Origin of the sequence: Pseudomonas bubulae (genome assembly GCF_900618535.1) — a bacterium.
Taxonomy (GTDB): domain Bacteria; phylum Pseudomonadota; class Gammaproteobacteria; order Pseudomonadales; family Pseudomonadaceae; genus Aquipseudomonas; species Aquipseudomonas bubulae.
On the sequence record NZ_UYJA01000004.1, the window covers coordinates 285153 to 339997 of the forward strand.

Sequence of the window (54845 nt, forward strand, 5' to 3'; positions counted from 1 at the left end):
CAGGTTTAGCAGAAGCGGTCACTGTCAGATCTCTTCAAATTCCAGCTCGGCGCCTGCGTGTTCCAGTGTCAGGCGCTGAACCATTTCGCTGAGCAGCTCGTCGCTTTTATCGCACTTCCACGAACTGCGTTTTTCATCGTAGTCGAAGTGAAAACCGCCGCTGGGGGCCGCCAGCCAGAGCTGCAGCAGCGGCGCCTGACGGCTGAAGATCAGGGCTTTGCCATTCTCGAACTTGATTGTCAGGATGCCGGCGGAATTCTCTACATCTACATCCAGATCAGAGTCATCAAAGATGTCTTCCAGATTTTCCTGGGTGGCATCGACCAGATCGTGAAAACGGGCTTCAGTCAAACTCATGGTGGAACCTCGTAATATCTAGTCATGCTCGGAGCTCGCAAGATACGGGCGCTCCAGGCCGATTGCAAACCCCATAACAGCCATCTGCCCGCGACCACTGATCATCCACACAGGACGTAACGCTCGGCCGCTCTGCTGCATAGGCAAGCTGGTGGGTGCTCGGTATACTCGGGCGCAATTAATGCTTTTCAAAGGATTTCGCCATGAAGCGCCTGATCTCTTCTATTGCTGCGCTCGTCGCGGTCGCCTGCCTTGTTTCTGCCTGTGGTCAAAAAGGACCGCTGTATCTTCCCGATGACAGCAAATCCCCTGAAGACCAAGCGAAGTCGTCGCAATCGCAATCGCACAAGCACCAATAAGGGAACACCATGGACGCTTTTAATTACCGGGACGGCGAGCTGTTCGCCGAAGGTGTTGCGCTGACGGCCATTGCCGAGCGTTTTGGCACGCCGACGTATGTTTATTCCCGGGCACACATCGAGGCGCAGTACAACGCTTTCGCCGATGCCCTGAACGGCATGCCGCACCTGGTGTGCTTCGCGGTCAAGGCCAACTCCAACCTGGGCGTGCTCAATGTCCTGGCGCGTCTGGGCGCCGGTTTTGACATCGTGTCCCGTGGCGAGCTGGAGCGTGTTCTGGCCGCTGGCGGCACGGCTGACAAGATCGTGTTTTCCGGTGTCGGCAAAACCCGCGATGACATGCGTCGCGCTCTGGAAGTGGGCGTGCACTGTTTCAACGTCGAGTCCACCGAAGAGCTTGAGCGCTTGCAGGTGGTGGCCGCCGAAATGGGCGTTCGCGCCCCGATTTCGCTGCGGGTCAACCCGGACGTCGATGCGGGAACCCACCCGTACATCTCCACCGGTCTGAAAGAAAACAAGTTCGGCATCGCCATCGCTGACGCCGAAGATGTCTACATCCGTGCCGCTCAATTGCCGAACCTGGAAGTGGTCGGCGTCGATTGCCATATCGGCTCCCAACTGACCACCCTCGAACCGTTCATCGACGCTCTCGACCGCCTGCTGGCACTGATCGACCGACTGGGCGATTGCGGCATCTACCTGCGCCATATCGACCTCGGTGGCGGCCTGGGCGTGCGTTACCGCGATGAAGAGCCGCCACTGGCCGGTGATTACATCAAGGCCGTGCGTGAGCGCCTCGACGGGCGTGACCTGGCGCTGGTGTTCGAGCCGGGTCGTTACATCGTGGCCAATGCTGGCGTGCTGCTGACTCAGGTCGAGTACCTCAAGCACACCGAGCACAAGGATTTCGCCATCGTCGATGCGGCGATGAACGATCTGATCCGCCCGGCCCTGTACCAGGCCTGGATGGACGTGACTGCAGTTCGCCCGCGTGACAGCGAAGCCCGCGCCTACGACATCGTCGGCCCGATCTGCGAAACCGGTGACTTCCTGGCCAAAGACCGCCAGCTGGCGCTGGCCGAAGGTGATTTGCTGGCCGTGCATTCGGCCGGTGCCTATGGTTTTGTCATGAGCTCGAACTACAACACCCGTGGCCGCGCCGCCGAAGTACTGGTGGATGGCGATCAGGCGTTTGAAGTGCGTCGTCGCGAGACTGTTGCCGAGTTGTTTGCTGGCGAAAGCCTGCTGCCGGAGTAAACCCATGTTGCTGCGTTTTACCAAAATGCACGGCCTGGGCAATGATTTCATGGTTCTCGACCTGGTCAGCCAGCACGCGCACATCCTGCCCAAGCATGCCAAGCAATGGGGTGACAGGCACACGGGTGTCGGCTTTGATCAGCTATTGATCGTTGAAGCACCAAGTAACCCGGAGGTGGACTTCCGTTACCGGATCTTCAACTCCGACGGTTCCGAAGTGGAGCAATGCGGCAACGGGGCGCGCTGCTTTGCGCGCTTCGTGCTCGACAAGCGCCTGACCACCAAGCGCCAGATCAAGGTCGAAACCAAGAGCGGCATTATCGAACTGAACGTGCGCAGCGATGGGCAAATCAGCGTCGACATGGGGCCACCGCGCCTGGTTCCGGCAGATATCCCGTTTGTGGCCGACGCCCAGGCGTTGAGCTATGAGCTGGATGTCGATGGCCAGACCGTCGAGTTGGCTGCCGTTTCGATGGGCAACCCCCATGCGGTGCTGCGCGTAGACGATATCAACGCTGCACCGGTGCATGAACTGGGCCCCAAAATTGAACACCATCCGCGCTTTCCCGCACGGGTCAATGTCGGTTTTCTGCACGTGATAGATCGTCAGCGCGGGCAACTGCGGGTCTGGGAACGCGGCGCCGGGGAAACCCAGGCCTGCGGCACCGGTGCCTGTGCAGCGGCCGTGGCAGCCATCAGCCAGGGCTGGATGGACTCACCGCTGATCCTCGATCTGCCTGGTGGCCGGTTGTCCATCGAATGGGCAGGCCCTGGCCACTCTGTGATCATGACCGGCCCGGCCATGCGTGTTTACGAAGGACAAGTCCGTTTATGAGCGAGCGCAACCGATGACCGACAAGACGCAGCCAGCAGCACTCGACGTCCCTGTGGATAACTCGCAAGCCGCAACGGTTGCAGCGTATCTGCAGGAGCATCCGGATTTCTTCAGCCAGCGCGAAGAGCTGTTGCTGTCGCTGCGCATTCCGCATCAGCGTGGCGACACCATTTCGCTGGTGGAACGTCAACTGGAGCTGCTGCGCAGTCGCAATATCGAGATGCGCCATCGCTTGTCGCAACTGATGGACGTGGCCCGTGACAACGACCGTCTGTTCGAAAAAACCCGTCGCCTGAACCTGGCCCTGATGGACGCCACCAGCCTCGAAGAGCTGGTGATTGCCGTCGAAGACAGCCTGCGCCAGGACTTCCAGGTGCCCTTTGTCAGCCTGGTGCTGTTTGGTGACAACCCGATGCCGGTCGGCCGTTGGGTCAGCAGCGCCGATGCGCAACGGGCGCTGGGTGGCTTGTTGACTGAAGGCAAGACCGTCAGCGGCAGCTTGCGCGAGCACGAGCTGGACTTCCTGTTTGGCGAAGAGCAGCGCAAGCAAATCGGTTCCACGGCCGTGGTAGCCCTTAATCATCTGGGGTTGCACGGTGTACTGGCGATTGCCAGTCGCGATCCGCAGCACTACAAAAGCTCGGTGGGCACGCTGTTCCTCGGCTATATCGCCGAAGTGCTGGGCCGGGTGCTGCCGCGCTTTACCAACGCGCTGCGCTCGGTGCGCTAGATGGAACGGCAACTGGACGCTTACTGCATTCACCTGCGCAGTGAGCGCCAGGTGTCCCCGCATACGCTTGAGGCCTACCGCCGCGACCTGAACAAGGTGCTGGCGTTTTGCGCCAAGGAATCAATCCCCAGCTGGGCGGCACTGGATATCCAGCGCATGCGCCAACTGGTGTCGCGTCTGCATCAGCAAGGGCAGTCCTCGCGCAGTATTGCCCGTCTGCTGTCGGCGGTACGCGGGCTTTATCACTACCTCAATCGAGAAGGCCTGTGCGACCACGATCCGGCAAACGGCCTGGCCCCGCCAAAAGGCGAACGTCGCCTGCCCAAGACCCTGGATACCGATCGCGCCCTGCAATTGCTGGAGGGTGGTGTCGAGGACGATTTTCTGGCCCAACGCGATCAGGCCATTCTGGAGCTGTTTTACTCGTCGGGCCTGCGCTTGTCGGAGCTGACCGGGCTAAATCTGGAACAGCTGGATCTGGCTGACGGGCTGGTCGAAGTGCTCGGCAAAGGCAGCAAGACCCGCGTGCTGCCCGTCGGCAAGAAGGCCCGGGAGGCGCTTCAGGCCTGGCTGGCAGTGCGGTTGCTGGCCAACCCCAAGGACGACGCCGTATTCGTCAGCCAGCGTGGTACGCGCCTTGGGCCAAGGGCAATTCAAATGCGGGTCAAGGCTGCCGGTGAGCGTGAGCTGGGACAGAATCTGCACCCGCACATGCTGCGCCATTCATTTGCCAGCCATCTGCTGGAGTCCTCCCAGGACTTGCGTGCCGTGCAAGAGTTGCTCGGGCATGCGGACATCAAAACCACGCAAATTTATACTCATCTGGATTTCCAGCATCTGGCATCGGTCTACGACAGCGCCCATCCAAGGGCCAAACGCAGTAAGGACAGTGAATGACGATTGAGCTGATTACCTTCGACCTCGACGACACTCTGTGGGACACCGCCCCGGTGATCGTCAGCGCTGAAGCCGTGTTGCGTAACTGGCTGACGGATAACGCACCAAAATTGGGCGCTGTTGAGGCCGGGCATTTCCAGGCGATTCGCGAGCGGGTATTGAGTGAGGAGCCGCAGCTCAAGCACCGGATCAGTGCCCTGCGTCGGCGCATTCTGTTTCATGCGCTGCACGGTGCGGGTTACGCCAACGCTGCGTCTTTGGCCGATGATGCCTTTGAGGTGTTTATTGAGGCGCGTCACGCCCTGGACGTGTTCCCCCAGGCCGAGCCGACCCTGATGGTGCTGGCGCGGGATTACGCCCTGGGTGTGGTGACCAACGGTAACGCCGATGTGCGAAGAATAGGTTTGGGCCATCACTTCAAGTTTGTGTTGTGCGCTGAAGACATTGGCATTGCCAAACCGGACGCGCGCCTGTTTCACGAAGCGCTGGCGCGCGGTGGCGTGGCAGCAGGGGCGGCGGTGCATGTGGGCGATCACCCCGGTGACGATATTGCCGGAGCGCAATTGGCAGGCCTGCGTGCAGTGTGGTTCAACCCCGGCGGCAAGCACTGGGACGGGGACAAGGCTCCCGATGCGGAAATTGGCTGTTTGAGCGAGTTGCCGCTGGTGTTGAAGCACTTGTAACTGTGGGAGCGGGCTTGCTCGCGATGCAGGCACCGCGGTCGCCAGACAAACCGGAATGTTGCAATCACGATAAGCCCGCGCCACAGGGATGTGAAGTTTTCCAACGCCCACAAAAAAACCCGCAGCGACGGCGGGTTTTTTCTTCAAGCATGCAAGCGGTCCTTATCCTTAGATAGGACGGCTGCCGTACTTGTTGTCAGGCTTTTTGGGCGGGTCAGCCACCACATTGGCCTCAACTTCCTGCACCTTGCCGCCCTTGGACAAAAACTCTTCCATGGCGCGGGCCAGAGCATCACGCTCCTTGTTTTTGGCTTCTACGCTCGGCAGGTCATCAACCGACACAGCGGCCTTTGACTTGCCTTTGGCCGCAGGGGCCGGCGCATCATCGCCACCATCGTCGTCTGCAACATCCTCGGCGGCCGTTTCCAGGCCCTCTTCGGTATCGTCGTCTTCGCCTACTTCGAGGTCATCGTTTTCCAGATCGTCGTCGCTCATGTTCTACCCCATGACATACGTATAGCAGATTAGTTATAGACCAGCTGTGGCGACTGTCGACCACCGCTGGTGAAAAAGTAGCCTTGGGCAAACCGCGGCTTACGCCTCTTCATCGTTGTAAGGTGAAGAGGGTTTGGCGAATACCACCATCATTACGGCATCCGCCTGAATTAACACCTCGCCAGGCGCCCTGTGCCGAATGCTCCAGCACACGGATCACGGGCCTTGAAAGCGTCGGGAGATCATCCTCGCCTTCGTCGTACTCGAGCATTGTTTTCTGCCCTCGGCGCGCATTCTAGCGTGCTGAAGAAAAAAGCAAAGCGGCTAATAGTCGAGTTGTGTCGCAAGCACGGGTCGCATAAACAAGCGTAGAACTTCGCAACCCCAATAACCTGTAGGGGAAATCATTTCATAGCACCGAATATCGCCTTATTACCGGCAAAAAAAAACCCGGCACGCCGGGTTTTTTTATAGAGGGAACCTTACAGGTTGTAACCACGCTCGTTGTGCTGAGCCAGGTCGAGGCCCACAGCCTCTTCCTCTTCTGTCACGCGCAGCCCCATCACGGCATCCAGTACCTTGAGGATGATGAAGGTGACGATCGCGGTGTAGACCACAGTGAAGGCTACGCCCTTGAACTGGATCCAGACTTGCGCTGCGATGTCGGTCACGGTGCCGAAGCCGCCCAGTGCCGGGGCTGCAAACACGCCGGTGAGGATTGCACCGACGATACCGCCGATACCGTGCACACCGAACGCATCCAGCGAGTCATCGTAGCCCAGCTTGCGCTTGAGGCTGGTGGCGCAGAAGAAGCAGATCACGCCAGCCGACAAGCCGATCACCACCGAGCCCATCGGGCCTACGGTGCCGGCAGCCGGGGTGATTGCCACCAGGCCTGCTACCACGCCCGAGGCGATGCCCAGTGCGCTAGGTTTGCCATGGGTAATCCACTCGGCAAACATCCAGCCCAGGGCTGCGGCTGCGGTGGCGATCTGGGTCACCAGCATGGCCATGCCGGCAGTACCGTTGGCGGCCGCTGCAGAGCCTGCGTTGAAGCCGAACCAGCCGATCCACAGCATGGCAGCGCCCACCAGGGTGTAACCCAGGTTGTGTGGCGCCATCGGGGTGCTTGGGTAGCCTTTGCGCTTGCCGAGCACGATGCACGCTACCAGGCCGGCGATACCGGCGTTGATATGCACCACAGTGCCGCCCGCAAAGTCGAGTACGCCCCAGTCCCACAGCAGGCCGCCGTTGCCGCTCCACACCATGTGCGCAATCGGTGCGTACACCAGGGTGAACCACACGCCCATGAAGATCAGCATGGCGGAGAATTTCATGCGCTCTGCAAAGGCACCGACGATCAGCGCCGGGGTGATGATGGCGAAGGTCATCTGGAAGGTGATGAACACGGCTTCCGGGAACAGCGCGGTGGATGAGGTCAGGCTTTCAGGCGTTACACCCGCCAGGAATGCTTTGCCAAACCCGCCGATAAAGGAATTGAAGTTGGTGACGCCCTGCTCCATGCCCGTGGTGTCGAACGTGATGCTGTAGCCGTAAATGACCCACAGAATGCTGATCAGACCGGTAATGGCGAAGCACTGCATCATCACGGAAAGAATGTTTTTGGAGCGCACCATGCCGCCGTAGAACAGCGCCAGGCCGGGAATGGTCATAAACAGCACCAAGGCTGTAGCAGTCAGCATCCAGGCGGTGTCGCCGGAGTTGAGGACTGGAGCAGCCACTCCGTCTGCCGCCATGGCCAGGCCAGGCATTACGACGGACAACAGGGCTCCGAGCCCTGCGATTTTACGCAGAGTCATAGTGTTTTCTCCTGGGGCGTTGGGTTTGGCGGCTTAGATTGCGTCGGTATCGGTTTCGCCGGTACGGATGCGAATAGCCTGTTCCAGATTGACTACGAAAATCTTGCCGTCACCAATCTTGCCGGTGTTGGCAGCCTTGGTGATCGCCTCGATAACCCGATCAAGATCCTTGTCGTCAATGGCGACATCAATCTTCACCTTTGGCAGAAAATCGACCACATATTCCGCACCGCGATACAGCTCGGTATGGCCCTTCTGACGGCCGAAGCCTTTGACCTCAGTAACGGTAATGCCTTGTACGCCGATCTCAGACAGCGACTCGCGCACGTCATCCAACTTGAACGGCTTGATAATGGCGGTGACTAGCTTCATGAAACTTCTCCCGAATTGGTGAACTTGCCCCAGGAAAACAAACCCGGCTCAAGTCTAAGCGCAGTGTCTGGCTTTGTAACGCATCGTCAGCCTTCTTCAGGCTGTACAACGTGTGTAAATCGCTGGTGACGAAAACACTCCTTGAACCACCTGCCGCACTGCCTTCGTCACAGCTACTGCATCAGTGCATGAGTCATGTTGGTCTTAGCAGAAACCTTGCCATGTCTGGAAAAATCAATAATTACAGCGATTTAGAGGAAGTTGATGGCTTTTTGCCTGATTTCTCGGGGTATTTGTGCTCGAAGATGGTGCGAAGCTTGCGGGGGTGGTGCGCGAAAAATGTGCAGAAAGCCCCCGCCAATGGGGGCCTACACCCCGTGATACACTCGTCACCATCAGTTTTAAGGACCTTATCCATGCTCGCGCCCAAAGATTTTCTCGACGCCCTTGGCGGCCACGCCTCCCGCTTGTTCAGTGGCGAAACCGCGCTGCCGCGCAATGAAATCGAAAGCCAGTTCAAAGCCTTGCTGCAAAGCGGTTTCAGCAAGCTTGATCTGGTGAGCCGCGAAGAGTTCGACAGCCAGATGGTGGTTTTGGCGCGCACCCGTGCTCGCCTCGAAAGCCTGGAGGCCAAAGTGGCCGAAATGGAAGCAAGGCTGTTGCCGCCGAGCGAATAACGCTCAAAGGCGGTGCATTCGCCTGTATTAACAAGGATGTTTTTATATGCTGGTGATGAACCCGCTAGTGCCCGAGATGATCGTCTCGGACCTTTCGCGCAGTCTGCATTTTTACTGTGAAGTGCTCGGTTTCAAGATCGAGTACCAACGGCCCGAGCATCTTTTTGCGTTTCTGTCATTCCATGGCAGCCAGTTGATGCTGGAACAGGACGACCTCGAAGAGTCTTCCTGGCGGGTCGGCCCGCTGGAGCAGCCGTTCGGCCGGGGCATGAACCTGTCGATCAAATGCCCGGATGCCGATTGCCTGATCGAGCGCCTGCAAGCCGCTGGCCACACCCTGCGCAAACCCCTGGAAGAACGCTGGTACCGCAGCAATGAAGTGCTGTTTGGCGAGTGCAACTTTTTGGTGCTCGACCCCGATGGCTATTTGTTGCGCTTTGCCGAGGATCTGGGGACCCGAGCGCTGGAGCAGTGAGTCAGGCGCAGTGGTGAATGGGTTGCACCTGTTCGCGAATCGCTGCACCGCGGTCGATTTCTGCCGTGCGCAGGTCGTAAGTGGTTTGCAGGTTAAGCCAGAACTCCGGGGTGGTTGCCAGGCAAATTGACAGGCGCAGTGCCATATCGGCACTGACGCCACGGCGCTGCAGCACGATATCGTTGACCGTCGGCGCGGACACCCCCAGCGCCCTGGCCAAAGCAGCAGACGAGAGGCTCAGGGGCTCAAGGTATTCTTCCTTGAGAACTTCACCCGGGTGAACCGGGCGCATGCCATTTTTGATCATGATGACCTCATTGGTAATCAGCTATTTCTACTGCTTCAGGGCCATTGGCGCCCCAGACGAAGCAGATTCGCCATTGTGCGTTGATGCGGATGCTGTGCTGGCCCTTGCGTGTACCGCTGAGAGCCTCGAGCCGGTTGCCAGGTGGTGACGCTAGATCTGTCAGCACGCTTGCAGCGTCCAGCATGGTTAATTTTCGTTCAATGACATTGAGAATGTCTGACCATAAGCGCGTCTTGCCATTTCGATACAGACTTTCAGTTCTGTTGCATTTAAAACTTACAATCATGATTAATGAATAACGTTATTGATTAATCATAGGGTCTTATAATTTTTTCGCCACCGCACTTTGGCAGTTCGTTGGCCGTGCTCCCATACCCGTTAACATCCCGTATCCATTCCATGCCTGCCCCTGGCTTGAGATTCGCGCACCATGGTTTTTTTGCGAACTCAAGGAATGAGTCATGGCTCTGGCGATTGTTTACAGCCGCGCCCAGGTGGGCGTCGAGGCGCCTGCCGTTACGGTGGAAGCGCATCTGGCCAATGGGTTGCCAGCGTTGACGCTGGTCGGTTTGCCCGAAACAGCGGTCAAGGAAAGTAAAGACCGGGTACGCAGCGCAATCATCAACTCCACCCTGGATTTCCCGGCCCGGCGTATCACCCTCAACCTCGCGCCCGCCGACCTGCCCAAGGACGGCGGGCGTTTTGATGTGGCCATTGCCCTGGGCATTTTGGCGGCCAGCGGGCAACTGCCGGCTGTGGCGCTGGAGCAGGTGGAGTGTTTGGGCGAACTGGCGCTATCGGGCGCAATCAGGCCAGTGCAGGGCATATTGCCTGCCGCCCTGGCAGCAAGGGCCGCAGGCCGGGCGCTGGTGGTACCGCAGGCCAATGCCGAAGAAGCCTGCCTGGCCTGCGGGCTGACAGTAATTGCGGCCGAGCACTTGTTGCAGTTGGTGGCCCATTTCGCAGGTCGGGAGGTGATAGAGCCCTATATCCCCAGCGGCTTGCTGCATATCAGCAAACCCTACCCCGACCTGAGCGATGTCCAAGGGCAGCTTTCGGCCAAACGGGCATTGCTGGTCGCTGCTGCTGGCAGTCACAACCTGCTGTTTACCGGGCCGCCGGGCACGGGTAAAACCTTGCTGGCCAGCCGCCTGCCCGGCTTGTTACCACCGCTCAATGAGCAAGAGGCGCTGGAAGTGGCCGCCATTCAGTCAGTGGCCAGCCAGGTGCCATTGAACTGCTGGCCACAGCGACCGTTTCGCCAACCTCATCATTCGGCCTCGGGGCCGGCGCTGGTGGGCGGCGGCTCCAAACCGCGGCCCGGGGAAATAACCCTGGCCCATCACGGCGTATTGTTTCTGGATGAGCTTGTTTTCCGGCGCGCTTCCAACTGGTTGCGGCGATGAATCCCTGCCCCTGTGGATATCTTGGCGAACCCACTGGCCGCTGCCGCTGTACACCGGAGCAAATCCAGCGCTATCGCAACAAACTTTCCGGCCCGTTGCTCGATCGCATCGACCTGCACCTGACCGTAGCCCGCGAGACCACCACTCTCAACCCGCCGCTTGCCTCAGGTGACACCACGGCCAACGCCGCCGGGCTTGTGGCTGCGGCGCGTGAGCGCCAACTGCAACGTCAGGGCTGCGCCAATGCCTTTCTCGATCTGCCGGGCGTGCGAACCCAATGCCGCTTGAGCGATATGGATAACAGCTGGCTGGAGGCGGCTTGCGAGCGCATGACCTTGTCACTGCGAGCGGCGCACCGACTGCTGAAAGTGGCAAGGACCCTGGCGGACCTGGAGCAGGTACACAATATAGAGCGCAAGCATCTCGCAGAGGCGTTGCAATATCGGCCATTCAGTGGCTGATTATGGCGGTCAGTGCAACTGCTCAACGGTTGGCAACACCATGGCGGCGACTTCCTGCTGCAAAAAGTCGCTGAGCCGACGCAAACGCTCGCCCCCGGGACGGGTCTTGGGCCAAACCAGATAGTAATTATCGCCGCTGGCCACGGCAGCAGGGAACGGCAGGCTCAGGCGCCCCTGGGCAACGTCTTCGGCCACCATCAACAAATCCCCCATGGAAATGCCGTAGCCCCGGGCGGCGGCAATCATGCCCAGCTCCAGGGTGTCGAAAACTTGCCCGCCCTTGAGTGACACTTGCCCGCCCAGGCCCATGCAGTCGAGCCAACGCCGCCAGTCGCGTCGGTCAGGCGTAGGGTGCAGCAGCTCAGTGCTCGCCAGGCGTGTGACGTCCCATGGCGCGTCGCCCTGAATGGCGGGCGCACCGACCGGGATCAGCATCTCCGGGAACAGCAGCGTGGCCTCCCAGTCAGGCGGAAAGTGGCCGTTGCTCAACAGCACTGCACAGTCGAATGGCTCGTGATTGAAATCCACGTGGTCAATGTCCATCCAGGCACTGGTCAGTTGCACCTCATTGCCGCTCTGCAAGTGGCGAAAGCGGCTCAGGCGGGCCAATAACCAGCGCATGGTCAGGGTCGAGGGGGCTTTCATGCGCAAGATGTCATCTTCGGCGCGCAAGGTAGTACAGGCGCGTTCCAGGGCGGCAAAGCCTTCGCGCACTCCCGGCAGCAGCAAGCGCGCGGCTTCGGTGAGTTGCAGGCTGCGCCCGCTGCGCTGAAATAACCGGCAGGCGAAATGCGCTTCCAGGGTTTTGATATGGCGACTGACAGCGCTCTGGGTAATGGACAGCTCTTCGCCCGCCCGGGTGAATGAACTATGGCGAGCTGCAGCCTCAAAGGCGCGCAAGGCGTAAAGCGGAGGAAGGCTACGAGCCATTACTCATATTCCTATAGCTCAAAAGGTGATGGCACAGAAGGCAAGATCAACCATGAGTTTAAATCATGCCAGTGATCGTTTTTATCCCTTTGCTTAAAACACTCAACGCGCCGAGAATCAAGCCTTTCAACGCACCTATAGAAATTTCTACAATGACCAAACAGCATCCTGCACGTATCGAACTCTCGGCCATTATGAGGTTGGCCGGGCCGCTGATCGCTTCGCAGCTGGCTCACATGCTGATGGTACTCACCGATACCCTGATGATGGCGCGCTTGAGCCCGGAGGCTCTGGCTGGCGGGAGCCTGGGAGCGGCCAGCTACTCGTTCGTGTCGATTTTCTGCATTGGCGTCATCGCTGCCGTGGGCACGCTGGTGTCGATTCGCCAAGGTGCAGGGGATATCGAAGGGGCGACCCGCCTGACTCAGGCCGGGTTGTGGCTCGCCTGGGCACTGGCGTTGGGCGGCGCGGTAATGCTGTGGAATATCAAACCGCTGTTGTTGCTGTTTGGCCAGACGCCCACCAACGTTGAGGCGGCTGGCCAGTTTCTGCTGCTGCTACCGTTTGCCCTGCCCGGCTATATGACTTTTATGGCCCTGCGCGGCTTTACCAGTGCAATGGGCCGGGCCACACCGGTGATGGTGATCAGCCTGATCGGTACCGTGGCCAACTTTGTGCTCAATTACGCGCTGATTACCGGCATGTTCGGCCTGCCAAAACTGGGCTTGATGGGTATCGGCCTGGTCACGGCGATTGTGGCGACCTGCATGGCGCTGGGGTTGGCCTGGCATATCCATCGGCATCCGGCCTACAACGCGTACCCGATCAGCAAGGGCCTGTCGCGGATCAATCTGACTTATCTGCGGGAACTGTGGCGGCTCGGCCTGCCGATTGGCGGGACCTATGCCGTGGAAGTCGGTTTGTTTGCCTTCGCAGCACTGTGCATGGGCACCATGGGCAGTACACAGCTGGCAGCGCACCAGATCGCACTGCAAATCGTATCGGTGGCATTTATGGTACCTGCAGGCATGTCGTATGCGATCACCATGCGTATTGGCCAGCACTATGGTGGTGGTGACTTGCAGCGGGCGCGGCTGGCAGGACGGGTCGGTATCGGTTTTGGTGCATGTGTGATGCTCGGGTTTTCCGTGGTGTTCTGGTTTTGGCCAAGGGATCTGGTGGGGTTGTTCCTCGATTACAATGACCCTGCATTCCGTCCGGTATTTGAGCTGGCCGTCAGCCTGCTGGCGGTAGCGGCATGGTTTGAGCTGTTTGATGGCGCACAAACCATCGCCATGGGCGCGATTCGCGGGCTCAAGGATGCCAAGACCACCTTTCTGGTGGGGCTGTTCTGCTATTGGGTGATTGGCGCGCCAATGGCCTGGATGCTGGCCTTTACCTTCGGTTGGGGCCCGGCAGGTGTCTGGTGGGGGCTGGCGACGGGCCTGGCCTGTGCAGCGATCAGCTTGACCCTGGCGTTCGAGTGGAAGGTACGGCGCATGATCAAGCTGGAGCGCAAGGCGGCCAAAGTGGCGGGCGTAGCTGTGTAGCAGCTGCCGAAGGAACGAGGCTGCTACGGAAGTTTTTCTTAAGCCCTAGAGCGCAATTGGCACCTGCTGCCCGGCCCCAAACGTCAAATACTCCACCAGTTCGGCCAGCGGCAGCGGCTTGCTGATGAAGTAGCCCTGCACCTGATCGCAGCCAAAATCACGCAAAAGAGCAAGCTGTTCGGGAGTTTCGACGCCTTCGGCAACCACTTCCAGTTTCAGGTTGTGGGCCAGGTTGATCATGGCGTGGACCAGTTTGCGGTTCTCTTCGCGGCTTTCCATGCCGCCCACAAAGCTCTTGTCGATCTTGAGCAGCGTAATCGGCAGGCTATTGAGGTGCACAAACGATGAAAAACCCGTACCGAAATCATCCAGCGAAAAACGCACACCCAGTCGGCCCAGGGCATCCATGGTCTGTTTGACCAGATCACTGCGCCGCATCACGGCCGTTTCGGTCAGCTCGAACTCCAGCCACTGTGCTTCTACGCCGCGTTCGCTGATCAGGCGGCTGAGGGTCGAAAGCAACTGGCTGTCCTGAAACTGGCGAAACGACAGGTTGACCGCCATGTGCAGCGGCTCAAGCCCGCGTTCGCGCAACGCCTGCATATCCCGCAGGGCACGGGAGATAACCCAGTACCCCAGCGGTACAATCAGCCCGCTTTGCTCGGCCAAAGGCACGAACTCACTCGGAGCCAACAGGCCACGCTCGGCATGGCGCCAGCGCACCAGCGCTTCCAGCCCGACGATCTGCCCCGTGCCAAGATCCAGGCGCGGCTGGTAATGCAGTTCCAGTTCGTCACGGCGCAACGCCCGGCGCAACTCGCTTTCGAGGTCGGCCAGGCTGCGGGCATTGCGATTGATACGCTCGTTGAATACGTGGAAGGTACAACCCTGGGTGCTTTTGGCCTGTTGCATGGCAATGTGCGCGTGCCACATCAACGGGTCGGCCCCGGCGCTGGCGCGGGCATGGGCAATACCCAGGCTGCAGCCGATCAACAGGCTTTCGCCGTCGACCCAGTAGGGCTCGGCCATCACCTCGGTAATGCGCTCGGCCATCCATTCGGCACGCTCGGGCGCGCGATGGGTATTGATCAACAGGGCGAATTCATCACTGCCAAGACGGGCCAGCTGGTCACCCGCTTCAAGCTGGCTTTTGAGGCGCGCCACTACTTGCAGGATCACGCGGTCGCCAGCCTGATGGCCCAATGCATCGTTGGCGTGACGAAAGTTGTCCAGGTCCAGATGGCCCAAGGCAATGCCACGGCCGTCACTTTCGGCCAGACGCACGGCCAGCAGGGTCTGGAAGCCTTGCCTGTTGGCAATGCCGGTCAGTGGATCCTCTTCGGCGAGGCGCTGCAAGGTGTGTTCCAGCAGGCCGCGTTCACGCACATGGCGCAGACAGCGGCGCAGTACATCGCCCGTCAGGCTGGCGCCGACCAGCCAGTCGCTGACGCCCGCTGGAGCGCTATCAGGCTCGCTGTCGAGCAGCAAAACCGTGGGCAGGCGGCAGCGGCCCGCTGGGGGCTGCAGGGCCGGGGTCGTCAGGAGCAGCGCATTGCGATCGTTTTCGAACAGATGGCTGACAGACTCCCAGCTCGGCGCGCATATCAGGACGGCCGCACTTCCCATTGGCGCCAGACACTCGCGCAACAACGCTGCCCAAGATGGCTCTTCGGCCAATAGCAGCAAACGCAAGGGTTCGACAGGCGTAGACAAGCTAGCTCCCTAGACTCTGCAAAAATTCGGGCAGTGGGCATTATGACGTGCCGGCAACCAATGGCAATGACACTGGTTATCAAATACTTATTTGCTGCATTAACCCTACGGTAGCTGGAAATACTCTTTACATCCTGTGCGAAAGTAACAAAAGCAGTAAATTTAAAGGATGTGGCATGTCACACCGTCGCACAGAGGCAGCAATATTTGCTCAGCCTGTTAAAATGCCCGCCCTTTTTACAAACGACCCCTGATCTCGTCATGTCCCGACTCAATCCCCGGCAGCAAGAAGCCGTGAGCTACGTCGGCGGCCCTCTATTGGTGCTCGCCGGCGCAGGCTCCGGCAAAACCAGCGTGATTACCCGCAAAATCGCGCACCTGATCCAGAACTGTGGCATCCGTGCCCAATACATCGTCGCCATGACCTTTACCAACAAAGCCGCCCGCGAGATGAAAGAGCGTGTCGGCACCCTGCTTAAAAAGGGTGAAGGCCGCGGCTTGACGGTGTGCACGTTCCACAACCTGGGCCTCAACATCATCCGCAAGGAGCACGCGCGGCTGGGCTATAAGCCCGGCTTCTCGATCTTTGACGAGGCTGACGTCAAGGCGCTGATGGCCGACATCATGCAAAAGGAATATTCGGGCGACGACGGGGTCGACGAAATCAAGAACATGATCGGCTCGTGGAAAAACGACCTGATCCTGCCGCCCCAGGCTCTGGAAAACGCGCGCAACCCCAAGGAGCAGACCGCAGCCATCGTCTACACCCACTACCAGCGCACGCTCAAGGCCTACAACGCGGTGGACTTTGACGACCTGATCCTGCTGCCGGTCAAGCTGTTCGAAGAACATGCCGACATTCTGGAAAAGTGGCAGAACAAGGTGCGTTACCTGCTGGTGGACGAATATCAGGACACCAACGCCAGTCAGTATCTGCTGGTTAAATACCTGATCGGCAAGCGCAACCAGTTCACCGTGGTAGGTGACGACGACCAGTCGATCTACGCCTGGCGCGGCGCTCGCCCGGAAAACCTGATGCTGCTCAAGGATGATTACCCGTCCTTGAAAGTGGTGATGCTGGAGCAAAACTACCGCTCCACCAGCCGTATTCTGCGCTGCGCCAATATCCTGATTGCCAACAACCCCCACGAGTTTGAAAAGCAGTTGTGGAGCGAGATGGGCCACGGCGACGAAGTGCGGGTGATCCGCTGCCGCAACGAAGACGCCGAAGCCGAGCGAGTGGCCGTCGAAATCCTCACCCTGCACCTGCGCACCGATCGACCGTACAGCGACTTCGCGATCCTGTACCGCGGGAACTATCAAGCCAAACTGATCGAATTGAAGCTGCAGCACCATCAGATCCCGTACCGTTTGTCGGGCGGCAACAGCTTCTTCGGACGTCAGGAAGTTAAAGACCTGATGGCTTACTTCCGCCTGATCGTAAACCCGGATGACGATAACGCCTTCCTGCGCGTAATCAACGTCCCACGTCGCGAGATCGGTTCGACTACCCTGGAAAAGCTGGGTAACTACGCGACCGAGCGAAAGATCTCGATGTATGCCGCCACCGATGAAATCGGCCTGGGCGAACATCTGGACGCACGCTTCACTGACCGCCTGGTACGTTTCAAGCGCTTTATGGACCGTGTGCGTGAGCATTGCTCGGGCGAAGACCCGATTGCAGCGCTGCGCAGCATGATCATGGACATCGACTACGAAAACTGGCTGCGCACCAACAGCTCCAGCGACAAGGCGGCGGACTACCGCATGTCCAATGTCTGGTTTTTGGTCGAGGCGTTGAAAAACACCCTCGAAAAAGACGAAGACGGCGCCATGACCATCGAGGAAGCCATCGGCAAACTGGTGCTGCGCGACATGCTCGAGCGCCAGCAGGAAGAGGAAGACGGTGCCGAAGGCGTGCAGATGATGACCTTGCACGCCTCCAAGGGTCTGGAATTTCCTTACGTGTTCATCATGGGCATGGAAGAAGAAATCCTCCCGCACCGCTCCAGCATTGAAGCAGACACCATTGAAGAAGAACGGCGCCTGGCCTATGTGGGCATTACCCGTGCCCGTGAGACGCTGGCATTCACCTTTGCCGCCAAGCGTAAACAGTACGGCGAGATCATTGACTGTGCGCCGAGCCGTTTCCTCGATGAGTTACCCCCGGACGATCTGGCCTGGGAAGGCAACGATGACACCCCCACCGAAGTTAAAGCGGTTCGCGGCAATACAGCACTGGCTGATATACGCGCGATGCTAAAACGCTAAAATCGACTATTTTTTACTCTACCTTCAGCGCAAAAGCGCTATTTGAGGACGTTACGTTGGAAGCACTGCACAAGAAAATTCGCGAAGAAGGCATCGTGCTTTCCGATCAGGTTTTGAAAGTCGACGCCTTTTTGAACCATCAGATCGATCCTCAGCTGATGAAGGAAATCGGCGACGAGTTCGCGCGTTTGTTCAAGGATTCGGGCATCACCAAGATCGTCACTATCGAAGCATCGGGTATCGCCCCTGCTGTGATGACTGGCTTGAACTTGGGTGTACCTGTGATTTTTGCGCGTAAGCACCAGTCCCTGACCCTGACTGAAAACCTGCTGTCGGCCACGGTGTATTCGTTCACCAAGCAGACTGAAAGCACCGTTGCGATTTCCCCGCGCCACCTGCAAAGCAGCGACCGTGTGCTGGTGATCGACGACTTCCTGGCCAATGGCAAGGCCTCGCAAGCGCTGATTTCGATCATCAAGCAAGCTGGCGCCACCGTGGCCGGTCTGGGCATCGTGATCGAGAAGTCGTTCCAGGGCGGCCGTGCCGAGCTGGATGCACAGGGCTACCGCGTTGAATCCCTGGCCCGGGTCAAATCCCTGGCGGGCGGTAAAGTGACCTTTATCGAGTAACCCTTTCAGTCCGTAGCAGCTGCCGAGGCACGAAGGCTGAGCCGCCGAACGCAGCCTGGCGGCAGCTGCTACGAAAGGCGCGTCAATTGCTTTTCGCGGTTGCCTGCAGCCCTGCCAGCAGCAAACGCTGGTACAGCTCATCGCGCAACCCGTCGGGTTGTGCGAGCTGCATGCGCTCCAGGTGTTCGGGTAATGCCTGGGGCGAAGGCGCGTCCAGCGTAGCCTTGCCCAGTTGGTACATCTGCGTGAGCTTGAATTTGCTTTTAAGCCAGTTCAACGCTCGCAGCAGGTCTTGCTCCTGCGCGCTGAAATCACTGCCCAGCGGGTATTCCGGGAACAAATGCGGGTGCCGATCGGCGATCTCCTGCAAACGCTGCGGGCTGTTGTCGGCAAAACGTGGATCAAGGCGAAAGTCCTTGGGCAGCTTGCCCATCAGTTGTGCCTGGGTGGTCAGTTCGGTCTGGAAGCGCGAGTCGGTGATGTTGAGCAGCGCCTCGATGACTTTGCTGTCGGTTTTGCCGCGCAAATCAGCAATCCCGTATTCGGTGACCACAATGTCGCGCAAATGCCGCGGGATGGTGCAGTGACCGTATTCCCAGACAATATTGGAACTTACATCACCGCCCGACTCTCGCCAGCTGCGCAACATGATTACCGAGCGTGCGTCATGCAGGGCATGGCCCTGGGCAACAAAGTTGTATTGCCCGCCGACCCCGCTCAGCACCCGGCCGTCTTCGAGCTGATCAGCCACGGCGGCACCGAGCAAGGTCACGGTGAATGCGCTGTTGACGAAGCGCGCATCACGCCGTTGCAGGCGTTTCAACTCTTCCTGGCCGTATAATTCGTTGATATAGCTGATGGCGGTCATATTGAATTCAAGGCGCTTGCTGTGGGGCAACTCCCTTAGCCGCTGGTAAAAATCGCGGGGGCCTAGGATAAAACCGCCGTGGATGCTGACCCCGTCACCCTGCAAGCTTTCATCCAGGGTGCCCGCATTGGCCTGGGCTTGCCTGTCGGCATCGGGGTAGACCTTGCGTCGCACAATCCCGGCATCGGCCAGCACCATCAGGCCGTGGACAAACATCTCGCTGCAACCATACAGGCCCCGGGCAAATGGCTCGACGCCACCTTGTTGCTCGATCAGCTTGCGCCACGGGGTGATATCGATAGCGTCGAGCAGGTCGCGGTAGCCCTCGTTGTCACCCTGGCGTGCGAGCAGGGCTGCACTCAGGGCATCACCCATCGAGCCAATGCCGATCTGCAGGGTGCCGCCGTCGCGTATCAGGGTGCTGGCATGCAGGCCGATCATATGGTCTTGCAGATTGACCGGCATGCTGGGCGTTGAAAACAACGTAGTGTGCTCATCTTCGTCAATCAACAGATCAAAATCGTCGATACTCAGCTCCGAGTCGCCGGGCATATAAGGCAGGTCACCATGTACCTGGCCCAGTATCAGAATGGTCTCGCCCGCCGCACGCCGCTTGGCAATCATGGGCAACAAATCGAGGGTAATATCCGGGTTGCAGCTCAAGCTCAGACGCGCGGCATCCTCGGGGTGTCGAGCAACCAGTTGGGCCACCAGGTTCAGGCCGCTGGCATTGATGTCGCGGGCCGCGTGACTGTAATTGCTGCTGACGTAATCCTGCTGAGCAGGCGGGCTGTTGAGCAAACTGCCCGGCTGCAAAAAGAACTGCTCGACGTGGATGTTGGTGGGCATGCTGTTGTGAAGCAGGTCGGCCAGGTAATCCAGCTCAATGTAATCGCCAAATACCCGCTCGACAAAAGGCTCCAGAAACAACCGTTGCAGTCCGTCCCCAAGTGGGGGGCGGCCCAGACTCAAAGCGGTATAGATCGTCAGTTGGCGTTCGGGCAGCTGCCTGATCCGCTGATACAGCGCATTGACGAAGCGGTTGGCCTTGCCCAAGCCCAGCGGCAGGCCAAGGTGAATATGCATCGGTAATCGCGCCAGCACATCATCGACTGCGCGTTCGATCGAACAGGACTGCACCATCTGATCCTCCTTATCCAGTCTTGAATATAGACGTGATAGCGCAGAGGACGCGGACGAGCTCAAATTTCGGGCACAAAAAAGCCGCCCATCAGCGGCTTTTTCAGAGAAGGTCGGGTTATTTCAAACCGGACATTTTCTCGATGGCGCCTTTTAGCTCTTCATCGGTACAGGTCATGCAAGTGCCTTTTGGCGGCATGGCGTTGATACCGGTGATGGCTTTGGCCAGGATGCCATCAAGGCCGCCCTGATGATCGGCGCGCTCTTTCCAGGCCGCGGTGTCACCGATTTTCGGTGCGCCCAACAGGCCGGTGCCGTGGCATGCACTGCAATGCTTGGCAATAATGTCGTCGGGGGTCATGCCACCGCCGCCGCCCACCGAGGCTGCTACGTCCATCCCTTTGCATTCTTGCCCTTGAACACAGACCTTACCCACTGGCTCAAGACGTTTTGCGATGTCATCGTTCGTTGCTGCCTGAGCGTTGACTGCCCATAGGGCCACTACTGCTGCTGGTACGGCCAGCATTTTCATAATTAGGTTCACGCGTTCACCCTCAATGGTGGCTATTCACGCCCACAACCACGGTTTCGCGGGCGGCGAAAGTATAACGGTTAGCCCGCCTCTCTGAAACAACCCTAAAGACAAAGGGGGAATAGAGCTGGCGAAATGCATCTACGGGTGCCTCTGCAAGCAGACAGGGCGCCTCTGTTCTTAGAAATTCGCCGGGGTGGCTGCGCTGATTAGTCGCGCCGCGACGTCGAACGGATTACGAAAGCGGTGTGGTTTGGAGCTTTCGAAATAATAGCTGTCACCGGCTTCCAGCACGAAGGTCTCAAGACCCACGGTTAACTCTAGGCGACCTTCCACCAAAATCCCGGTTTCTTCGCCTTCATGGGTCAGCATTTCGTCCCCGGTATCGGCGCCCGGTGGATAAATCTCGTTGAGAAAGGCAATGGCCCGGCTCGGATGTGCCTTGCCCACCAGTTTCATGGTCACCGCACCGTCGGAAATGTCGATCAGCTCATTGGCTTTGTAGACAATTTGAGTTGGGTTTTCTTGAAGGATTTCTTCGGAAAAAAACTCGACCATGGACATGGGGATGCCACTCAGCACTTTTCGCAGGGAGCTTATGGACGGGCTCACGCTGTTCTTTTCGATCATCGAAATGGTGCTGTTGGTGACGCCCGCGCGCTTGGCGAGTTCACGCTGCGACAGGCCTTTGAGTTTGCGGATGGATTGCAGTCGTTCACCGACGTCCAATGCGGGAGCCTCCTGGGGGTCAGATTCGGGTCGAGAAGCCGCCATCATGGCGATAGCGTTCAGTATTTACAACACTTCGACTTCAAACCCGGACGCCCATTCGCCCCTGCATATTGGATACAACCCATCAGTTACCGGAATAGAGCCGTGGAACGCGTTTGGGGTTGCAGAAAATCTGGTAAGGAATGGTATCTGCTGCAGTGGCCACTTCGCTGGCGAGAATGTTTTTACCCCACAACTCGACCGTCGAACCCAGGCCCGCTTGCGGCACATCGGTGAGGTCGATGCACAGCATGTCCATCGATACACGACCCAGCAACTGGCTGCGCACACCGTCCACAAATACGGGGGTACCGGTGGGTGCCTGGCGCGGGTAGCCGTCGGCATAACCCATGGCCACCACGCCGATTCGCATGGGTTTTGGGGTGATGAACCTGGCACCGTAGCCCACTGGCTCACCGGCGGGCAGTTCGCGTACGCAGATCACTTTGGACTCCAGGGTCATCACCGGTTGCAAGCGAGAGGCCGTGGCCTGTGGCTCGTCAAATGGCGAGCTGCCATACAACATCAAGCCCGGGCGTACCCAGTCACTTGGCACGCGTGGCCAGCCGAGTACGGCCGGCGAGTTGCGCAAGCTGATTTCTGCCGTCAAATCGGCGCGAGCGCCGAGGAACACAGCAACCTGCTCTACGCTTCGAGTGCAATCGAGCTCATCGGCGCGGGCAAAATGGCTCATCAGCACGATTTTCGCCACATTGGCACTGGCCTGCAGACGCTGGTAAGCGGCCTTGTAATCGTTGGGGTGCAAGCCAACGCGGTGCATGCCACTGTCCAGTTTCAGCCACACATTGATGGGTTTGGCGAGCCGGGCCTGCTCGATGGCATCAAGCTGCCACAGCGAATGCACCACACACCAGAAGTCATGTTCGACGATCAGTGGTAGTTCATCCGCTTCAAAAAAACCTTCCAGCAGCAGGATTGGCGCGCGAATACCGGCGGCGCGCAGTTCCAGTGCTTCTTCAATACAGGCCACGGCAAAACCGTCAGCCTCGGCCTCAAGAGCCTGGGCGCAGCGCACGGCACCGTGGCCGTAGGCATCGGCCTTGATCACAGCAAGGGCCTTGGCCCCCGTGACTTCACGGGCCAGTTGGTAATTGTGACGCAGGGCTTGGAGGTCGATCAGGGCACGGGCTGGGCGCATGGCGGCGGGCTTCTAACGGCAAAAGAATAAAAAACGGTGCACACCCGCAGCGTGAACTGCGTGCTGCACCGCAAGAGGGACTGTTACGTGATCAAAAAACTTACGGCAATGCTGCCACAACAGACAGTTCAACCAGGATTTCGGGCTCGCACAGCTTGGCCTCGACAGTTGCGCGGGCCGGCGCTACACCCTTGGGCAGCCATTGGTCCCAGACGCTGTTCATGCCGGTAAAGTCGGCATCGATGTCTTTGAGGTAGATAGTGACCGACAGGATACGGCTTTTATCGGAGCCCGCCAGGTCCAGCAAATGCTCGATATTGGCCAGTGTTTCACGGGTCTGTTGCTCGACCCCGGCGTTCATGTCGTCGCCGACTTGCCCGGACAGGTAGACAGTGCCGTTATGGGTAACGATCTGGCTCATGCGTTCATTGGTGAGCTGGCGCTGGATTGCCATGTTTTGCAGTCTCCTGGTGGTTGCCGTAGCGGGAAATATCAAGGCCTTCGGCGCTGATTTGCGGGGTCTTTTTGGCCATTACGTCCGCGAGGAAACGACCGGAACCGCAGGCCATGGTCCAACCCAGTGTGCCATGCCCGGTGTTCAGGAACAGGTTTTTGAACGGGGTTGCGCCCACAATCGGCGTGCCGTCCGGGGTGGTCGGGCGCAGTCCGGTCCAGAAACTGGCCTGGCTCAGATCACCGCCCTGAGGATAAAGGTCGTTGACGATCATCTCCAGGGTTTCGCGTCGGCGCGGGTTTAGCGACAGGTCAAAACCGGCGATTTCAGCCATGCCGCCAACGCGAATGCGGTTGTCGAAACGGGTGATCGCGACCTTGTAGGTCTCATCGAGAATGGTCGAGGTCGGTGCCATGTCCGAATTGGTAATCGGAATGGTCAGCGAGTAGCCCTTGAGCGGGTAAACCGGCGCCTTGATGCCCAGTGGCTTGAGCATTTGCGGCGAGTAGCTGCCCAGTGCCAGAACGTAACGGTCGGCGGTTTCGAGTTTGCCGTCGATCATCACGCCATTGATGCGATCACCTGCGTAGTCCAGACGCTGGATATCCTGGCCGAAGCGGAACTCAACACCCAGGTTTTTGGCCATTTCAGCCAAGCGGGTGGTAAACATCTGACAGTCGCCAGTCTGGTCATTGGGCAGGCGCAGGGCGCCGGCCAAAATGTCGGTCACGCTGGCCAGTGCGGGCTCAACCCGGGCAATACCGGCACGGTCGAGCAGTTCGAACGGTACACCGGATTCTTTCAGGACCGCGATGTCCTTGGCGGCGCCATCGAGCTGGGCCTGAGTGCGGAACAGTTGTGTGGTGCCGAGGTTACGGGCTTCGTAGGCAATACCCGTTTCGGCGCGCAGTTCGTCGAGGCAGTCACGGCTGTACTCGGACAGGCGAACCATGCGCTCCTTGTTCACGGCATAGCGGCTGGCGGTGCAGTTGCGCAGCATCTGTGCCATCCACAGGTACTGATCAACGCTGGTCGTGGCCTTGATTGCCAGAGGTGCGTGGCGTTCGAGCAACCACTTGATCGCCTTGAGCGGCACGCCCGGTGCGGCCCACGGCGAAGCGTAGCCCGGGGACACCTGGCCCGCGTTGGCAAAGCTGGTTTCCATTGCAACGGCTGGCTGACGGTCCACGACAACCACATCAAAACCGGCTCGGGCCAGATAATAGGCGCTGGCAGTACCAATAACGCCGCCACCCAATACCATAACTCGCATATTCATTCCCTCATCGCGGCCAGCCGCAGACGTTTATTGTTCGATGCAAAGATGAGCGCAGTATATGAAGCATTGAGCAGTGGTATTCACTGTATAAGAAGCTATATTTGGCGACAATTCTCGGGCATAACCCTTTTCACGGAGGAGAATCTCCTATGCGTACAAATCATCAAACAAAGCGTGAATTGGACAAGATAGATCGCAACATTTTGCGCATCCTCCAGGTCGATGGCCGCATCTCGTTTACCGAGCTGGGAGAGAAGGTTGGGTTGTCGACCACTCCCTGTACAGAACGAGTGCGCAGGCTGGAACGTGAAGGGATCATCATGGGCTACAACGCCCGGCTGAACCCGCAACATTTACAGGGCAGCCTGCTGGTATTTGTGGAAATCAGCCTGGACTACAAATCAGGCGATACCTTTGATGAATTCCGACGCGCCGTGTTGAAGTTGCCCCATGTGCTGGAGTGTCATCTGGTGTCGGGGGACTTCGACTATCTGGTGAAGGCGCGGATCAGCGAGATGGCTTCTTACCGCAAGCTGCTGGGTGACATCTTGCTCAAGCTGCCCCACGTGCGTGAGTCCAAAAGCTATATCGTGATGGAAGAAGTCAAAGAGAGCCTGAATCTGCCGATTGCAGATTGACGGCTTTCCCTTAGAGGGGCTGCGCAGACCGGCTTTTGCCTTTAGTCCCCTCTCCCTCCGGGAGAGGGTCAGGGTGAGGGGGCTCTTGATCTAGACCAGCACCTGCCGCGTACTGGCGATGTATTCATGCACCAGCTTCTCTGCGCTGGGGTGAATCATCTCTACCGGGCGTCGGCCGTTGGGGCACGGCAAGGTGGGGGTAGTGCCAAACAACCGACAGATCAATGGCCGCTCTTCATACACCGTGCAGCCATTGGGCCCCAGATGCACACAGTTCAGCTCATCTATTGCTGCTTCTTGTTCGGCAGCCGTCTTGCGCGGCAAGCGGGCCATTTCTTCGGATGAAGTGGTCACAGGCCCGCAGCAGTCATGGCAACCCGGCACGCATTCGAACGAGGGGATTTGCTGCCTGAGAAAGCGGATCTTGTGACTGTTACAGCTCATCCAGAACGTACCGATTGAGAAAAGGCCGCAGAGTCTGCCTGAAAACCCCTGCCCTAGACAGGGCCATTCGGCTGTTCTTGCCCCACGGGAATGGCACGGCTTATGCTCCGTCAAATTTTCCAAACATCAATAATCAGGATTACGCACATGAACGCCCCTGTTCAGCGCAGCCAGCACACCGCTTCTTATTACGCCGCCAGCAGCCTGCCACAACCCGATCATCCGGTTTTGCAGGGCGAGCTGGTAGCGGATGTGTGTGTGGTGGGCGGTGGCTTTTCCGGCCTGAATACGGCGCTGGAGCTGGCCGAGCGCGGCATGAGCGTGGTCTTGCTGGAAGCGCACAAGATCGGTTGGGGCGCCAGCGGGCGCAATGGCGGGCAACTGATTCGCGGGGTCGGCCATGGTGTTGAGCAGTTTGAAGGCGTCATCGGCAAGGACGGTGTGCGGCAAATGAAGCTGATGGGGCTGGAGGCGGTGGAAATCGTGCGCCAGCGCGTCGAGCGTTTCAATATTGCCTGTGACCTGACCTGGGGCTATTGCGACCTGGCCAACAAACCCCGTGACCTTGAAGGTTTTGCTGAAGAGGCCCAGGAGCTGCGCGATCTGGGTTATCGCCATGAAACCCGTCTGTTGCAGGCCAACGAAGTGCACAGCGTGGTGGGTTCGGACCGGTATGTCGGCGGCTTTGTCGATATGGGCTCGGGTCATTTGCACCCGCTGAATCTGGCGCTGGGCGAAGCAGCGGCCGCTGCGCAACTGGGTGTAAAGCTGTTTGAAAACTCCGCAGTAACCCGCATCGATTATGGCCCTGAAGTACGGGTGCACACGGCCCAGGGCTCAGTGCGGGCCAAAAGTCTGGTACTGGGCTGCAACGCCTATCTCAAGGACCTCAACCCGCAACTAAGCGGCAAAGTGCTGCCTGCGGGCAGCTACATCATTGCCACCGAGCCGTTGAGCGAAGCCCGGGCTCACGCCTTGCTGCCACAGAACATGGCCGTGTGCGACCAGCGCGTGGCGCTGGACTACTACCGTCTTTCGGCAGATCGGCGTCTGTTATTCGGTGGGGCCTGTCATTATTCTGGGCGGGATCCGCAGGATATTGCCGCGTACATGCGTCCTAAAATGCTCGAGGTGTTCCCGCATCTTAAAGACGTGAAAATCGACTACCAGTGGGGCGGCATGATCGGCATTGGTGCCAACCGCCTGCCGCAGATCGGCCGCCTGCAAGAGCATCCCAATGTGTATTACGCCCAGGCGTATTCAGGGCACGGGGTTAACGCAACCCACCTGGCGGGCAAGTTGCTGGCCGAAGCTATCAGTGGCCAGCACAGTGACGGTTTTGATCTGTTTGCCAAGGTCCCGCATATCACCTTCCCGGGTGGCAAATACCTGCGTTCGCCATTGCTGGCGCTGGGGATGCTATGGCACCGGTTAAAAGAGCTGCGCTGATTCAAACCTGTAGCCGCTGCCGCAGGTTTGGTTACGAACGCCAAAATGGCTTGCAGCCTTCCTGCCGGGCCATTTCGCGGGTCAACCCCACATCGCGCAGCTGCTGTTCGTCCAGGTTCAGCAGCATCCGGCGGCTGCGAGCACGGTGGCAGAACAGCCCCCACACCCCAAGACCGGCCGGGGTGCTGGTGACTTGACGGGCTTCATGCTCAGCCAGTAATTGTTGGCTGTGCAGCGTCAGGCGCACATCGCTCAAACCATTCATCAGACAGCTCCTTTTGACTCGATTGCCATGAGTCAGCATGATGGCCGTGCGCTGGAAACCATGACAGATTCAGCAAAGTCTTTTTAAATACATACAGATCTGCCATTTCAGGCGCTGAATCCTTGGTTTACGCCCCATCTGTACTGGTCCACCCTTCGGGAGTTCTGCCATGACCCTTTATGTCAACCTCGCCGACCTGCTCGGTACGCGCATCGAGCAGGGCTTTTATCGCCCTGGCGACCGTTTGCCGTCGGTGCGGGCGCTAAGCGCCGAGCATGGTGTGAGCCTGAGTACGGTGCAGCAGGCGTATCGCTTGCTGGAGGACAATGGCCTGGCGTCGCCGCGGCCCAAGTCCGGGTACTTCGTGCCGATGGAGCGTGAGCTGCCCGCCCTGCCGGGCATGGGTAAACCTGCCCAGCGACCCGTGGAAATTTCACAGTGGGAGCAAGTGCTGGAACTGGTTCGCTCAGTGCCGCAAAAGGACGTGATCCAGTTGGGGCGCGGCATGCCGGACGTCACCACGCCAACCATCAAGCCGCTGTTGCGCAGCCTGGCGCAAATCAGCCGGCGCCTGGACTTGCCCGGTCTGTATTACGACAACGTCTACGGGGTACTCGGCCTGCGCGAGCAGGTGGCGCGGTTGTTGCTCGATTCAGGCTGCCAGTTGGGCGCAGAAGATCTGGTAATCACCACGGGCTGCCATGAGGCCTTGTCGTGCAGTATTCGAGCCGTGTGCGAACCGGGGGATATCGTCGCGGTCGACTCGCCAAGCTTTCATGGCGCCATGCAAACCCTCAAGGGCCTGGGGATGAAGGCCCTGGAGATCCCTACCGATCCGCTGACCGGCATCAGCCTCGAAGCCCTGGAACTGGCCCTGGAACAGTGGCCGATCAAGGCTATCCAGCTCACCCCCAGTTGCAACAACCCACTGGGCTACATCATGCCCGAAGCCCGCAAGCGGGCGCTGGTGACCCTGGCCCAACGTTTTGATGTGGCGATCATTGAAGACGATGTGTACGGCGAACTGGCCTACACCTACCCTCGCCCGCGAACCATCAAGTCCTTCGACGATGACGGTCGTGTCCTGCTGTGCAGTTCATTCTCCAAAACCCTGGCCCCCGGCTTGCGCGTTGGCTGGGTGGCGCCGGGGCGTTATCTGGAGCGGGTGCTGCACATGAAATACATCAGCACCGGCTCTTGCGCACCGCAGCCGCAACTGGCGGTTGCCGACTTCCTGAAAAACGGTCATTTCGAGCCGCACCTGCGCAAAATGCGCAGCCAATACCAGCGCAATCGCGACCTGATGCTGGGCTGGATCAGCCGCTACTTTCCGCCCGGCACCCGTGCCAGCAGGCCCCAGGGCAGCTTTATGCTGTGGCTTGAGCTGCCTGACGGCTTCGACAGCCTGCGCCTCAACCGCATGTTGCTGGACCAGGGCGTGCAGATCGCGGTGGGCAGTATTTTTTCGGCTTCGGGCAAGTACCGTAATTGCTTGCGCATGAACTACGCTGCAAAGCCTACGCCGCAGATCGAAGAAGCGGTGCGCAAAGTGGGTATGGCAGCCAGTAAACTGCTGGCAGATACCGTTTAACTCCAGTGACGTCTGGCCCGAGGCTTTACCCGTTGAAATCACTTTGCGCATTGTTTTTAGTCGTCTTGCTGGGAGGCTGTGCCACGTTGGACGTACCCCGTGAACCCACCCAGGCGTTACCCGCCGCAGACTCGGCCTTTGGCCGCTCGATCCAGGCCCAGGCCGCGCCGTATCAAGGTCGCTCGGGGTTCAGGCTGCTGCCCAACAGCGGCGAAGCCTTCAGGGCCCGGGCCGAGTTGATTCGCAACGCGCAAACCAGCCTCGACCTGCAGTACTACATCGTCCACGACGGCTTGAGTACGCGCATGCTGATTGACGAATTGCTCAAGGCCGCAGATCGCGGCGTGCGTGTGCGCATCCTGCTCGATGACACCGCCAGTGATGGCCTGGACGATATCCTGGCCACCCTCGCCGCTCATCCCAATATCCAGATTCGCCTGTTCAACCCCCTGCAACTGGGCCGTGGAACGGGTGTAACCCGGGCGATGGGAAGGCTGTTCAACCTCTCGCGCCAGCACCGGCGCATGCACAACAAACTCTGGCTGGCCGATAACAGTGCGGCGATCGTGGGCGGGCGCAATCTGGGCGATGAGTACTTCGATGCCAAGCCGGAGCTGAATTTTACCGATATCGACCTGCTTGGCGTAGGCCCGGTGGCCGAGCAGTTGGGGCACAGCTTCGATCAGTACTGGAACAGTGCCCTGAGCCAGCCGATTGGTGATTTTGTCTCCTCGCAACTCTCTGAGCAGGAGCTGGGCAAGGCGCGCAAACAACTGGAGACCTCGCTCAAGCGTGCGCAGCAACGCAACCCGGCGCTCTATCAGGAGCTGGCCTCATACGAAACCCGCCCGCAGCTCGACGTGTGGCGCAAGGAGCTGATCTGGGCCTGGAATCAGGCGCTGTGGGATGCCCCGAGCAAGGTGCTGGCCCGGGATGAGCCTGACCCGCATCTACTGCTGACCACACAACTGGCGCCGGAGCTGGTAGGCGTTAATCAGGAGCTGATTCTGGTTTCAGCCTACTTTGTGCCGGGTGAAACCGGGCTGGTGTACCTCACGGGCCGCGCCGATGCCGGGGTCGATGTACGTTTATTGACCAACTCCCTGGAGGCTACTGACGTGCCCGTGGTGCATGGCGGTTATGCACCCTATCGCAAGGCGCTGCTGGAGCATGGGGTCAAACTCTTCGAATTGCGCCGCCAGCCGGGCAGCAGCGGTGGCAGTGGGCCGCACTGGTTCAAGCCCGGGATGAGTTCGGATTCGAGCCTGCACAGCAAGGCGATGATCTTTGATCGGCAAAAATCCTTTATCGGTTCATTCAATTTCGATCCGCGTTCAGGCTTGTGGAACACCGAAGTCGGCGTGCTGGTGGACAGCCCCGAGCTGGCCGCCGAGGCCCGCAAACTGGCGTTGCAGGGCATGGCCCCGGCCTTGAGTTATGAGCCGAAACTGGAGCAGGGCAAGATGGTCTGGGTGACCGAAGACAATGGCCAGTTGCACACTTTGCATCATGAACCGGGCAACTGGTGGCGCCGGCTCAATGCCTGGTTCAGCAAAAGTGTGGGGCTGGAAAAAATGCTCTGATTGGCGGCTGCCCTCTCCCCAACCCTCTCCCGGAGGGAGAGGGAGCTGATTGGGGGATATTTTAGAGTTTCGGCAACCTGACAGTTTTAAGTTGAATCCAGCATCAACTCGGTCAGTACCCTCCCCCTGCGGGTGAGGGCGCTGATCGACGGCGATTCTATAGACGCATGTCTGCGTTCCCATTATGTGGTGTAAAAACCATTGTGGGAGCGGGCTTGCTCGCGATGAAGGCACCGCGGTCTGTCAATCAGACCCGGTGCTGTCATCGCGGGCAAGCCCGCTCCCACAGGGTGTTGCGTTTAGAGGATTACAGCTTGATCCAGGTGGACTTCAGCTCGGTGTATTTATCAAACGCGTGCAGAGACTTGTCACGGCCGTTGCCCGACTGCTTGAAGCCACCAAACGGCGCGGTCATGTCGCCGCCATCGTATTGGTTGACCCATACGCTACCGGCGCGCAGGGCCTTGGCGGTCAGGTGAGCCTTGGAGATATCGGCCGTCCAGACGGCCGCCGCCAGGCCGTATGGCGTGTCGTTGGCAATCTTGATGGCCTCTTCGGCACTGTCGAAGGTGATAACCGACAATACCGGGCCGAAGATTTCTTCCTGGGCGATTTTCATCGCATTGCTGACGCCGTCGAAAATGGTCGGTTCAACGTAGGTGCCGCCGGTTTCTTGCAGAATTTGATTACCGCCTGCTACCAGTTTTGCGCCTTCGCTATGGCCGGACTTGATGTACGACAGCACGGTGTTCATTTGCTGGGTATCCACCAGCGCGCCCACGGTGGTTTCCGGGTCCAGCGGGTTGCCGGGCTTCCAGCCCTTGAGGGCGTCGATCACCAGCGGCAGGAACTTGTCCTTGATCGAGCGCTCCACCAGCAGGCGCGAACCCGCGGTGCAAACTTCACCCTGGTTAAAGGCAATGGCGCTGGCAGCGGCTTCGGCAGCCGCTTGCAGATCCGGCGCATCAGCGAAAACGATGTTCGGGCTCTTGCCACCGGCTTCAAGCCAGATGCGCTTCATGTTGGACTCGCCAGCGTAGATCATCAGCTGCTTGGCGATTTTGGTCGAACCGGTAAACACCAGCGTATCGACGTCCATATGCAGGGCCAGCGCCTTGCCGACCGTGTGGCCGTAGCCTGGCAGCACGTTGAAGACGCCCGCTGGAATGCCGGCTTCAACGGCCAGCGCAGCGATACGGATAGCCGTCAGAGGGGACTTTTCGGACGGCTTGAGGATGACCGAGTTACCGGTCGACAGGGCTGGGCCCAGTTTCCAGCATGCCATCATCAGCGGGAAGTTCCACGGCACAATGGCAGCGACAACGCCCACCGGCTCGCGGGTTACCAAGCCCAGTTGGTCGTGCGGGGTGGCGGCGACTTCGTCGTAGATCTTGTCGATGGCCTCGCCGCTCCAGCTCAGCGCGCCGGCAGCACCGGGCACATCGATGTGCAGGGAGTCACTGATCGGCTTGCCCATGTCCAGGGTTTCAAGCAGGGCCAGTTCTTCGGCGTTTTGCTTGAGCAGGCCGGCAAAGCGGATCATTGCGGCTTTGCGCTTGGCCGGAGCCAGGCGGGACCAGACGCCGGACTCGAACGTCTTGCGGGCCACTTCCACGCCGCGCTGGGCGTCAGCGCTGTCGCAGCTGGCAACCTTACCCAGCAAACGGCCATCGACCGGGCTCAGACACTCGAACGTTTCATTGGAGACCGCATCGGTGTATTCACCGTTGATGAAGGCGCGACCTTCGATTTTCAGCTGTTGGGCCCGCTGTTCCCAGTCAGCACGCGTCAGGGTGGTCATTCGAGTGTCCTCCTCTTGTTGAAATGGAAGCGCCACCCTAAACCAGTGGCCCTGGAACTTTCAATATATTTGACACAGGTGGCGTAAACACCATGGCTTGTTCGTTTTAATAAACATAGACTTTAATTTTGCTGACCACACATGCCGCAATTTCGGGGGGATAACAAAGATGAGCATCGCAAGCGTAGTCGACTTCAGCACTGCCAATACCCAGGCTGAACGTTTTAGCCCGGCCCCGGAAAAGGTGCTTAAAGGCAACCCTGAGCAAGTTATCCACAACCACTACGACAGCCCCTGTGGGCAAATGAACGCCGGGGTGTGGGAAGGAGCTGTGGGCCAGTGGACCGTCAATTACACCGAGCACGAATACTGCGAGATCGTGCAGGGCGTTTCCGTTTTGCGTGACCATGAAGGTAACGCCAAGACCCTGCGCGCCGGCGATCGCTTTGTCATCCCCGCGGGATTCAAAGGGACATGGGAAGTGCTGGAGCCCTGTCGGAAAATTTACGTAGTCTTTGAGAGCAAGGCCTGAGACAGCTGATCCAGAGCCTTCAACAAGCCCTGCCACGCTTTGATGGCGGGGCTTTTTTATGCCTGCCCTCCAGGGCTACAGGCTACAAATTCAGAAATACGTCGCCAGCGCCCTTCGCGTCAATGTGAGCCAGTCTTGAGAGAACGCCGGGCACTTAAGGAATGAGCAGGCCCGCAGCGTTATTTCATTTATCTGAAAACAGGGAAGACCCATGTCCAGTCTGAATACTTTGAAACGCCTGTTGTTGACCACCAGCGTCCTGCTGGGGTTTTGCTCCATGCCCGCGATGGCTGAGGAGGACGGCAAGTGCAAAACGGTTGCGATCAATTTTCTGGTTGCGCCTGAGGCGACGCCTGCTTTGCTGGAGATGCTGCGCCGGGAGTCCGGGGCAACCGAGTTGCGTGTCGAGAGGCCGGGCATAGGCTACACCCGAGAGCACAACGCAGACCGCCTTCGCGTGGTCGTCGACGAAAACAACCTTATGCAGAGCTATATGTGCGGCTAAGGCTGACAAACGCGCACAAAAAAGGCCCGTATCGTGAGATATGGGCCTTTTTCGTAAGAAGAAAAACCAATTACTTGATTTTGGCTTCTTTGTAGATCACGTGCTTGCGAACCCGCGGATCGAATTTTTTGATTTCGATTTTGTCCGGAGTGGTGCGCTTGTTCTTATCAGTGGTGTAGAAATGGCCTGTACCAGCGCTCGACACCAAACGGATCAATTCACGCATGATTAGCTCCCTTAGATCTTGCCAGCACGGCGGATTTCGGCCAGCACGACAGTGATGCCACGCTTGTCGATGATACGCATGCCTTTAGCAGATACGCGCAGACGTACGAAACGTTTCTCTTCTTCAACCCAGAAGCGGTGATGCTGCAGGTTCGGCAGGAAACGACGACGGGTTTTGTTATTTGCGTGGGAAATGTTATTCCCAGTCACCGGACCCTTACCGGTAACTTGACAGACTCTCGACATGCCTCAGCCCTCTAAAACCACATGCCCAACCCGGCATGGGTTGGCCGCTTAATCTCTCAGTCATGGCGCCAGGCGCCGCGTTTCTTTAAGGGTCTTACCGGCTACACCTACAAACGCAGGAACCGGGCCCCTAGAAAAGAGCGCTGCTTTATACCAGAAAGACTAAAGAGCAACAACAAGCAGTGTGATTTGGTGTAATTAATGAAGCCGCCATTTTAACGCCAATCCGCGCGGCGTCTATGCCTTGTGGCGTTTTACCGCTCGTCGCTGGGTGAAAGGTATCGGGGGCTGGTGCCCGCTCGTAGCCGCTGCCGAAGGCTGCGATCGAGCACGTAGTGGTCGCCTTTTCACGCTTGCTCAAGGCCCTGGAAGCCCTTTCCCGGCCTGCGACAGCGACTACAGGATGTCGAATGCCATTAAAAAGTGGTCATTTGAGTACCAGAACACTAGGGTAAGACTTTTCCAGACTGCACTTGCAGATGGGCCTTATCGACTTGTACAGGAAACAGATCATGCGCCTCGCTGCCGTCCCCTTTTTGCTCACCTTTTGCCTGAGCCCGCTCGTACACGCGGCCACCTTGAGCGTTTGCACCGAGGCCAGCCCTGAAGGGTTCGACGTTGTGCAGTACAACTCGCTCAGTACCACCAATGCCTCGGCAGACGTGCTGATGAACCGCCTGCTGGACTTTGACGCTAAAGCCGCGAAGCTGGTGCCTTCACTGGCGCAAAGCTGGTCAGTGTCCCCTGAAGGTCTTGTGTACGATTTCAAGCTGCGCCCCGGGATCAAGTTCCACAGCACGCCTTATTTTTCCCCAAGCCGTGAGTTGAATGCCGATGACGTACGTTTCAGCTTCGAACGCATGCTTGACCCTGCCAACCCATGGCACAAGGTGGCGCAAAGCGGTTTTCCCCACGCACAATCCTTGCAGTTGCCTGAGCTGATCAAAAAAATTGAAACTCCGGATCCGCTGACCGTGCGCTTCACCCTGAGTCGCCCTGATTCGACCTTTTTGCCAGCGCTGAGCATGGGCTTTGCCTCGATCTACTCGGCCGAATATGCCGACAAGCTGATGAAAGCAGGCACACCGGAGCTGATGAACAGCCAGCCGATAGGTACCGGGCCTTTTGTATTCAACCGTTTCCAGAAAGACGCGGTGGTGCGCTACAAGGCCAACCCGGACTACTTTGCCGGCAAGCCAGCCGTTGACGGGCTGATTTTTGCCATCACCCCGGACGCCAACGTGCGGCTGCAAAAATTGCGTCGCAATGAATGCCAGATTGCTCTCTCGCCCAAGCCGCTGGACGTCGCAGCTGCCGCCAAGGATCCAGCGCTGGCTGTAGCGCAGACCCCGGCCTTCATGACCGCGTTTGTGGCCATCAATAGCCAGCATCCACCGCTGGATAAACCCGAGGTACGTCAGGCCATCAATCTGGCTTTCGACAAGGACACTTATCTCAAGGCCGTGTTTGAAAACAGCGCCCAAGCGGCCAACGGTATTTACCCGGCGACCACCTGGAGTTATGCCAAAGACTTGCCGGGCTATGCCCACAATCCGCAAAAAGCCCGTGAATTGCTGGCCAGGGCGGGTCTGAAAAACGGCTTCAAAACCACGATCTGGACGCGCCCGACAGGCAGCGTGCTCAATCCCAACCCGAGCCTGGGCGCGCAGTTGCTGCAAGCCGACCTGGCCAAGGTGGGTGTGCAGGCCGATATCCGGGTGATCGAATGGGGCGAGCTGATCCGTCGCGCCAAGGCTGGCGAGCATGACCTGCTGTTTATGGGCTGGGCAGGCGATAACGGTGACCCGGACAACTTCCTCACGCCGCAGTTTTCCTGTGCGGCAGTGAAATCCGGAACCAACTTTGCGCGTTATTGCGACAAGGCGCTGGACGGTTTGATCAGCCAGGGCAAAACCCTGACCGATCAGGACAAACGCAGTGCTTTGTATCAAAAGGCGCAAGCGCAGATCCAGCAACAGGCGCTGTGGCTACCGCTGGCCCATCCAACGGCCTACGCACTGACCCGTAAAGACGTACAGGGATATCAGGTGAGTCCGTTTGGGCGCCAAGACTTTTCAACAGTCAGCGTTAAGCCCTGAGCCTTACATCCAGCCGCGCTCGACCATTGAAAGCGGCTGGCCGTCACCGACTATAAAATGATCCAGCACCCGCACTTCGATCAGATCCAGCGCCTGGATCAGGCGCTTGGTCAACGTGCGGTCAGCCTGGCTGGGGTCGCTGATGCCCGAGGGATGGTTGTGGCAGAAAATCACCGCTGCCGCATTGTGCGCCAGGGCACGCTTGACCACCTGGCGCGGGTAGACACTGACGCTGTCTATCGAGCCCCTGAACAGCACCTCGAAGGCCAGCATGCGGTGCCTGGAGTCCAGAAACAGGCAGCCGAAGGCTTCGTGTGGCTCATGGCGCAGCAATGACTTGAGATAATCCCGAACGACTTGCGGGCTCTCCAGCGCGCTGTCGCGGCGCAAGCGTTCGGCCAGGTGGCGGCGGCTCATTTCGAGTACGGCCTGCAACTGGCTGAACTTGGCCGGGCCCAGCCCGAGCGGGAGACAGAATGCGCGCAGATCGGCTTCGAGCAAGGCCCGCAGGCTGCCAAACTCGCTGAGCAGATGGCGCGCCAGATCGACTGCACTTTTGCCCGAAACCCCGGTGCGCAAGAAGATTGCCAGCAGTTCGGCGTCTGAAAGACTGCCTGATCCGTGTTGCAAAAGCTTCTCCCGCGGGCGCTCCGCCGCAGGCCAATCTCGAATGCTCATAACACCTCCTTGTAAATGGGCGCCGCTGTTCCCTGGCAGGCGCTGTGTTATCTTAGCCCATCATTTTTGCGCGGCATTTGGCCATTTTCTGCGCAGTCATCATCGAACTAAAAGGCAGGCCTATGCAGCGGCTGTATCGAAAACGCATTGTTTTGGGCGTCGGCGGCGGCATCGCGGCTTACAAGAGTGCAGAGCTGGTTCGCCGTCTACTGGACCAAGGCGCGGAAGTAAGGGTTGTCATGACCCGTGGCGGCAGCGAATTCATCACGCCTCTGACCATGCAGGCGTTGTCCGGGCACCCCGTTCATCTGGATTTGCTCGACCCTGCGGCTGAAGCGGCCATGGGGCATATCGAGCTGGCCAAGTGGGCCGACCTGGTACTGATTGCACCTGCAACCGCTGACCTGATTGCCCGCCTTGCCCAAGGCCTGGCCAATGACCTGCTGACCACCCTGGTGCTCGCCACGGATGCCACGGTTGCCATCGCTCCGGCGATGAACCAGGCCATGTGGCGCGACCCGGCCACCCAGGCCAATACCCGGTTGCTCGAAAGCCGCGGCCTGCGCGTGTTTGGCCCGGCCTCCGGAAGCCAGGCCTGTGGCGACGTGGGCTTTGGCCGCATGCTCGAGGCGGATGATCTGGTGAGCTGCGCCGCCGAGTGTTTTCAGCGTCAGGTGCTAACCGGCAAGCACGTGCTGATCACCGCAGGCCCTACCCAGGAAAACATCGACCCGGTGCGCTACATCACCAACCACAGCTCCGGAAAAATGGGCTTCGCCCTGGCTGAAGCAGCAGTGGAAGCCGGCGCCCGTGTGACCCTGATTACCGGCCCGGTACACCTGCCGACCCCGGATCGCGTGACCCGTATCGACGTGGTCAGTGCCCGTGACATGCTCGCAGCCTGTGAGGCGGCGATCCCCTGCGACGTGTTTATAGCGTCTGCTGCTGTTGCAGACTACCGCCCGGAAGTCATTGCCCCGCAAAAACTAAAGAAAGACCCTACCAAGGGTGACGGCCTGTTGCTGCAAATGGTGCGCAATCCAGACATTCTGGCCACTATCGCTTCACGCCCTGATCGCCCTTTCAGTGTCGGCTTTGCCGCAGAAACCGAGAACTTGCTCGATTACGCTGCGCGCAAGCTCAAAGACAAAAACCTCGACCTGATTGTCGCCAATGATGTGGCCAACCCCAGCATCGGCTTCAACAGCGAAGAGAACGCCTGCAGCGTGATCGATCGCGAACTGCACGCCACCGTATTTGCCCAGACCAGCAAGGGCAAGATTGCCCGCCAGCTGGTCACTTTTATCGCCGAACGTCTGAACCAGGTTTAACTCGTATGCACGCTTTGCAAGCCAAAATCCTCGACCCTCGCATTGGTAACGAATTCCCGCTGCCGCAGTACGCCACTCCTGGCTCTGCCGGCCTGGACCTGCGCGCCATGCTTAAAGAAGACACCGTTCTGGAGCCGGGCCAGACCCTGCTGATCCCCACCGGCCTGTCGGTGTACATCGGCGACCCGGGCCTTGCCGCCCTGATCCTGCCGCGCTCGGGCCTGGGCCATAAGCACGGTATCGTACTGGGGAACCTGGTCGGCCTTATCGACTCTGACTATCAAGGCGAACTGATGGTGTCGTGCTGGAACCGTGGCCAGACCGCCTTCAACATCACCATCGGCGAGCGTATCGCTCAACTGGTGCTGGTGCCGGTAGTGCAGGCGCACTTTGAGCTGGTCGAAGAGTTCGACGAAAGCCAGCGTGGCGCTGGCGGTTTTGGCCACTCCGGCAAGCTCTGATTTGTATTTCAAGGCCAGGCGTCCTGCCTGGCCTTTAGCCCCCTCCTGAATCCTCTGAGCGTGGAGCCCCCTGCAATGAGTAACCCCGCTTCGGTTCCGCCGATACTGTCTGACAGCATTTTCCGCGCCTATGACATTCGCGGTGTGGTGCCACAAACCCTGAACGCTGAAACCGCGTACTGGATCGGCCGTGCCGTCGGTGCCGAGAGCTTGGCCAAGGGTGAGCCCCATGTGTCGGTAGGTCGGGACGGGCGTCTGTCGGGCCCTGAGTTGGTCGAACGGCTGATTCAGGGCGTGGCTGACAGTGGCTGCCAGGTTAGCGATGTAGGGCTGGTGCCGACCCCTGCGCTGTATTACGCCACGCATGTGCTTGCAGGCAAGTCGGGGGTAATGCTCACGGGCAGCCATAACCCGCCGGACTACAACGGTTTCAAGATCGTGATCGCGGGCGATACGCTGGCTGATGAGCAGATCAAGGCTCTGCATACGCGGCTCAAGGTCAATGACCTGACCTGGGGCGAAGGGCATATAGAACGTGTAGATATTTTGCCCCTCTATGCCGAAGTGATTACCCGCGATATCAAGCTGGCCAAGCGCTTGAAGGTAGTTGTGGACTGCGGAAACGGCGTGGCCGGAGTCATCGCGCCTCAGTTGATTGAAGCTTTGGGCTGTGATGTGACCGGCATTTTTTGCGAGGTCAACGGCAATTTCCCCAACCATCACCCCGACCCGAGCAAGCCGGAAAACCTCGTGGATTTGATCGCCAAGGTCAAAGAAACCAATGCCGACATAGGGCTTGCCTTTGATGGCGATGCTGATCGCGTGGGTGTCGTGACCAACACTGGCACCATGATCTTTGCAGACCACTTACTGATGCTGTTCGCACAGGATGTAATGGAGCGCAACCCGGGTGCCGAGATCATCTTCGATGTGAAATGCACCCGTCGCCTGATCCCGCTCATCAAGGAATTCGGTGGCCGACCATTGATGTGGAAGACCGGTCATTCGCTGATGAAAAAGAAAATGAAAGAAACCGGCGCCCTGCTGGCTGGCGAAATGAGCGGGCATATCTTTTTCAAAGAGCGCTGGTTCGGTTTTGACGACGGTATCTACAGCGCTGCGCGCCTGCTGGAGATCCTCAGCAAGCGTCAGGCAACCGCTGAAGAGCTGTTTGAGACCTTCCCGAACGATATTTCTACGCCTGAAATCAATATCGATGTGACGGACGAGAGCAAATTCAGCATCATTGAGGCTCTGCACGATGCTCAATGGGGCGAGGCCGCCGAGTTGACGTCCATTGATGGTGTGCGGGTTGACTACCCTCATGGCTGGGGCCTGGTTCGCGCCTCCAACACCACGCCGGTGCTGGTGCTGCGATTCGAGGCCGAAACAGAGGCCGAACTGCAACGCATCAAGGATGTCTTTCACGCTCAATTGAAGCGTGTGGCACCTGATCTCCAACTACCGTTTTGATCGACTTGTTCTACCGGAGCCCTGAATGACCCTCGAACGTGATGCCGCCTCCAACGTCGCCAAGGTTTTGTCCGAAGCGCTGCCCTACATTCGCCGTTACGTCGGCAAGACGCTGGTGATCAAGTACGGCGGCAACGCTATGGAGAACGATGACCTGAAAACCGGCTTTGCCCGTGACATCGTGCTGATGAAGGCCGTGGGTATCAACCCGGTCGTGGTCCACGGTGGCGGCCCGCAAATCGGTGATCTGCTCAAGCGTTTATCCATCGAGAGCCATTTTATCGACGGCATGCGCGTGACCGACTCGCAAACCATGGATGTGGTGGAAATGGTGCTGGGCGGCCATGTGAACAAGGAAATCGTCAACCTGATCAACCGCCACGGCGGCAGTGCCATCGGTCTGACCGGTAAGGACGCGACGCTGATTCGCGCCAAAAAGATGGTCGTGACCCGTCAGACGCCGGAAATGACCAAGCCGGAAATCATCGACTTCGGTCATGTGGGCGAGGTCATCGACATCAATACCGACCTGCTGCACATGCTGACCAAGGGTGACTTCATCCCGGTTATCGCGCCAATCGGTGTGGGCGCCAATGGCGAGTCCTACAACATCAACGCCGACCTGGTGGCGGGCAAGGTTGCCGAAGCCCTCAAGGCCGAGAAACTGATGCTGCTGACCAACATCGCCGGCTTGATGGACAAGGAAGGCAAGGTGCTGACCGGCCTGACTACCGCTCAGGTGGATGACCTGATCGCCGACGGCACCATTTATGGTGGCATGCTGCCAAAAATCCGCTGCGCGCTGGAAGCCGTGCAAGGTGGCGTGACCACGGCGCATATCGTCGACGGTCGCGTGCCGAATGCCGTACTGCTGGAAATCTTCACCGATACCGGTGTGGGTACGCTGATTACCAACAGCAAACCGGCTTAAGCAGAACCAAAAAAAGCCCCGCCCGGAGTGATCCGGGCGGGGCTTTTTGATGGGCGAGGGGATTAAATCCCGTACTGCGCCCGGTACGCTTCAACGGCTGGCAGGTATTGCTTGAGGGTTTCGTCTTCGGCCAGGAACTGCAAAACCTGGTTCAACGAAACGATGCTGATCACCGGAATACCGAAGTCGCGCTCGACTTCCTGGATCGCCGACAGCTCGCCATTGCCGCGCTCCTGACGGTTGAGGGCAATCATCACGCCGGCCGCCTTGGCGCCCTGGGCCTGGATGATTTGCATCACTTCACGGATAGCGGTACCGGCCGTGATCACGTCGTCGATGATCAGGATATCGCCTTCAAGCGGCGAGCCAACCAGGCTACCGCCTTCGCCATGAGCCTTGGCTTCCTTGCGGTTGAAGCACCACGGCAGATCACGGTCGTGGTGCTCGGCAAGCGCTACGGCAGTGGTCGCCGCCAGGGGGATGCCCTTATAGGCCGGACCAAACAGCACGTCGAAGGAAATACCGCTGTCAACGATGGCGGCAGCATAGAAGCGCCCCAGCTGGGCCAGTGCAGAGCCGGTGTTGAACAGCCCGGCATTGAAGAAGTAAGGGCTGGTACGGCCCGACTTCAGGGTGAACTCACCGAAGCGCAAAACGCCACGATCGATGGCAAAGCGGATGAAATCGCGCTGATACGCTTGCATGAAAAAAGTCCCCAGATACCACGGATTTAGCTAATTAGTAAGACGGCGTGTATCATACACGCACGTGATTTTTGGGGCCATTTATGCGGATCATCAGTGTGAACGTCAATGGTATTCAGACGGCAGTCGAGCGCGGTTTGCTCAGTTGGCTGCAAGCTCAGAATGCCGACGTTATCTGCCTGCAGGACACCCGTGCCTCCGCCTTTGAACTGGACGATCCAGCCTACCAGCTCGATGGCTACTTTCTTTATGCCTGTGACGCCGAAGTCCCCGCCCAAGGTGGCGTGGCTTTGTACTCGCGGTTACAGCCGAAAGCAGTCATCACCGGGCTTGGCTTCGAGACGGCCGATCGCTACGGGCGCTACCTGCAAGCCGATTTCGATAAGGTCAGCATCGCGACCTTGCTGCTCCCTTCGGGGCAGAACGGCGATGAAGACTTGAATCAAAAATTCAAGCTAATGGACGACTTTGCCCGCTACCTTGATAAGCAGCGTCGCAAGCGTCGTGAGTACATCTACTGCGGCTCGCTGTATGTGGCGCAGCAGAAACTCGACATTAAAAACTGGCGCGACAGCCAGCAATCGCCCGGCTTCCTGGCGCCTGAACGGGCCTGGATGGATGAGATTGTCGGCAACATGGGATATGTCGATGCCCTGCGTGAAGTCAGTCGGGAAGGTGACCAGTACAGCTGGTGGCCGGATAACGAACAGGCCGAGATGCTGAATCTGGGCTGGCGTTTTGACTACCAGCTGCTGACACCGGGCTTGCGCCGCTTTGTACGAAGCGCTCGCATGCCGCGTCAGCCACGCTTCTCGCAGCACGCGCCATTGATCGTGGACTACGACTGGACACTGACTATCTAAGTGTTGATCGCAGATCCAGAAAAAGGCTCCCGCTCTGTTATCAAGGGCGGGGGCCTTTTTTGTATCCGAGGCACTTTCAGGCGAAACTGGGCGTTCGTTTATGCAAGGTGCGTATCCGGTACTGCAAAAGCACAGCGGCAATAAAAGTGACAACAGCCTGCAGTACGATGAATAGATAGATTGAAGGGCTATTAAAGTCATACAGGTAAATGACCGGGATAAACCCTGCAAGCATAAAGGTATTGATCAGTACTTGAGGGATCAGGGTGTCTCGCATTGCCCGCAAGTGGCTTGCCGTGAGCGAGAAGTAAAGCGAGCTCAATACCGACATGCATATCGCCACAAATCCTTCACTGGTAAACGTCAGCGAGCGGTCGCCAAAGATAAAAAACAAACCGCTTCCCAGCGCATAAAAACCCCCTGCAATCACGGCCATGAGCACGGCGGCGGCTAGTTGTCCGCGCGGGTAGATCTTGTCCGCATCCACGATATGCTGGCTGGTATAGACGCTATGAAGCTGAGCGAACGCTATGACCGGAATGCTGAGAAATCCGATAATAGACATACAGATCGAAAGATCGGCAACCAGGCTTTCATTCAGCGACAGCAGTTTTCCGTTAAGCAGGTAAAAGTACAATTTTTGCCCCGCTACCCCGGCGGCAATAGGAAAGCCCATTGAAACGACGTCTGCCAGTATTTTTGGCTTGACGAGGATGTGCCGGTATCCGAGCCGCATAGAGAGGCAGGCCAGGGAGATGAAGAGGGCTGTTTCGACAATCAAGAAGTAGCCAACAGCCAAGAAAACAAAGTCGTGCTTGCTGCAAAAAACAAAACAAAACATCAGGAATGCGCAGCCTGCACACGTGCACCACTTCTTTACGGTTGCACACGGCAAGGAGTGTCCAGAGGCTTCGTGGAAAAGATGGGTGAAGGTATTGATTACCAGCAAAGGGATGGCCGGAATATAAATAAGAGACAGGTAAAAAAGTTTATCCCTGTCAAGGCTGTCCAGAAAACGGATGGAGGGGAGGTAAGCGAATACGGCAAGGGCTGCGGCAAACGCAATGGCAGCGAATAAAACCGCTATCGACAGTCCGCTCTCAAAGATTGCCTGGGGAGTGAGCGCATTTTTTTGATGATGAACGATATTGCCAATGGCCGCCAGCGGCATGTAGAAAAGGGTAGATATAACTGAAAAGATCGCCAGGACATAGGCGAACACAGGAAGATCGGCAATATTCTTGTGCGCGAGCAGCGCCGCAGCGATGGAAATGCCAAAAAATGGAAAGAGTCGACTGACAATAAAATTCCATAAGTTTTCCTTTAGATTTTGCTCATAGGTCAACTTCACGTTCGACGTTTCCATAGGGTTATCATGTAATGCCCAAATATAGGCTAACAGGCATCCCTATAAGTTCGCATATCCAAGATAAGATGATGCCAGATTTCATCCACTTCCAGCGCGGGTGGCAGGACGGGATACATTGCCTGGTATTTTTATTGAGAAACAAAAGTTTTTATAATACTGGATCGCTATCTCAGCTTCTATCGGTGTCCACTGCCGGCAGAGCAATGGGGTGCAGCACCTTTTTGAGAATTCATCACGGCAGTTTTCATAATATCTTTATCCTTAAAGATAGTGGCGAAGACTGATCAAGCAGTCGACATAAAAACTAGACGAGTAAAAACAAATAGTCAACAGCATATTTTCAAGTGCCACTTGGCCTTTCTTTAAATTCGGTATTCACAGATGGCCATTGCACTAACATGGCGCGATAAATAACGGTGCGCTTTAAAATGAGGCTCTCTTAAAGGCATGGTTTATTTAGCGCGCATAAGTAAGTAGTTGTCGTTAAACGAATGCCTGGATAAACAAAGCATCGTACTGACGTCCACTCACCTGTTGTTTTGGCTCCCGCAATCAGCAAGCGTAGAAAAGCCCACCGACGTGGGCTTTTCTACAAGGTGCCTGAGTTGCTGACTGAAACCTTACTTGATCGGCCGCCAGGTGAAGGGATAACGGTACACCACCCCGTCATTGGCCTTGACCCCTGCAATCACCACCAGCACTACCGCGCCAATCAGTACCAGGCCCAGCAGCGCAAAGCCGATCAGCACGAACATCAGCACATAGCAAATGGCCGAAGCAATCGCCACGGTGATCTGGAAGTTCAGTGCTTCCTTGCCCTGGTCGTCAATAAACGGGTCGCTCTCGCGCTTTACCTGCCACAGGATCAGCGGGCCGATCAGGCTGCCAAACGGAAACCACATCCCGAGGAACGCCGAAAAATGACAGAACATCGCCCATTTCCGGGCGTCGCGGCCCGGTTTGGGTGTTGAAAGATCCAGCTCACTCATCACGTTCTCCGGTTGGTCGTTTGAAGGCTTTGACAGTCAATCCGGCAATTTAGTCGGCCAATGCCGCTTGTTGCAGGGCAAAAATTTCGTTCATGCCTTTTTGTGCCAGTGCCAGCATGGCGTTCAGCTCTTCAGGCTGGAACGGTGCGCCTTCGGCGGTGCCCTGAACTTCGATGAAACCGCCGCTGCTGGTCATCACCACGTTGAGGTCGGTTTCGGCTGCCGAATCTTCAGGATAGTCCAGGTCAAGTACCGGTACGCCCTGGTACATGCCCACCGATACCGCCGCGATCATCTGCTTGATCGGGTCACCGCCTTTGAGGCCGCCACGCTTCTTGATGATCTTCAGGGCGTCGACCAGAGCAACCATGGCGCCGGTGATCGAGGCAGTGCGGGTGCCGCCGTCAGCCTGGATTACGTCGCAGTCGACGTACAAAGTGATATCGCCCAGTTTGGACATATCCAGTGCAGCACGCAGGGAGCGGCCGATCAGGCGCTGGATTTCCAGGGTGCGCCCGCCTTGCTTGCCGCGGCTGGCTTCGCGCTGGTTACGGTCGCCGGTGGCGCGTGGCAGCATGCCGTATTCGGCAGTCAGCCAGCCCTGGCCCTGGCCTTTGAGGAACCGCGGTACGCCATTCTCGACGCTGACGGTGCAGATGACTTTGGTGTCACCGAACTCGACCAGTACAGAACCCTCTGCGTGTTTGGTGTAGTTGCGGGTGATGCGGATCGGGCGGAGCTGATCGGCAACGCGACCACTTGGACGTTTCATGTGGGATACCTGTACGGGACGGAAAACTGCCGAGCATTATAAAGGAAAGGCCATGGCTGCGCAGGGCGCGTCTGTGAACCCTGGCGGGGAACGAAGATTGGATGTATTTACGACCGACGCCATTTGGGGCAGTTGCCCGCACTGCGTTACAATCTGTCGTCTAACCTGCCGCCAGGCTTAACTCATCCAATCGCGAGGTACCGTCCATGGTGCACAGCATGACCGCCTTTGCCCGCGTCGAAAGCGCCGGCACTCAGGGCACCCTGAGTTGGGAGCTGCGTTCGGTCAACAGCCGCTACCTGGAGCCGCACCTGCGTCTGCCTGAATCTTTCCGTGACCTCGAGGGCGCGGTGCGTGAAGCGCTGCGCCAGGGCATCTCCCGGGGCAAGCTGGAATGCACTTTGCGTTTCACTGAAGAAACCACCGGCAAGCCGCTGCAGGTTGACCGCGAGCGTGCCGCCCAGCTGGTGGCCGCCGCCGAGACCATCGCCAGCCTGATCAAGCAGCCTGCCGCGCTCAACCCGCTGGAAGTCCTGGCCTGGCCCGGTGTTCTGGTAGCCGATGCCAGCGACCCGCAAGCCTTGAACACCCAGGCCCTGGCGCTGTTCAAGCAAGGCCTGCAAGAACTGAAAAACGGCCGTGAGCGCGAAGGCGCGGAACTGGCCCGACTGATCAGCGATCGCTTGACCGCCATCGAAAGCGATGTCGAAACCCTGCGCGAGCTGGTACCGCAAATGCTCGCCACCCAGCGTCAAAAGGTCCTCGATCGCTTTGCCGACATGAAGGCCGAGCTTGACCCCCAGCGCCTTGAACAGGAAATGGTTCTGCTCGCGCAAAAAAGCGACGTGGCCGAAGAGCTGGACCGCCTGAGCACCCATATTCTTGAAGTACGCCGCGTACTCAAGTCGGGGGGTGCTGCCGGGCGACGCCTGGACTTCCTGATGCAAGAACTGAATCGCGAGGCCAATACCCTGGGCTCCAAGGCATTCGATCCACGCAGCACCCAAGCGGCGGTCAACCTCAAGGTGTTGATCGAGCAGATGCGTGAACAAGTACAGAATATTGAGTAAGGCACACCCTGACATGACCCACAGCACTGGCACCCTTTATATCGTTTCTGCTCCTTCGGGCGCAGGCAAGACCAGCCTGGTCAAGGCATTGATCGACGTTGAGCCGCAGATCCGGGTATCGGTCTCGCACACCACCCGTGCCATGCGCCCAGGTGAAGTGAATGGCGTGAACTATCATTTTGTCGAGCGCGAAGAGTTCGTGAAAATGATCGAGCACGGTGACTTCCTGGAACGTGCCGAAGTGTTCGGCAACCTTTACGGCACTTCGCAAAGCCACCTGCAGCAGACCCTGGATGAAGGCCACGACCTGATTCTGGAAATCGACTGGCAAGGTGCAGAGCAAGTGCGCAAGCTGATGCCGCAGGCGCGCTCGATCTTTATCCTGCCGCCAAGCCAGGAAGCCTTGCGTCAGCGTCTGGACAACCGCGGCCAGGACAGCGACGAAATCATTGACGCACGCATGCGCGAAGCCGTGAGTGAAATGAGCCACTATGTGGACTATGACTACCTGATCATCAACGACGATTTTGCCCTGGCACTTGAAGACTTGAAGGCCATTTTCCGTGCCAATCGCCTTCAGCAAAAACGCCAGCAACAGCGTTTTGGCAAATTACTGGCCGAACTGCTCGGTTAATGAACACTTCCCAAACCCCCTGTAAGGGCTTTACATTGGCGCTTACAGAGGTTTTAGGAGCAGTGACGGAAAAATCAGCGCTTCCCTAATGGCTGGTGATTTTTTAAACTGTTCAGTCCGCTCGCCCATCCGGGCAGCGCGCATATTGCATTTGCTACGAGGAAGACCATGGCCCGCGTAACCGTTGAAGACTGTCTAGAACACGTGGATAACCGCTTTGAGCTGGTCATGCTCTCTACCAAGCGTGCCCGTCAACTGGCCACCGGCGGTAAAGAGCCTCTGGTGCAGTGGGAAAACGACAAGCCTACCGTTGTTGCCCTGCGCGAAATCGCAGAAGGCCTGATGAGCTACGAGTTTATCGCCAACGCTGAAATCGTCGAAGACGAACCGCTGTTCGCAGCGTTCGAGGACGAGTCCAACGAGGCGAACTAAGCCTATGCCCGGTCGACGCAGCACGGCGAAGGGTAAAAAGTTTTGGCAGGAGGTTTCCTCATGCCGAGCATAGACGCCCTCGCCGATCGCTTGTCGGCGTACCTCGGCCCGGACCAGGTCAATCTGGTCCGCCGGGCGTACTTCTACGCAGAACAAGCCCACGACGGCCAACGCCGACGCAGCGGCGAGCCTTATGTCACGCACCCGCTGGCAGTGGCAAATATCCTTGCCGACATGCATATGGACCATCAGAGCCTGATGGCGGCCATGCTGCATGACGTGATTGAAGACACCGGTATTGCCAAGGAAGCGCTGGTAGCGCAGTTCGGCGAAACCGTGGCCGACCTGGTCGATGGAGTCAGCAAGCTGACTCAGATGAACTTCGAAACCAAGGCCGAAGCCCAGGCTGAAAACTTCCAGAAGATGGCCATGGCCATGGCACGCGATATCCGCGTGATCCTGGTGAAGCTGGCTGACCGTCTGCACAACATGCGCACCCTCGAAGTGCTGTCCGGCGAAAAACGCCGACGGATTGCCAAGGAAACCCTGGAAATCTACGCACCCATCGCCAATCGGCTGGGCATGCACAGCATTCGTATCGAATTCGAAGACCTCGGTTTCAAGGCGATGTACCCGATGCGCTCCGCGCGCATTTATCAGGCGGTCAAACGCGCCCGGGGCAATCGCAAGGAAATCGTCAACAAAATTGAAGAATCGCTCAGCCACTGCCTGGCCATCGATGGCATTCAGGGCGAAGTCAGCGGTCGTCAAAAGCATATCTACGGCATCTACAAGAAGATGCGCGGCAAACGCCGGGCTTTTAACGAGATCATGGATGTTTACGCATTCCGGATCATCGTCGACAAGGTCGACACCTGCTACCGCGTGCTGGGCGCTGTACATAATTTGTACAAGCCCCTGCCGGGCCGGTTCAAGGACTACATCGCCATTCCCAAGGCCAACGGCTACCAGTCGTTGCATACCACGCTGTTTGGCATGCATGGCGTACCGATCGAGATCCAGATCCGTACCCGTGAAATGGAAGAAATGGCCAACAACGGCATCGCCGCCCACTGGCTTTACAAGTCCAGTGGCGACGAGCAGCACACGGGCACCCACGCCCGGGCGCGGCAATGGGTCAAGGGCGTGCTGGAAATGCAGCAACGCGCCGGCAACTCCCTCGAATTCATCGAAAGCGTGAAGATCGACCTGTTCCCGGACGAGGTCTACGTGTTTACGCCCAAAGGACGGATCATGGAGCTGCCCAAAGGCTCCACGGCCGTCGACTTTGCCTACGCGGTGCACACCGATGTGGGCAACAGCTGCATCGCCTGTCGCATCAACCGGCGTCTCGCACCGCTGTCCGAGCCGCTGCAAAGCGGCTCCACGGTCGAGATCGTCAGCGCTCCCGGCGCCCGACCCAACCCGGCCTGGCTTAACTTTGTGGTCACCGGCAAGGCGCGTACCCATATTCGCCATGCGCTCAAGCTGCAACGTCGTTCCGAGTCGGTCAACCTGGGCGAACGCCTGCTCAACAAGGTGCTTAACGGCTTCAACAGCGCGCTGGACAAGATCCCGGCCGAGCGCGTTCAGGCCATGCTCCAGGAATACCGCCTGGAGCATATCGAAGACCTGCTCGAAGATATCGGCCTCGGCAATCGCATGGCCTATGTAGTGGCCCGACGCCTGCTGGGCGAAGGCGAAGCATTGCCGAGCCCGGAAGGCCCGCTGGCGATTCGCGGCACCGAAGGCCTGGTGCTCAGCTACGCCAAATGCTGTACGCCGATCCCGGGGGATCCGATCGTTGGCCATTTGTCCGCAGGCAAAGGCATGGTCGTGCACCTGGACAACTGCCGCAATATCAGTGAAATCCGCCACAACCCCGAAAAGTGCATTCAGCTGTCGTGGGCCAAGGACGTTACCGGCGAGTTCAACGTTGAATTGCGCGTCGAACTGGAACACCAGCGCGGCCTGATTGCGCTGCTGGCCAGCAGCGTCAACGCTGCCGACGGCAATATCGAAAAGATCAGCATGGACGAACGCGATGGTCGCATCAGCGTGGTCCAACTGGTGGTCAGCGTACACGACCGTGTACACCTGGCCCGCGTGATCAAAAAACTGCGCGCCCTTACCGGGGTTATCCGCATCACTCGCATGCGTGCGTAGCCATCTAATTACAAGGAGTCACCCATGTCCAAGACTGTTATCACCAGCGACAAGGCACCTGCTGCAATCGGTACTTATTCTCAGGCGATCAAAGCTGGCAATACTGTCTACATGTCCGGTCAAATCCCGCTGGACCCAAAAACCATGGAACTGGTTGAAGGCTTTGAAGCCCAGACCATCCAGGTTTTCGAAAACCTGAAGTCGGTCGCTGAAGCCGCAGGCGGTTCGTTCAAGGACATCGTCAAGCTGAACATCTTCCTGACTGACCTGAGCCACTTCGCCAAGGTCAACGAGATCATGGGCACCTACTTCGAACAACCCTATCCGGCTCGCGCCGCCATTGGCGTTGCTGCACTGCCAAAGGGCTCGCAGGTAGAAATGGACGCTATTCTGGTTATTGAGTAACGCCCTCGGCGCAGCGTCTTCATGCTGCGCCACCCCCCGCTCTTCCCGGCTTCAAAAGGATTCCACCATGCGCAAAGCGCTAGTGTTGTCACTGCTCTCCATTGTTTTGGGTGGTTGTGCCAGCGAACCCGCCCCCCGTGATATCAGTGGCATCTGGATCAATCAGGCAGCAATAGATGAAGCGGCCAAGGGTGGCGGCCTGCTTGACGCCTTGTCGTCGTCAGGGCCAACCCTGGAATGGAGCATCGACGCCAAAAACGCCAAGGCCACCTGGCGAAGCAGCTTTGAGCGGGACGAGGGTACGCTGGTGCCTGATGGCAGCGCGTCGTGGAAGGTCAATTTCTATGGCGGTGAAAATACTGACCTGAAGCTCGAAGGCTCTGAATTAATACAGGCAGCGACTGAATCCTTTCCGCGGCAGGCGTTCGTACGTCCAGCTCAAAGTGATGTCGGTGAAGTTTCCCGGGGCACAAATGCAGATTTGTTCAAATCGGTGCATTTTGAGCAGGCACTCAAGTCAGCCTATCTTGGGGGCGAATGGCGCGTACTGAGTGGTGCAGGTCAGGGTGCCAAGGTGACATTCTCGCCCAAGGGGCAAGTCAGTGGATTGCCTGGCATCAATGGCTATGAGCTGTGCCTGGGAGGTGACTGCGCCACTATGAGCGGCGGTTTGGACAGCCTCTGGCTTCAGCAGGGGGAAATGGGCGCAGCGCATATTTTTGTGCGCAAAGGCCGCACACTTGAAATCTTCGAGGCGGTGGACGTCTCAGCGCCCGACGAAATGCCCCAGTTCTACCCGGGCAAGCGTGAGTGGGCGCTGGAGAAGCTGTAAGCCAACCAAACGCCCGCTCCCACAAGATAACTCTCAGGCCTGCTCCCCCAAAATCGCAGCATAGCCCTCGCGATAATTCGAATAGCGCGGCTCCCAGCCCAGCGCCTTGGCGCGGGCATTGCTGCAGCGCTTGCTGCCTGCGCGGCGCACGCTCGCTTCGGCGGCCCATTCGGTAATGCCCAACCGCTCGCGCAACCAGTCCACCACTTCTGCCAGTGGCGCCGGTGCGTTATCCACACCTATATAGCAGTCATCCAGCGCCTTGCCCTGACGATCAGCCTCCAGCAGAAAGGCCAGCAGCCCCGCAGCATCATCGGCATGGATACGGTTGCCATACAGCGGCGGCTCAACCGCCACGCGATAACCTTTGCGCACTTGCCCCAGCAGCCATTCACGACCCGGCCCGTAGATCCCGGTCAGGCGTACCGCGCTGGCAGCGATGCCACTCTCCAGCGCCACTCGCTCGGCATCCAGGATGATCCGGCCAGAGTAGTTGGTGCTCAGGGCGGGCGATGTTTCGTCGATCCATTCCCCGTCTTTCTGGGCGTAAACGCCACTGCTGGATACAAACAGCAGACGCTTGGGTCGCTGACCATGCTGCTCCAGCCAACTCAGGGTGTTTTTCAGGCCGTCTACATATGCCGCCTGATAGCCCGCTTCGTCATGCTCGGTCGCCGCCGCGCTGTACACCACGTAGTCAATTTGCCCGGTTGGCCATTGCGTCGGGCATTGCTCGCTGAACAAATCGCCCTCCACACCGATAACGCCCGTGGGTAAACGGTCAATGGAGCGGCGCAGGCCGTAGACCTGCCAATCCTGGTCGAGCAGTTGAGTCGCCAGACGGCTGCCGACATCACCGCATCCGACGATCAATACAGAGGCTTTGGGCATCGCAAAAATCCTAATGAAAAGTTACAAAAAGACGTAATTTGGCACGACCAAAGTCGTGACTTCCGAAAAAAACAGATGCTATTGCTTTTGTTAACAAGAATTACTTGCAATAATAACCCATCATTTTGCCCTTGGTCTTACAACGCGTTGTAGGGCATTACCTCATTACTTTTCTCAGGTCCGGCTAGCATGACACGCAATCATCCCACCGCTTCGCCAACCCAGCCTTCGAGCCCTGCACGCGTCTGGCGTGGGGTTGCGGCGCTGATGTTCAGCTTGATGTTGGCACCTGTTGCGGCATTTGCCGACGAGCCTGCTGCCCCGGCCGTGCACGCGGCCACTGAAGCAGCTGCCCCGGCACCTGTTGCTGCACCGGGTACGACTGATCCTACACTGGTTGAAGGCGCTGCTGCGCCAGCCGATAACGCGCCGCAAATAGTCGCAGAAGAAGACAACAGCCTGGGCATGGCCCATGACCTGTCGCCTTGGGGCATGTACAAAAACGCAGACATCATCGTCAAAATCGTAATGATCGGCCTGGCTATTGCTTCGATCATCACCTGGACGATCTGGATTGCCAAGGGCTTTGAAGTCCTGGGTGCCAAGCGTCGTCTGCGCAGTGAAATTGCCCAACTGAAAAAAGCTCGCACCTTGAAAGAAGCCAGCGAGACGGCTGGCAAAGAAGGCACCCTGGCCCACTTGCTGGTGCAGGACGCCCTTGAAGAAATGCGCCTGTCGGCCAACAGCCGTGAAAAAGAAGGCATCAAGGAGCGTGTAAGCTTCCGTCTTGAGCGTCTGGTTGCAGCGTGCGGTCGCAACATGAGCAGCGGCACTGGCGTACTCGCCACCATCGGTTCCACAGCACCGTTCGTCGGTCTGTTCGGTACCGTATGGGGCATCATGAACAGCTTTATCGGCATCGCCAAAACCCAGACCACCAACCTGGCAGTTGTTGCGCCGGGTATTGCCGAAGCCCTGCTGGCCACGGCACTGGGTCTGGTCGCAGCGATCCCTGCGGTAGTGATTTACAACGTCTTCGCCCGCTCCATCACCGGCTACAAGGCCCAGGTGGCGGATGCGTCTGCGGAAGTGTTGCTGTTGGTTAGCCGTGACCTCGATCACCTGCCGCCCGAGCGCAGCTCGCAACCGCACATGGTGAAAGTGGGGTAATCGGCCATGGGCCTGCATTTAAAAGAAGGCGATGACGATCTCGCCGAAAACCATGAAATCAACGTCACCCCCTTTATTGACGTGATGCTGGTACTGCTGATCATCTTTATGGTGGCAGCACCGCTGGCCACTGTGGATATCAAGGTTGACTTGCCTGCTTCCAGCGCCAAACCGGCGCCTCGCCCTGAGAAACCGGTATTCCTCAGCGTCAAGGCTGATCAGCGCCTGTACCTGGGCGAAGAGCCGGTCACGGTTGAAGCCCTGGGCCCGACCCTGGATGCCAGGACCCACAACAACAAAGACACGACGATCTTCTTCCAGGCCGACAAGGGCGTGGACTACGGTGACCTGATGAGCGTGATGGATGCTTTGCGCGCAGCGGGTTATTTGAAGGTGGGTCTGGTCGGACTTGAGACGGCAGCCAAGAAATGACCATAGCGCGCCAAAAGATGACGCGTTACGCAATCAGCCTGGCCGCGGTGTTGGCCATCCATGCAGTGGCCGTGATTCTGGCCCTGCAATGGTCCAACCCGCGCGCTATCGAACTTCCGCCGCAAGCGATGATGGTTGACCTGGCACCGCTGCCAGCACCACCGCCGCCTGCGCCGCCCAAAGTGGTGACACCGCCACAACCCCCGGCGCCAGTGGAAGAGTTGCCGATACCCAAGCTGGCCGAAGCGCCCAAGCCGAAGATTTCTGTACCCAAACCGGTCAAGCCCAAGCAAAAGCCTCAACCGCCCAAGCCTGTGGAAAAACCGGACCCGGTCAAAGAGAAACCTTCAGAAGAGAAACCGAGCGACGCAACGCCGACCAAAAATACCAGCGAGAAATCCGCTGCACCGGCACCGGGGCCGTCGGCGCAACAACTGGCGGCCAAGGCCAGTTGGGAAGGCACTTTGCTCAGTCACCTGGGCAAGTACAAAAAGTACCCGCCTGCTGCGCAATCCCGTGGCAAGGAAGGCTTGAACCGTCTGCGCTTCGTGGTAGACGCCGAAGGCAAGGTACTGTCCTACGAACTGGTAGGGCGCTCTGGCAACGCCGATCTGGACCGGGCCACCCTGGAAATGATTCGCCGGGCACAACCCTTGCCCAAACCGCCGCCTGAAATGCTGACCAATGGCAGCATCGAGATCGTGGCACCCTTCGTTTATTCCATCGATAAACGTCGGCGCTAACACCACAAAGGGCACCTCAGGGTGCCCTTTGTGCATCTGCGGTCTGGATAAAAAACCAGTCATACCTTGATTGGCTACTGTAGCTCTGAGGGTAATGTCTGATAACGTGCGTCTATCGATTGCAGCCGCTATGCTTGGCCCGCAACCACAGGGACGCACGCTATGACGCTTACAGAATTACGCTACATCGTTACCCTCGCCCAAGAGCAGCACTTCGGCCACGCCGCCGAGCGCTGCCATGTCAGCCAGCCGACCCTGTCGGTGGGTGTGAAAAAACTGGAAGACGAACTCGGTGTGCTGATTTTCGAGCGCAGCAAAAGTGCCGTGCGTGTAACCCCCGTGGGCGAAGCCATCGTGGCCCAGGCGCAAAAGGTGCTGGAGCAGGCCCAGGGCATTCGCGAACTGGCTCAGGCCGGCAAGAACCAGCTGACCGCTCCGCTTAAAGTAGGCGCGATCTATACCGTGGGTCCGTATCTGTTCCCGCATCTGATCCCGCAACTGCACCGGGTTGCCCCGCAGATGCCGTTGTATATCGAAGAAAACTTCACCCATGTGCTGCGCGACAAACTGCGCAACGGCGAGCTGGATGCAATCATCATCGCCCTGCCGTTCCAGGAAGCCGACGTGCTGACCATGCCGCTGTATGACGAGCCGTTTTACGTGCTCATGCCCAGCGAGCACCCGTGGACCAAAA

General features: G+C 58.3%; 58 protein-coding genes and 2 pseudogenes (2 of these 60 cut by a window edge). 34 read left to right on the forward strand and 26 right to left on the reverse strand.

Annotated elements, in window-relative coordinates; translation table 11 throughout:
* A protein-coding gene (locus tag PPTH39_RS15815; RefSeq protein WP_153326713.1) for a DUF1289 domain-containing protein crosses the window boundary here: on the reverse strand, window positions 1-28 show its start. The gene continues 191 nt to the left of window position 1, outside the view; the window shows 28 of its 219 coding nt (coding positions 1-28); its start codon is at window positions 26-28; its stop codon lies beyond the left edge, outside the window.
* Window positions 25-357, reverse strand: coding sequence for an iron donor protein CyaY (gene cyaY / locus PPTH39_RS15820; protein WP_094999751.1), 333 nt, complete (start codon window positions 355-357; stop codon window positions 25-27). The genes PPTH39_RS15815 and cyaY overlap by 4 nt, the downstream gene beginning before the upstream one ends.
* A gap of 203 nt (window positions 358-560) precedes the next feature.
* On the opposite strand from cyaY, the gene lptM reads away from it, so the two are divergent.
* Genes lptM through PPTH39_RS15850 form a run of 6 tightly spaced genes read left to right on the forward strand, consistent with a single transcriptional unit; the run spans window position 561 to window position 5118 of the window.
* Window positions 561-716 carry an LPS translocon maturation chaperone LptM gene (lptM, locus tag PPTH39_RS15825; RefSeq protein WP_019828266.1) on the forward strand — a complete coding sequence of 52 codons (156 nt, stop codon included), beginning with the start codon at window positions 561-563 and terminating at the stop codon, window positions 714-716.
* A 9-nt stretch (window positions 717-725) separates the two neighbouring features.
* Complete coding sequence (lysA, locus tag PPTH39_RS15830; RefSeq protein WP_094999750.1) at window positions 726-1973, forward strand: diaminopimelate decarboxylase; 1248 nt, start codon at window positions 726-728, stop codon at window positions 1971-1973.
* 4 nt (window positions 1974-1977) lie between these two features.
* The gene (gene dapF / locus PPTH39_RS15835; protein ID WP_094999749.1) at window positions 1978-2808 is read left to right on the forward strand and encodes a diaminopimelate epimerase; all 831 of its coding nucleotides are present in this window, start codon (window positions 1978-1980) and stop codon (window positions 2806-2808) included.
* A 13-nt stretch (window positions 2809-2821) separates the two neighbouring features.
* Complete coding sequence (locus PPTH39_RS15840) at window positions 2822-3538, forward strand: DUF484 family protein (RefSeq protein ID WP_094999748.1); 717 nt, start codon at window positions 2822-2824, stop codon at window positions 3536-3538.
* Complete coding sequence (gene xerC / locus PPTH39_RS15845; RefSeq protein WP_094999747.1) at window positions 3539-4435, forward strand: tyrosine recombinase XerC; 897 nt, start codon at window positions 3539-3541, stop codon at window positions 4433-4435.
* Window positions 4432-5118: an HAD family hydrolase gene (locus PPTH39_RS15850; protein ID WP_094999746.1), complete on the forward strand. Its 687-nt coding sequence runs from the start codon at window positions 4432-4434 to the stop codon at window positions 5116-5118. The genes xerC and PPTH39_RS15850 overlap by 4 nt, the downstream gene beginning before the upstream one ends.
* A 168-nt stretch (window positions 5119-5286) precedes the next feature.
* Here PPTH39_RS15850 and sutA read toward each other — a convergent pair whose 3' ends face one another.
* The 3 genes from sutA to glnK form a co-directional block, all read right to left on the reverse strand.
* Entirely contained in the window at window positions 5287-5613 is a 327-nt protein-coding gene (gene sutA / locus PPTH39_RS15855; RefSeq protein ID WP_094999745.1) for a transcriptional regulator SutA, read from the reverse strand.
* Window positions 5614-6095: 482 nt separating this feature from the next.
* Window positions 6096-7433 carry an ammonium transporter gene (locus PPTH39_RS15860; protein ID WP_094999744.1) on the reverse strand — a complete coding sequence of 446 codons (1338 nt, stop codon included), beginning with the start codon at window positions 7431-7433 and terminating at the stop codon, window positions 6096-6098.
* Window positions 7434-7466: 33 nt separating this feature from the next.
* Window positions 7467-7805 carry a P-II family nitrogen regulator gene (glnK, locus tag PPTH39_RS15865; protein ID WP_002555808.1) on the reverse strand — a complete coding sequence of 113 codons (339 nt, stop codon included), beginning with the start codon at window positions 7803-7805 and terminating at the stop codon, window positions 7467-7469.
* A gap of 416 nt (window positions 7806-8221) precedes the next feature.
* On the opposite strand from glnK, the gene PPTH39_RS15870 reads away from it, so the two are divergent.
* Together PPTH39_RS15870 and PPTH39_RS15875 are read left to right on the forward strand one after the other, a co-directional pair.
* Entirely contained in the window at window positions 8222-8482 is a 261-nt protein-coding gene (locus PPTH39_RS15870) for an accessory factor UbiK family protein (protein WP_094999743.1), read from the forward strand.
* A gap of 46 nt (window positions 8483-8528) precedes the next feature.
* Window positions 8529-8957, forward strand: coding sequence for a bleomycin resistance protein (locus PPTH39_RS15875; protein ID WP_095017856.1), 429 nt, complete (start codon window positions 8529-8531; stop codon window positions 8955-8957).
* A 1-nt stretch (window position 8958) separates the two neighbouring features.
* Here PPTH39_RS15875 and PPTH39_RS15880 read toward each other — a convergent pair whose 3' ends face one another.
* Complete coding sequence (locus tag PPTH39_RS15880; RefSeq protein ID WP_094999741.1) at window positions 8959-9264, reverse strand: HigA family addiction module antitoxin; 306 nt, start codon at window positions 9262-9264, stop codon at window positions 8959-8961.
* Window positions 9265-9271: 7 nt separating this feature from the next.
* Window positions 9272-9550 carry a type II toxin-antitoxin system RelE/ParE family toxin gene (locus tag PPTH39_RS15885; protein WP_130872179.1) on the reverse strand — a complete coding sequence of 93 codons (279 nt, stop codon included), beginning with the start codon at window positions 9548-9550 and terminating at the stop codon, window positions 9272-9274.
* Window positions 9551-9725: 175 nt separating this feature from the next.
* Here PPTH39_RS15885 and PPTH39_RS15890 point away from each other — a divergent pair.
* Window positions 9726-11131 (forward strand): annotated as a pseudogene (locus PPTH39_RS15890) (YifB family Mg chelatase-like AAA ATPase).
* Between the two features lie 9 nt (window positions 11132-11140).
* On the opposite strand, the gene PPTH39_RS15895 reads toward PPTH39_RS15890, so the two are convergent.
* Entirely contained in the window at window positions 11141-12061 is a 921-nt protein-coding gene (locus PPTH39_RS15895; protein ID WP_094999739.1) for a LysR substrate-binding domain-containing protein, read from the reverse strand.
* Between the two features lie 152 nt (window positions 12062-12213).
* On the opposite strand from PPTH39_RS15895, the gene PPTH39_RS15900 reads away from it, so the two are divergent.
* Complete coding sequence (locus tag PPTH39_RS15900) at window positions 12214-13611, forward strand: NorM family multidrug efflux MATE transporter (RefSeq protein ID WP_095026821.1); 1398 nt, start codon at window positions 12214-12216, stop codon at window positions 13609-13611.
* 45 nt (window positions 13612-13656) lie between these two features.
* On the opposite strand, the gene PPTH39_RS15905 is transcribed toward PPTH39_RS15900, so the two are convergent.
* On the reverse strand, window positions 13657-15324 hold the full coding sequence (locus PPTH39_RS15905) for a putative bifunctional diguanylate cyclase/phosphodiesterase (protein WP_130872180.1): 1668 nt from the start codon (window positions 15322-15324) through the stop codon (window positions 13657-13659).
* A 261-nt stretch (window positions 15325-15585) separates the two neighbouring features.
* On the opposite strand from PPTH39_RS15905, the gene rep reads away from it, so the two are divergent.
* Together rep and PPTH39_RS15915 are read left to right on the forward strand one after the other, a co-directional pair.
* Entirely contained in the window at window positions 15586-17595 is a 2010-nt protein-coding gene (rep, locus tag PPTH39_RS15910; protein WP_016782673.1) for a DNA helicase Rep, read from the forward strand.
* A gap of 56 nt (window positions 17596-17651) precedes the next feature.
* A complete protein-coding gene (locus PPTH39_RS15915) occupies window positions 17652-18224 on the forward strand; it encodes a xanthine phosphoribosyltransferase (protein ID WP_016782674.1) in 573 nt (190 codons plus the stop codon).
* Window positions 18225-18306: 82 nt separating this feature from the next.
* On the opposite strand, the gene PPTH39_RS15920 is transcribed toward PPTH39_RS15915, so the two are convergent.
* From PPTH39_RS15920 to dadA, 6 genes are all read right to left on the reverse strand, one after another.
* Window positions 18307-20235 carry an acetyl-CoA hydrolase/transferase C-terminal domain-containing protein gene (locus tag PPTH39_RS15920; RefSeq protein WP_130872181.1) on the reverse strand — a complete coding sequence of 643 codons (1929 nt, stop codon included), beginning with the start codon at window positions 20233-20235 and terminating at the stop codon, window positions 18307-18309.
* 115 nt (window positions 20236-20350) lie between these two features.
* A complete protein-coding gene (locus tag PPTH39_RS15925; protein WP_094999735.1) occupies window positions 20351-20764 on the reverse strand; it encodes a c-type cytochrome in 414 nt (137 codons plus the stop codon).
* Window positions 20765-20944: 180 nt separating this feature from the next.
* On the reverse strand, window positions 20945-21493 hold the full coding sequence (locus PPTH39_RS15930) for a cupin domain-containing protein (RefSeq protein ID WP_016782677.1): 549 nt from the start codon (window positions 21491-21493) through the stop codon (window positions 20945-20947).
* A gap of 127 nt (window positions 21494-21620) precedes the next feature.
* The gene (gene alr / locus PPTH39_RS15935; RefSeq protein WP_130872182.1) at window positions 21621-22694 is read right to left on the reverse strand and encodes an alanine racemase; all 1074 of its coding nucleotides are present in this window, start codon (window positions 22692-22694) and stop codon (window positions 21621-21623) included.
* A 100-nt stretch (window positions 22695-22794) separates the two neighbouring features.
* Window positions 22795-23148 (reverse strand): RidA family protein, encoded by a 354-nt coding sequence (locus PPTH39_RS15940; RefSeq protein WP_095038491.1) that lies wholly within the window; start codon window positions 23146-23148, stop codon window positions 22795-22797.
* Window positions 23120-24421 (reverse strand): D-amino acid dehydrogenase, encoded by a 1302-nt coding sequence (gene dadA / locus PPTH39_RS15945; RefSeq protein ID WP_095017863.1) that lies wholly within the window; start codon window positions 24419-24421, stop codon window positions 23120-23122. Before dadA ends, PPTH39_RS15940 begins: the two co-directional genes overlap by 29 nt.
* A 155-nt stretch (window positions 24422-24576) precedes the next feature.
* On the opposite strand from dadA, the gene PPTH39_RS15950 reads away from it, so the two are divergent.
* Window positions 24577-25065, forward strand: coding sequence for an Lrp/AsnC ligand binding domain-containing protein (locus tag PPTH39_RS15950; RefSeq protein ID WP_016782681.1), 489 nt, complete (start codon window positions 24577-24579; stop codon window positions 25063-25065).
* A gap of 90 nt (window positions 25066-25155) precedes the next feature.
* Here PPTH39_RS15950 and PPTH39_RS15955 read toward each other — a convergent pair whose 3' ends face one another.
* Entirely contained in the window at window positions 25156-25509 is a 354-nt protein-coding gene (locus PPTH39_RS15955) for a YkgJ family cysteine cluster protein (RefSeq protein WP_130872183.1), read from the reverse strand.
* A gap of 147 nt (window positions 25510-25656) precedes the next feature.
* Between PPTH39_RS15955 and PPTH39_RS15960 the strand changes: the two genes are divergently transcribed.
* Window positions 25657-26958 carry an NAD(P)/FAD-dependent oxidoreductase gene (locus PPTH39_RS15960; protein ID WP_095020510.1) on the forward strand — a complete coding sequence of 434 codons (1302 nt, stop codon included), beginning with the start codon at window positions 25657-25659 and terminating at the stop codon, window positions 26956-26958.
* A 31-nt stretch (window positions 26959-26989) separates the two neighbouring features.
* Here PPTH39_RS15960 and PPTH39_RS15965 read toward each other — a convergent pair whose 3' ends face one another.
* Window positions 26990-27223, reverse strand: coding sequence for a DUF1127 domain-containing protein (locus PPTH39_RS15965; protein ID WP_094999731.1), 234 nt, complete (start codon window positions 27221-27223; stop codon window positions 26990-26992).
* Between the two features lie 169 nt (window positions 27224-27392).
* Here PPTH39_RS15965 and PPTH39_RS15970 point away from each other — a divergent pair, with 169 nt between their 5' ends.
* Together PPTH39_RS15970 and PPTH39_RS15975 are read left to right on the forward strand one after the other, a co-directional pair.
* Window positions 27393-28814 (forward strand): aminotransferase-like domain-containing protein, encoded by a 1422-nt coding sequence (locus tag PPTH39_RS15970; protein WP_094999730.1) that lies wholly within the window; start codon window positions 27393-27395, stop codon window positions 28812-28814.
* A gap of 32 nt (window positions 28815-28846) precedes the next feature.
* The gene (locus PPTH39_RS15975; protein ID WP_095017866.1) at window positions 28847-30397 is read left to right on the forward strand and encodes a phospholipase D family protein; all 1551 of its coding nucleotides are present in this window, start codon (window positions 28847-28849) and stop codon (window positions 30395-30397) included.
* A 307-nt stretch (window positions 30398-30704) separates the two neighbouring features.
* On the opposite strand, the gene PPTH39_RS15980 is transcribed toward PPTH39_RS15975, so the two are convergent.
* A complete protein-coding gene (locus tag PPTH39_RS15980; RefSeq protein WP_130872184.1) occupies window positions 30705-32198 on the reverse strand; it encodes an aldehyde dehydrogenase in 1494 nt (497 codons plus the stop codon).
* Window positions 32199-32367: 169 nt separating this feature from the next.
* On the opposite strand from PPTH39_RS15980, the gene PPTH39_RS15985 reads away from it, so the two are divergent.
* Window positions 32368-32730 carry a cupin domain-containing protein gene (locus PPTH39_RS15985; protein ID WP_094999727.1) on the forward strand — a complete coding sequence of 121 codons (363 nt, stop codon included), beginning with the start codon at window positions 32368-32370 and terminating at the stop codon, window positions 32728-32730.
* A gap of 211 nt (window positions 32731-32941) precedes the next feature.
* Window positions 32942-33235 carry an I78 family peptidase inhibitor gene (locus tag PPTH39_RS15990; protein WP_094999726.1) on the forward strand — a complete coding sequence of 98 codons (294 nt, stop codon included), beginning with the start codon at window positions 32942-32944 and terminating at the stop codon, window positions 33233-33235.
* A gap of 70 nt (window positions 33236-33305) precedes the next feature.
* On the opposite strand, the gene rpmG is transcribed toward PPTH39_RS15990, so the two are convergent.
* Both rpmG and rpmB read right to left on the reverse strand, forming a co-directional pair.
* On the reverse strand, window positions 33306-33461 hold the full coding sequence (gene rpmG, locus PPTH39_RS15995) for a 50S ribosomal protein L33 (protein ID WP_003437824.1): 156 nt from the start codon (window positions 33459-33461) through the stop codon (window positions 33306-33308).
* Window positions 33462-33472: 11 nt separating this feature from the next.
* Window positions 33473-33706, reverse strand: coding sequence for a 50S ribosomal protein L28 (rpmB, locus tag PPTH39_RS16000; protein ID WP_019410280.1), 234 nt, complete (start codon window positions 33704-33706; stop codon window positions 33473-33475).
* A 512-nt stretch (window positions 33707-34218) separates the two neighbouring features.
* Here rpmB and PPTH39_RS16005 point away from each other — a divergent pair.
* Window positions 34219-35805, forward strand: a complete 1587-nt coding sequence (locus PPTH39_RS16005) for an ABC transporter substrate-binding protein (RefSeq protein WP_130872185.1) — start codon at window positions 34219-34221, stop codon at window positions 35803-35805.
* A 3-nt stretch (window positions 35806-35808) separates the two neighbouring features.
* Here PPTH39_RS16005 and radC read toward each other — a convergent pair whose 3' ends face one another.
* Window positions 35809-36483 carry a RadC family protein gene (gene radC / locus PPTH39_RS16010; protein WP_130872186.1) on the reverse strand — a complete coding sequence of 225 codons (675 nt, stop codon included), beginning with the start codon at window positions 36481-36483 and terminating at the stop codon, window positions 35809-35811.
* Window positions 36484-36605: 122 nt separating this feature from the next.
* On the opposite strand from radC, the gene coaBC reads away from it, so the two are divergent.
* The 4 genes and pseudogenes from coaBC (at window position 36606) to argB (ending at window position 40679) form a co-directional block, all read left to right on the forward strand.
* Entirely contained in the window at window positions 36606-37814 is a 1209-nt protein-coding gene (coaBC, locus tag PPTH39_RS16015) for a bifunctional phosphopantothenoylcysteine decarboxylase/phosphopantothenate--cysteine ligase CoaBC (RefSeq protein ID WP_094999723.1), read from the forward strand.
* Window positions 37815-37819: 5 nt separating this feature from the next.
* A complete protein-coding gene (gene dut, locus PPTH39_RS16020) occupies window positions 37820-38275 on the forward strand; it encodes a dUTP diphosphatase (protein WP_016782694.1) in 456 nt (151 codons plus the stop codon).
* Window positions 38276-38338: 63 nt separating this feature from the next.
* Window positions 38339-39748 (forward strand): annotated as a pseudogene (locus PPTH39_RS16025) (phosphomannomutase/phosphoglucomutase); the annotation flags it as partial.
* A 25-nt stretch (window positions 39749-39773) separates the two neighbouring features.
* Window positions 39774-40679 carry an acetylglutamate kinase gene (argB, locus tag PPTH39_RS16030; RefSeq protein ID WP_016782696.1) on the forward strand — a complete coding sequence of 302 codons (906 nt, stop codon included), beginning with the start codon at window positions 39774-39776 and terminating at the stop codon, window positions 40677-40679.
* A gap of 62 nt (window positions 40680-40741) precedes the next feature.
* Here argB and pyrE read toward each other — a convergent pair whose 3' ends face one another.
* Window positions 40742-41383: an orotate phosphoribosyltransferase gene (gene pyrE, locus PPTH39_RS16035; protein WP_094999720.1), complete on the reverse strand. Its 642-nt coding sequence runs from the start codon at window positions 41381-41383 to the stop codon at window positions 40742-40744.
* Window positions 41384-41466: 83 nt separating this feature from the next.
* On the opposite strand from pyrE, the gene PPTH39_RS16040 reads away from it, so the two are divergent.
* Entirely contained in the window at window positions 41467-42246 is a 780-nt protein-coding gene (locus PPTH39_RS16040; protein ID WP_016782698.1) for an exodeoxyribonuclease III, read from the forward strand.
* 76 nt (window positions 42247-42322) lie between these two features.
* Here PPTH39_RS16040 and PPTH39_RS16045 read toward each other — a convergent pair whose 3' ends face one another.
* From PPTH39_RS16045 to rph, 3 genes are all read right to left on the reverse strand, one after another.
* The gene (locus PPTH39_RS16045) at window positions 42323-43597 is read right to left on the reverse strand and encodes a hypothetical protein (protein WP_130872188.1); all 1275 of its coding nucleotides are present in this window, start codon (window positions 43595-43597) and stop codon (window positions 42323-42325) included.
* A gap of 638 nt (window positions 43598-44235) precedes the next feature.
* Complete coding sequence (locus tag PPTH39_RS16050) at window positions 44236-44604, reverse strand: DUF4870 domain-containing protein (RefSeq protein ID WP_094999718.1); 369 nt, start codon at window positions 44602-44604, stop codon at window positions 44236-44238.
* Window positions 44605-44653: 49 nt separating this feature from the next.
* The gene (gene rph, locus PPTH39_RS16055) at window positions 44654-45376 is read right to left on the reverse strand and encodes a ribonuclease PH (RefSeq protein WP_016782701.1); all 723 of its coding nucleotides are present in this window, start codon (window positions 45374-45376) and stop codon (window positions 44654-44656) included.
* 206 nt (window positions 45377-45582) lie between these two features.
* Between rph and PPTH39_RS16060 the strand changes: the two genes are divergently transcribed.
* From PPTH39_RS16060 to PPTH39_RS16085, 6 genes are all read left to right on the forward strand, one after another.
* On the forward strand, window positions 45583-46446 hold the full coding sequence (locus tag PPTH39_RS16060; protein ID WP_095017870.1) for a YicC/YloC family endoribonuclease: 864 nt from the start codon (window positions 45583-45585) through the stop codon (window positions 46444-46446).
* A gap of 13 nt (window positions 46447-46459) precedes the next feature.
* Window positions 46460-47080 (forward strand): guanylate kinase, encoded by a 621-nt coding sequence (gene gmk, locus PPTH39_RS16065; RefSeq protein WP_016782706.1) that lies wholly within the window; start codon window positions 46460-46462, stop codon window positions 47078-47080.
* Between the two features lie 168 nt (window positions 47081-47248).
* Entirely contained in the window at window positions 47249-47512 is a 264-nt protein-coding gene (gene rpoZ, locus PPTH39_RS16070) for a DNA-directed RNA polymerase subunit omega (protein ID WP_016782707.1), read from the forward strand.
* Between the two features lie 60 nt (window positions 47513-47572).
* Window positions 47573-49678, forward strand: a complete 2106-nt coding sequence (spoT, locus tag PPTH39_RS16075; protein ID WP_094999716.1) for a bifunctional GTP diphosphokinase/guanosine-3',5'-bis pyrophosphate 3'-pyrophosphohydrolase — start codon at window positions 47573-47575, stop codon at window positions 49676-49678.
* A 24-nt stretch (window positions 49679-49702) separates the two neighbouring features.
* The gene (locus PPTH39_RS16080; RefSeq protein ID WP_016782709.1) at window positions 49703-50083 is read left to right on the forward strand and encodes a RidA family protein; all 381 of its coding nucleotides are present in this window, start codon (window positions 49703-49705) and stop codon (window positions 50081-50083) included.
* A 67-nt stretch (window positions 50084-50150) separates the two neighbouring features.
* Window positions 50151-50915, forward strand: a complete 765-nt coding sequence (locus tag PPTH39_RS16085) for a hypothetical protein (RefSeq protein WP_094999715.1) — start codon at window positions 50151-50153, stop codon at window positions 50913-50915.
* 33 nt (window positions 50916-50948) lie between these two features.
* On the opposite strand, the gene PPTH39_RS16090 is transcribed toward PPTH39_RS16085, so the two are convergent.
* Window positions 50949-51806 carry an NAD-dependent epimerase/dehydratase family protein gene (locus PPTH39_RS16090; RefSeq protein WP_094999714.1) on the reverse strand — a complete coding sequence of 286 codons (858 nt, stop codon included), beginning with the start codon at window positions 51804-51806 and terminating at the stop codon, window positions 50949-50951.
* 189 nt (window positions 51807-51995) lie between these two features.
* Here PPTH39_RS16090 and exbB point away from each other — a divergent pair, with 189 nt between their 5' ends.
* From exbB to PPTH39_RS16110, 4 genes are all read left to right on the forward strand, one after another.
* Window positions 51996-52976 carry a tonB-system energizer ExbB gene (exbB, locus tag PPTH39_RS16095; RefSeq protein WP_094999713.1) on the forward strand — a complete coding sequence of 327 codons (981 nt, stop codon included), beginning with the start codon at window positions 51996-51998 and terminating at the stop codon, window positions 52974-52976.
* Between the two features lie 6 nt (window positions 52977-52982).
* Complete coding sequence (exbD, locus tag PPTH39_RS16100; protein ID WP_016782713.1) at window positions 52983-53408, forward strand: TonB system transport protein ExbD; 426 nt, start codon at window positions 52983-52985, stop codon at window positions 53406-53408.
* Window positions 53405-54151 carry a TonB family protein gene (locus PPTH39_RS16105; RefSeq protein ID WP_094999712.1) on the forward strand — a complete coding sequence of 249 codons (747 nt, stop codon included), beginning with the start codon at window positions 53405-53407 and terminating at the stop codon, window positions 54149-54151. Before exbD ends, PPTH39_RS16105 begins: the two co-directional genes overlap by 4 nt.
* Before the next feature lie 162 nt (window positions 54152-54313).
* On the forward strand, window positions 54314-54845 hold the 5' portion of the coding sequence (locus tag PPTH39_RS16110) for a hydrogen peroxide-inducible genes activator (protein WP_094999711.1). The gene runs 389 nt beyond the window's last position; the window shows 532 of its 921 coding nt (coding positions 1-532); its start codon is at window positions 54314-54316; its stop codon lies off the right edge, out of view.

Excerpts from the sequence above, each read along its gene's own strand:
- dapF (WP_094999749.1), top strand. The coding sequence starts at position 1,978 with ATGTTGCTGCGTTTTACCAAAATGCACGGCCTGGGCAATGATTTCATG.
- rph (WP_016782701.1), bottom strand. The coding sequence starts at position 45,376 with ATGAAACGTCCAAGTGGTCGCGTTGCCGATCAGCTCCGCCCGATCCGC.
- rep (WP_016782673.1), top strand. The coding sequence starts at position 15,586 with ATGTCCCGACTCAATCCCCGGCAGCAAGAAGCCGTGAGCTACGTCGGC.
- PPTH39_RS15985 (WP_094999727.1), top strand. The coding sequence starts at position 32,368 with ATGAGCATCGCAAGCGTAGTCGACTTCAGCACTGCCAATACCCAGGCT.
- PPTH39_RS16050 (WP_094999718.1), bottom strand. The coding sequence starts at position 44,604 with ATGAGTGAGCTGGATCTTTCAACACCCAAACCGGGCCGCGACGCCCGG.
- spoT (WP_094999716.1), top strand. The coding sequence starts at position 47,573 with ATGCCGAGCATAGACGCCCTCGCCGATCGCTTGTCGGCGTACCTCGGC.
- pyrE (WP_094999720.1), bottom strand. The coding sequence starts at position 41,383 with ATGCAAGCGTATCAGCGCGATTTCATCCGCTTTGCCATCGATCGTGGC.
- PPTH39_RS16105 (WP_094999712.1), top strand. The coding sequence starts at position 53,405 with ATGACCATAGCGCGCCAAAAGATGACGCGTTACGCAATCAGCCTGGCC.
- PPTH39_RS15920 (WP_130872181.1), bottom strand. The coding sequence starts at position 20,235 with ATGGTGCAGTCCTGTTCGATCGAACGCGCAGTCGATGATGTGCTGGCG.
- PPTH39_RS15960 (WP_095020510.1), top strand. The coding sequence starts at position 25,657 with ATGAACGCCCCTGTTCAGCGCAGCCAGCACACCGCTTCTTATTACGCC.
- PPTH39_RS16085 (WP_094999715.1), top strand. The coding sequence starts at position 50,151 with ATGCGCAAAGCGCTAGTGTTGTCACTGCTCTCCATTGTTTTGGGTGGT.
- PPTH39_RS15870 (WP_094999743.1), top strand. The coding sequence starts at position 8,222 with ATGCTCGCGCCCAAAGATTTTCTCGACGCCCTTGGCGGCCACGCCTCC.
- glnK (WP_002555808.1), bottom strand. The coding sequence starts at position 7,805 with ATGAAGCTAGTCACCGCCATTATCAAGCCGTTCAAGTTGGATGACGTG.
- PPTH39_RS16040 (WP_016782698.1), top strand. The coding sequence starts at position 41,467 with ATGCGGATCATCAGTGTGAACGTCAATGGTATTCAGACGGCAGTCGAG.
- dut (WP_016782694.1), top strand. The coding sequence starts at position 37,820 with ATGCACGCTTTGCAAGCCAAAATCCTCGACCCTCGCATTGGTAACGAA.
- argB (WP_016782696.1), top strand. The coding sequence starts at position 39,774 with ATGACCCTCGAACGTGATGCCGCCTCCAACGTCGCCAAGGTTTTGTCC.
- PPTH39_RS15875 (WP_095017856.1), top strand. The coding sequence starts at position 8,529 with ATGCTGGTGATGAACCCGCTAGTGCCCGAGATGATCGTCTCGGACCTT.
- exbB (WP_094999713.1), top strand. The coding sequence starts at position 51,996 with ATGACACGCAATCATCCCACCGCTTCGCCAACCCAGCCTTCGAGCCCT.
- cyaY (WP_094999751.1), bottom strand. The coding sequence starts at position 357 with ATGAGTTTGACTGAAGCCCGTTTTCACGATCTGGTCGATGCCACCCAG.
- PPTH39_RS15885 (WP_130872179.1), bottom strand. The coding sequence starts at position 9,550 with ATGATTGTAAGTTTTAAATGCAACAGAACTGAAAGTCTGTATCGAAAT.
- PPTH39_RS16080 (WP_016782709.1), top strand. The coding sequence starts at position 49,703 with ATGTCCAAGACTGTTATCACCAGCGACAAGGCACCTGCTGCAATCGGT.
- PPTH39_RS15950 (WP_016782681.1), top strand. The coding sequence starts at position 24,577 with ATGCGTACAAATCATCAAACAAAGCGTGAATTGGACAAGATAGATCGC.
- PPTH39_RS15980 (WP_130872184.1), bottom strand. The coding sequence starts at position 32,198 with ATGACCACCCTGACGCGTGCTGACTGGGAACAGCGGGCCCAACAGCTG.
- rpmB (WP_019410280.1), bottom strand. The coding sequence starts at position 33,706 with ATGTCGAGAGTCTGTCAAGTTACCGGTAAGGGTCCGGTGACTGGGAAT.
- PPTH39_RS16005 (WP_130872185.1), top strand. The coding sequence starts at position 34,219 with ATGCGCCTCGCTGCCGTCCCCTTTTTGCTCACCTTTTGCCTGAGCCCG.
- PPTH39_RS16060 (WP_095017870.1), top strand. The coding sequence starts at position 45,583 with ATGGTGCACAGCATGACCGCCTTTGCCCGCGTCGAAAGCGCCGGCACT.
- rpoZ (WP_016782707.1), top strand. The coding sequence starts at position 47,249 with ATGGCCCGCGTAACCGTTGAAGACTGTCTAGAACACGTGGATAACCGC.
- PPTH39_RS15850 (WP_094999746.1), top strand. The coding sequence starts at position 4,432 with ATGACGATTGAGCTGATTACCTTCGACCTCGACGACACTCTGTGGGAC.
- PPTH39_RS15860 (WP_094999744.1), bottom strand. The coding sequence starts at position 7,433 with ATGACTCTGCGTAAAATCGCAGGGCTCGGAGCCCTGTTGTCCGTCGTA.
- PPTH39_RS15970 (WP_094999730.1), top strand. The coding sequence starts at position 27,393 with ATGACCCTTTATGTCAACCTCGCCGACCTGCTCGGTACGCGCATCGAG.
- gmk (WP_016782706.1), top strand. The coding sequence starts at position 46,460 with ATGACCCACAGCACTGGCACCCTTTATATCGTTTCTGCTCCTTCGGGC.
- lptM (WP_019828266.1), top strand. The coding sequence starts at position 561 with ATGAAGCGCCTGATCTCTTCTATTGCTGCGCTCGTCGCGGTCGCCTGC.
- alr (WP_130872182.1), bottom strand. The coding sequence starts at position 22,694 with ATGCGCCCAGCCCGTGCCCTGATCGACCTCCAAGCCCTGCGTCACAAT.
- PPTH39_RS15900 (WP_095026821.1), top strand. The coding sequence starts at position 12,214 with ATGACCAAACAGCATCCTGCACGTATCGAACTCTCGGCCATTATGAGG.
- sutA (WP_094999745.1), bottom strand. The coding sequence starts at position 5,613 with ATGAGCGACGACGATCTGGAAAACGATGACCTCGAAGTAGGCGAAGAC.
- coaBC (WP_094999723.1), top strand. The coding sequence starts at position 36,606 with ATGCAGCGGCTGTATCGAAAACGCATTGTTTTGGGCGTCGGCGGCGGC.
- PPTH39_RS15990 (WP_094999726.1), top strand. The coding sequence starts at position 32,942 with ATGTCCAGTCTGAATACTTTGAAACGCCTGTTGTTGACCACCAGCGTC.
- lysA (WP_094999750.1), top strand. The coding sequence starts at position 726 with ATGGACGCTTTTAATTACCGGGACGGCGAGCTGTTCGCCGAAGGTGTT.
- rpmG (WP_003437824.1), bottom strand. The coding sequence starts at position 33,461 with ATGCGTGAATTGATCCGTTTGGTGTCGAGCGCTGGTACAGGCCATTTC.
- PPTH39_RS15895 (WP_094999739.1), bottom strand. The coding sequence starts at position 12,061 with ATGGCTCGTAGCCTTCCTCCGCTTTACGCCTTGCGCGCCTTTGAGGCT.
- PPTH39_RS15955 (WP_130872183.1), bottom strand. The coding sequence starts at position 25,509 with ATGAGCTGTAACAGTCACAAGATCCGCTTTCTCAGGCAGCAAATCCCC.
- PPTH39_RS15940 (WP_095038491.1), bottom strand. The coding sequence starts at position 23,148 with ATGGCAATCCAGCGCCAGCTCACCAATGAACGCATGAGCCAGATCGTT.
- PPTH39_RS16090 (WP_094999714.1), bottom strand. The coding sequence starts at position 51,806 with ATGCCCAAAGCCTCTGTATTGATCGTCGGATGCGGTGATGTCGGCAGC.
- xerC (WP_094999747.1), top strand. The coding sequence starts at position 3,539 with ATGGAACGGCAACTGGACGCTTACTGCATTCACCTGCGCAGTGAGCGC.
- PPTH39_RS15925 (WP_094999735.1), bottom strand. The coding sequence starts at position 20,764 with ATGAAAATGCTGGCCGTACCAGCAGCAGTAGTGGCCCTATGGGCAGTC.
- radC (WP_130872186.1), bottom strand. The coding sequence starts at position 36,483 with ATGAGCATTCGAGATTGGCCTGCGGCGGAGCGCCCGCGGGAGAAGCTT.
- exbD (WP_016782713.1), top strand. The coding sequence starts at position 52,983 with ATGGGCCTGCATTTAAAAGAAGGCGATGACGATCTCGCCGAAAACCAT.
- PPTH39_RS15965 (WP_094999731.1), bottom strand. The coding sequence starts at position 27,223 with ATGAATGGTTTGAGCGATGTGCGCCTGACGCTGCACAGCCAACAATTA.
- PPTH39_RS15880 (WP_094999741.1), bottom strand. The coding sequence starts at position 9,264 with ATGATCAAAAATGGCATGCGCCCGGTTCACCCGGGTGAAGTTCTCAAG.
- PPTH39_RS15840 (WP_094999748.1), top strand. The coding sequence starts at position 2,822 with ATGACCGACAAGACGCAGCCAGCAGCACTCGACGTCCCTGTGGATAAC.
- dadA (WP_095017863.1), bottom strand. The coding sequence starts at position 24,421 with ATGCGAGTTATGGTATTGGGTGGCGGCGTTATTGGTACTGCCAGCGCC.